The organism is Streptosporangium sp. NPDC002524 (genome assembly GCF_040295985.1).
Taxonomy (GTDB): Bacteria; Actinomycetota; Actinomycetes; order Streptosporangiales; family Streptosporangiaceae; genus Streptosporangium.
In genome coordinates this window covers 56034-112263 of record NZ_JBEOWK010000020.1, presented here as the reverse complement: position 1 = coordinate 112263, position 56230 = coordinate 56034, and the positions used below count along the sequence as shown (strand labels likewise).

At 71.1% G+C, this 56230-nt stretch carries 56 protein-coding genes, 1 tRNA gene and 1 pseudogene (2 of these 58 only partly in view); 21 read left to right on the top strand and 37 right to left on the bottom strand.

All coding sequences use genetic code 11. From position 1 onward, the window contains the following. Window positions 1-475 carry the 5' portion of a DUF6286 domain-containing protein gene (locus ABT053_RS30615; RefSeq protein WP_350973618.1) on the bottom strand. 185 nt of this gene lie to the left of the window's left edge, so only the first 475 of its 660 coding nucleotides appear in the window; its start codon is at window positions 473-475; the stop codon falls past the left edge of the window. 179 nt (window positions 476-654) lie between these two features. Here ABT053_RS30615 and ABT053_RS30610 point away from each other — a divergent pair, with 179 nt between their 5' ends. Then, entirely contained in the window at window positions 655-1848 is a 1194-nt protein-coding gene (locus ABT053_RS30610) for an amino acid deaminase/aldolase (RefSeq protein ID WP_350973616.1), read from the top strand. 297 nt (window positions 1849-2145) lie between these two features. On the opposite strand, the gene ABT053_RS30605 is transcribed toward ABT053_RS30610, so the two are convergent. Together ABT053_RS30605 and ABT053_RS30600 are read right to left on the bottom strand one after the other, a co-directional pair. After that, window positions 2146-2646 carry a hypothetical protein gene (locus ABT053_RS30605; RefSeq protein ID WP_350973615.1) on the bottom strand — a complete coding sequence of 167 codons (501 nt, stop codon included), beginning with the start codon at window positions 2644-2646 and terminating at the stop codon, window positions 2146-2148. A gap of 121 nt (window positions 2647-2767) precedes the next feature. Next, entirely contained in the window at window positions 2768-3100 is a 333-nt protein-coding gene (locus ABT053_RS30600) for a DUF3618 domain-containing protein (protein WP_350973614.1), read from the bottom strand. A gap of 111 nt (window positions 3101-3211) precedes the next feature. Here ABT053_RS30600 and bcp point away from each other — a divergent pair, with 111 nt between their 5' ends. The 3 genes and pseudogenes from bcp (at window position 3212) to ABT053_RS30585 (ending at window position 4289) form a co-directional block, all read left to right on the top strand. After that, window positions 3212-3676, top strand: a complete 465-nt coding sequence (gene bcp, locus ABT053_RS30595; RefSeq protein WP_350973613.1) for a thioredoxin-dependent thiol peroxidase — start codon at window positions 3212-3214, stop codon at window positions 3674-3676. 104 nt (window positions 3677-3780) lie between these two features. After that, window positions 3781-4188: pseudogene (locus tag ABT053_RS30590) on the top strand (HNH endonuclease signature motif containing protein); the annotation flags it as partial. 28 nt (window positions 4189-4216) lie between these two features. Continuing rightward, a tRNA-Leu gene (locus tag ABT053_RS30585) sits at window positions 4217-4289 on the top strand. A gap of 435 nt (window positions 4290-4724) precedes the next feature. Here the strand turns inward: ABT053_RS30585 and ABT053_RS30580 are convergent. Together ABT053_RS30580 and ABT053_RS30575 are read right to left on the bottom strand one after the other, a co-directional pair. After that, a complete protein-coding gene (locus tag ABT053_RS30580) occupies window positions 4725-6179 on the bottom strand; it encodes a sensor histidine kinase (protein WP_350973611.1) in 1455 nt (484 codons plus the stop codon). A gap of 410 nt (window positions 6180-6589) precedes the next feature. Beyond that, a complete protein-coding gene (locus ABT053_RS30575) occupies window positions 6590-7276 on the bottom strand; it encodes a response regulator transcription factor (RefSeq protein ID WP_350973609.1) in 687 nt (228 codons plus the stop codon). Window positions 7277-7943: 667 nt separating this feature from the next. Here ABT053_RS30575 and ABT053_RS30570 point away from each other — a divergent pair. From ABT053_RS30570 to ABT053_RS30545, 6 genes are all read left to right on the top strand, one after another. Then, window positions 7944-8777, top strand: coding sequence for a LysR family transcriptional regulator (locus ABT053_RS30570; protein ID WP_350973608.1), 834 nt, complete (start codon window positions 7944-7946; stop codon window positions 8775-8777). A 427-nt stretch (window positions 8778-9204) separates the two neighbouring features. Beyond that, the gene (locus ABT053_RS30565) at window positions 9205-10404 is read left to right on the top strand and encodes a sensor histidine kinase (protein ID WP_350973606.1); all 1200 of its coding nucleotides are present in this window, start codon (window positions 9205-9207) and stop codon (window positions 10402-10404) included. 54 nt (window positions 10405-10458) lie between these two features. Then, a complete protein-coding gene (locus ABT053_RS30560; RefSeq protein ID WP_350973693.1) occupies window positions 10459-11124 on the top strand; it encodes a response regulator in 666 nt (221 codons plus the stop codon). Window positions 11125-11133: 9 nt separating this feature from the next. Next, entirely contained in the window at window positions 11134-11700 is a 567-nt protein-coding gene (locus ABT053_RS30555; protein WP_350973604.1) for a DUF1707 domain-containing protein, read from the top strand. A gap of 421 nt (window positions 11701-12121) precedes the next feature. Continuing rightward, window positions 12122-12901 (top strand): ABC transporter ATP-binding protein, encoded by a 780-nt coding sequence (locus ABT053_RS30550; protein WP_502991897.1) that lies wholly within the window; start codon window positions 12122-12124, stop codon window positions 12899-12901. Between the two features lies 1 nt (window position 12902). Next, window positions 12903-15416, top strand: coding sequence for an ABC transporter permease (locus ABT053_RS30545; protein WP_350973602.1), 2514 nt, complete (start codon window positions 12903-12905; stop codon window positions 15414-15416). A 57-nt stretch (window positions 15417-15473) separates the two neighbouring features. On the opposite strand, the gene ABT053_RS30540 is transcribed toward ABT053_RS30545, so the two are convergent. From ABT053_RS30540 to ABT053_RS30500, 9 genes are all read right to left on the bottom strand, one after another. Then, window positions 15474-15743: an SUKH-4 family immunity protein gene (locus ABT053_RS30540; protein ID WP_350973601.1), complete on the bottom strand. Its 270-nt coding sequence runs from the start codon at window positions 15741-15743 to the stop codon at window positions 15474-15476. Between the two features lie 190 nt (window positions 15744-15933). Beyond that, a complete protein-coding gene (locus tag ABT053_RS30535; RefSeq protein ID WP_350973600.1) occupies window positions 15934-16689 on the bottom strand; it encodes a toxin glutamine deamidase domain-containing protein in 756 nt (251 codons plus the stop codon). Between the two features lie 130 nt (window positions 16690-16819). Continuing rightward, window positions 16820-17998: a threonine synthase gene (locus tag ABT053_RS30530; RefSeq protein ID WP_350973598.1), complete on the bottom strand. Its 1179-nt coding sequence runs from the start codon at window positions 17996-17998 to the stop codon at window positions 16820-16822. A 135-nt stretch (window positions 17999-18133) separates the two neighbouring features. Then, window positions 18134-19810, bottom strand: a complete 1677-nt coding sequence (locus ABT053_RS30525) for a molybdopterin-dependent oxidoreductase (RefSeq protein ID WP_350973596.1) — start codon at window positions 19808-19810, stop codon at window positions 18134-18136. Between the two features lie 80 nt (window positions 19811-19890). Then, window positions 19891-20556 carry an RdgB/HAM1 family non-canonical purine NTP pyrophosphatase gene (rdgB, locus tag ABT053_RS30520; protein WP_350973595.1) on the bottom strand — a complete coding sequence of 222 codons (666 nt, stop codon included), beginning with the start codon at window positions 20554-20556 and terminating at the stop codon, window positions 19891-19893. A gap of 37 nt (window positions 20557-20593) precedes the next feature. Beyond that, the gene (rph, locus tag ABT053_RS30515) at window positions 20594-21310 is read right to left on the bottom strand and encodes a ribonuclease PH (RefSeq protein ID WP_350973593.1); all 717 of its coding nucleotides are present in this window, start codon (window positions 21308-21310) and stop codon (window positions 20594-20596) included. Between the two features lie 5 nt (window positions 21311-21315). Then, window positions 21316-22068: an MBL fold metallo-hydrolase gene (locus tag ABT053_RS30510; RefSeq protein WP_350973592.1), complete on the bottom strand. Its 753-nt coding sequence runs from the start codon at window positions 22066-22068 to the stop codon at window positions 21316-21318. Between the two features lie 119 nt (window positions 22069-22187). After that, the gene (gene murI, locus ABT053_RS30505) at window positions 22188-23009 is read right to left on the bottom strand and encodes a glutamate racemase (protein ID WP_350973589.1); all 822 of its coding nucleotides are present in this window, start codon (window positions 23007-23009) and stop codon (window positions 22188-22190) included. Window positions 23010-23140: 131 nt separating this feature from the next. Further along, window positions 23141-23932: a thioesterase family protein gene (locus tag ABT053_RS30500; protein WP_350973587.1), complete on the bottom strand. Its 792-nt coding sequence runs from the start codon at window positions 23930-23932 to the stop codon at window positions 23141-23143. A 418-nt stretch (window positions 23933-24350) separates the two neighbouring features. Between ABT053_RS30500 and ABT053_RS30495 the strand changes: the two genes are divergently transcribed. Next, a complete protein-coding gene (locus ABT053_RS30495; protein ID WP_350973585.1) occupies window positions 24351-26270 on the top strand; it encodes a DUF3352 domain-containing protein in 1920 nt (639 codons plus the stop codon). Window positions 26271-26570: 300 nt separating this feature from the next. On the opposite strand, the gene ABT053_RS30490 is transcribed toward ABT053_RS30495, so the two are convergent. The 6 genes from ABT053_RS30490 to clpS all read right to left on the bottom strand — a co-directional run bounded on the left by ABT053_RS30490 (window position 26571) and on the right by clpS (window position 29642). After that, window positions 26571-27518, bottom strand: a complete 948-nt coding sequence (locus ABT053_RS30490; RefSeq protein WP_350973583.1) for a PLP-dependent cysteine synthase family protein — start codon at window positions 27516-27518, stop codon at window positions 26571-26573. A 126-nt stretch (window positions 27519-27644) separates the two neighbouring features. After that, window positions 27645-27923, bottom strand: coding sequence for a MoaD/ThiS family protein (locus ABT053_RS30485; protein ID WP_030906436.1), 279 nt, complete (start codon window positions 27921-27923; stop codon window positions 27645-27647). Window positions 27924-28010: 87 nt separating this feature from the next. Continuing rightward, on the bottom strand, window positions 28011-28148 hold the full coding sequence (locus ABT053_RS30480; protein ID WP_350973581.1) for a hypothetical protein: 138 nt from the start codon (window positions 28146-28148) through the stop codon (window positions 28011-28013). A 146-nt stretch (window positions 28149-28294) separates the two neighbouring features. Then, complete coding sequence (locus tag ABT053_RS30475; RefSeq protein ID WP_350973579.1) at window positions 28295-28711, bottom strand: M67 family metallopeptidase; 417 nt, start codon at window positions 28709-28711, stop codon at window positions 28295-28297. Between the two features lie 21 nt (window positions 28712-28732). Then, window positions 28733-29257: a DUF2017 domain-containing protein gene (locus tag ABT053_RS30470; protein ID WP_350973577.1), complete on the bottom strand. Its 525-nt coding sequence runs from the start codon at window positions 29255-29257 to the stop codon at window positions 28733-28735. A gap of 97 nt (window positions 29258-29354) precedes the next feature. After that, on the bottom strand, window positions 29355-29642 hold the full coding sequence (gene clpS, locus ABT053_RS30465; protein WP_329091067.1) for an ATP-dependent Clp protease adapter ClpS: 288 nt from the start codon (window positions 29640-29642) through the stop codon (window positions 29355-29357). 52 nt (window positions 29643-29694) lie between these two features. Between clpS and ABT053_RS30460 the strand changes: the two genes are divergently transcribed. Next, a complete protein-coding gene (locus tag ABT053_RS30460) occupies window positions 29695-30972 on the top strand; it encodes a nicotinate phosphoribosyltransferase (RefSeq protein WP_502991898.1) in 1278 nt (425 codons plus the stop codon). A 4-nt stretch (window positions 30973-30976) separates the two neighbouring features. Continuing rightward, on the top strand, window positions 30977-31552 hold the full coding sequence (locus tag ABT053_RS30455; RefSeq protein WP_350973573.1) for a nicotinamidase: 576 nt from the start codon (window positions 30977-30979) through the stop codon (window positions 31550-31552). 8 nt (window positions 31553-31560) lie between these two features. On the opposite strand, the gene ABT053_RS30450 is transcribed toward ABT053_RS30455, so the two are convergent. Then, window positions 31561-32166 carry a kinetochore Spc7 family protein gene (locus ABT053_RS30450; RefSeq protein WP_350973571.1) on the bottom strand — a complete coding sequence of 202 codons (606 nt, stop codon included), beginning with the start codon at window positions 32164-32166 and terminating at the stop codon, window positions 31561-31563. A gap of 199 nt (window positions 32167-32365) precedes the next feature. Here ABT053_RS30450 and ABT053_RS30445 point away from each other — a divergent pair, with 199 nt between their 5' ends. Next, on the top strand, window positions 32366-33097 hold the full coding sequence (locus ABT053_RS30445) for a hypothetical protein (protein WP_350973570.1): 732 nt from the start codon (window positions 32366-32368) through the stop codon (window positions 33095-33097). A 284-nt stretch (window positions 33098-33381) separates the two neighbouring features. Here ABT053_RS30445 and ABT053_RS30440 read toward each other — a convergent pair whose 3' ends face one another. From ABT053_RS30440 to ABT053_RS30395, 10 genes are all read right to left on the bottom strand, one after another. Next, window positions 33382-35133: a DEAD/DEAH box helicase gene (locus ABT053_RS30440; protein WP_350973568.1), complete on the bottom strand. Its 1752-nt coding sequence runs from the start codon at window positions 35131-35133 to the stop codon at window positions 33382-33384. Window positions 35134-35443: 310 nt separating this feature from the next. Continuing rightward, window positions 35444-36307, bottom strand: a complete 864-nt coding sequence (locus ABT053_RS30435; protein WP_350973566.1) for a hypothetical protein — start codon at window positions 36305-36307, stop codon at window positions 35444-35446. Window positions 36308-36405: 98 nt separating this feature from the next. After that, the gene (locus tag ABT053_RS30430) at window positions 36406-37797 is read right to left on the bottom strand and encodes an MFS transporter (protein WP_350973564.1); all 1392 of its coding nucleotides are present in this window, start codon (window positions 37795-37797) and stop codon (window positions 36406-36408) included. After that, a complete protein-coding gene (locus ABT053_RS30425) occupies window positions 37794-38483 on the bottom strand; it encodes a zinc metalloprotease (RefSeq protein WP_350973562.1) in 690 nt (229 codons plus the stop codon). Before ABT053_RS30425 ends, ABT053_RS30430 begins: the two co-directional genes overlap by 4 nt. A 627-nt stretch (window positions 38484-39110) precedes the next feature. After that, window positions 39111-39362 (bottom strand): DUF3039 domain-containing protein, encoded by a 252-nt coding sequence (locus tag ABT053_RS30420; RefSeq protein ID WP_329091055.1) that lies wholly within the window; start codon window positions 39360-39362, stop codon window positions 39111-39113. Between the two features lie 191 nt (window positions 39363-39553). Next, the gene (locus tag ABT053_RS30415; protein ID WP_350973560.1) at window positions 39554-40132 is read right to left on the bottom strand and encodes a YqgE/AlgH family protein; all 579 of its coding nucleotides are present in this window, start codon (window positions 40130-40132) and stop codon (window positions 39554-39556) included. A 173-nt stretch (window positions 40133-40305) separates the two neighbouring features. Continuing rightward, complete coding sequence (locus tag ABT053_RS30410) at window positions 40306-41718, bottom strand: NAD-dependent malic enzyme (RefSeq protein WP_350973689.1); 1413 nt, start codon at window positions 41716-41718, stop codon at window positions 40306-40308. A gap of 243 nt (window positions 41719-41961) precedes the next feature. Beyond that, the gene (locus ABT053_RS30405) at window positions 41962-42903 is read right to left on the bottom strand and encodes a tetratricopeptide repeat protein (RefSeq protein ID WP_350973558.1); all 942 of its coding nucleotides are present in this window, start codon (window positions 42901-42903) and stop codon (window positions 41962-41964) included. A 46-nt stretch (window positions 42904-42949) separates the two neighbouring features. Further along, complete coding sequence (icmA, locus tag ABT053_RS30400) at window positions 42950-44617, bottom strand: coenzyme B12-dependent isobutyryl-CoA mutase large subunit (RefSeq protein ID WP_350973556.1); 1668 nt, start codon at window positions 44615-44617, stop codon at window positions 42950-42952. Between the two features lie 142 nt (window positions 44618-44759). After that, the gene (locus tag ABT053_RS30395) at window positions 44760-45293 is read right to left on the bottom strand and encodes a MarR family winged helix-turn-helix transcriptional regulator (protein WP_350973555.1); all 534 of its coding nucleotides are present in this window, start codon (window positions 45291-45293) and stop codon (window positions 44760-44762) included. 291 nt (window positions 45294-45584) lie between these two features. On the opposite strand from ABT053_RS30395, the gene ABT053_RS30390 reads away from it, so the two are divergent. Together ABT053_RS30390 and ABT053_RS30385 are read left to right on the top strand one after the other, a co-directional pair. Then, window positions 45585-47000 carry a hypothetical protein gene (locus ABT053_RS30390; protein ID WP_350973553.1) on the top strand — a complete coding sequence of 472 codons (1416 nt, stop codon included), beginning with the start codon at window positions 45585-45587 and terminating at the stop codon, window positions 46998-47000. 56 nt (window positions 47001-47056) lie between these two features. After that, complete coding sequence (locus ABT053_RS30385; RefSeq protein WP_350973551.1) at window positions 47057-47734, top strand: DUF4230 domain-containing protein; 678 nt, start codon at window positions 47057-47059, stop codon at window positions 47732-47734. 355 nt (window positions 47735-48089) lie between these two features. Here the strand turns inward: ABT053_RS30385 and meaB are convergent, their stop codons facing one another. Both meaB and ABT053_RS30375 read right to left on the bottom strand, forming a co-directional pair. Continuing rightward, window positions 48090-49034, bottom strand: a complete 945-nt coding sequence (meaB, locus tag ABT053_RS30380) for a methylmalonyl Co-A mutase-associated GTPase MeaB (protein ID WP_350973549.1) — start codon at window positions 49032-49034, stop codon at window positions 48090-48092. After that, window positions 49031-50218, bottom strand: coding sequence for an acetyl-CoA C-acetyltransferase (locus ABT053_RS30375; RefSeq protein WP_350973548.1), 1188 nt, complete (start codon window positions 50216-50218; stop codon window positions 49031-49033). Before ABT053_RS30375 ends, meaB begins: the two co-directional genes overlap by 4 nt. 83 nt (window positions 50219-50301) lie before the next feature. On the opposite strand from ABT053_RS30375, the gene mce reads away from it, so the two are divergent. Then, entirely contained in the window at window positions 50302-50763 is a 462-nt protein-coding gene (mce, locus tag ABT053_RS30370; protein ID WP_350973546.1) for a methylmalonyl-CoA epimerase, read from the top strand. Window positions 50764-50920: 157 nt separating this feature from the next. Further along, on the top strand, window positions 50921-52204 hold the full coding sequence (locus tag ABT053_RS30365; RefSeq protein ID WP_350973544.1) for a DivIVA domain-containing protein: 1284 nt from the start codon (window positions 50921-50923) through the stop codon (window positions 52202-52204). 336 nt (window positions 52205-52540) lie between these two features. Here ABT053_RS30365 and ABT053_RS30360 read toward each other — a convergent pair whose 3' ends face one another. From ABT053_RS30360 to ABT053_RS30345, 4 genes are all read right to left on the bottom strand, one after another. Then, window positions 52541-53332 carry an alpha/beta fold hydrolase gene (locus ABT053_RS30360; protein WP_350973542.1) on the bottom strand — a complete coding sequence of 264 codons (792 nt, stop codon included), beginning with the start codon at window positions 53330-53332 and terminating at the stop codon, window positions 52541-52543. Between the two features lie 149 nt (window positions 53333-53481). Beyond that, entirely contained in the window at window positions 53482-54195 is a 714-nt protein-coding gene (locus ABT053_RS30355) for an alpha/beta hydrolase (RefSeq protein WP_350973540.1), read from the bottom strand. Window positions 54196-54408: 213 nt separating this feature from the next. Beyond that, window positions 54409-54729 carry an Rv1322 family protein gene (locus tag ABT053_RS30350; RefSeq protein WP_350973539.1) on the bottom strand — a complete coding sequence of 107 codons (321 nt, stop codon included), beginning with the start codon at window positions 54727-54729 and terminating at the stop codon, window positions 54409-54411. Continuing rightward, window positions 54726-54866, bottom strand: coding sequence for a hypothetical protein (locus ABT053_RS30345; protein ID WP_350973537.1), 141 nt, complete (start codon window positions 54864-54866; stop codon window positions 54726-54728). The genes ABT053_RS30350 and ABT053_RS30345 overlap by 4 nt, the downstream gene beginning before the upstream one ends. Window positions 54867-55034: 168 nt before the next feature. Here ABT053_RS30345 and ABT053_RS30340 point away from each other — a divergent pair, with 168 nt between their 5' ends. The 3 genes in view from ABT053_RS30340 to ABT053_RS30330 are tightly spaced (each overlapping or abutting the next) and all read left to right on the top strand, a layout consistent with a single transcriptional unit that may run on beyond the window. After that, window positions 55035-55493, top strand: a complete 459-nt coding sequence (locus ABT053_RS30340) for a hypothetical protein (RefSeq protein WP_350973536.1) — start codon at window positions 55035-55037, stop codon at window positions 55491-55493. Continuing rightward, window positions 55490-56005: a winged helix-turn-helix domain-containing protein gene (locus tag ABT053_RS30335; RefSeq protein WP_350973534.1), complete on the top strand. Its 516-nt coding sequence runs from the start codon at window positions 55490-55492 to the stop codon at window positions 56003-56005. The genes ABT053_RS30340 and ABT053_RS30335 overlap by 4 nt, the downstream gene beginning before the upstream one ends. Beyond that, on the top strand, window positions 56002-56230 hold the start of the coding sequence (locus ABT053_RS30330; protein WP_350973532.1) for an ABC transporter ATP-binding protein. The gene runs 650 nt beyond the window's last position; only the first 229 of its 879 coding nucleotides appear in the window; the start codon lies at window positions 56002-56004; its stop codon lies off the right edge, out of view. The genes ABT053_RS30335 and ABT053_RS30330 overlap by 4 nt, the downstream gene beginning before the upstream one ends.

The window sequence follows — 56230 nt, the reverse complement described above, 5'->3', positions numbered from 1 at the left end:
CCACCGTCTCGGCGGCCTCCCGCAGCGTGCGGCGAAGCCCGGACCTGGTGATACCGATGACCAGGTGCGGGTCTCCCGACTCCAGCGGCACCAGCCGGGTCCGCCCCGGCAGCGCGGCGAGCGCGAGCATCACCAGGCCCGCCGCCATGGCGAGCGTCGACACGGCGAACGTGGCCGGATCCGACCAGTTCCACGCGCCGACGCCGTTGACGAGCCGCCGGTAGGGCACCCGCGCGACCGGCGACTCCGTGAGCAGGCCCACCGTCACCGAGGCCGAGACCACCAGCACGGCGGACGCCGCCAGGGCCGCGGGGACTCCGGCGGGGGTCCTGCCCGGCCGCAGCAGCCGTACCGACCTGCGCCGGACGTCCTGGAACTGCTCGGCCGCCGCCTTGCCTCCCGAGCCTCCGGTGGTGGTCCCCGCGCCGCCGGTGCCTCCCGAGCCCGCCAGGATGTCCTGGAGAGTAGTCGTCATTCGGTCATGTGTACGCGTTCGGGCAGGACCGGGGCGGGGATCAACCACCCACTTACGCGATCTTGGACCCCTCCTGGCGGGAGCATTGACCGCCCGCGCCCGCCCGCGCCCGCCCGCGCCCGCCCGCACGGCAATGTGAATACCGTTCATATTCGCCGGAGCCGGGTTATCCTGCGGACATGGACGACCGCCAGCGCTACGACCGGGCCACAGCGCACCTGGATCCCCCCTTCGCCGTCCTCGACCTGCCCGCCCTGCGCGCCAACGCCGAGGCGATGGCCCGCCGGGCCGGGGGCAAGCCGATCCGGGTCGCCAGCAAGTCCGTCAGGTCCCGCGCCGTGCTCGAACGCATCCTCGCCATGGACGGCTTCACCGGGATCATGGCCTTCACCCTCCCCGAGGCCCTCTGGCTCGTCTCCACCGGGATGCGGGACGTGCTGGTCGCGTACCCCACCGTCGACCGCGCCGCGCTCGCCGAGCTCGCCGCCGACCCGGTCGCGGCGCGGGAGATCACGATCATGGTGGACCACGCCGAGCACCTGGACCTCGTCGAGTCCGCCGTCTCCGGAGTCCGCGACCGCCACGAGATCCGGCTCTGCCTGGACGTCGACGCGGGCTACCTCGCCTTCGGCGGCCGGTTCAGGGCGGGGGTCCGCCGCTCCCCCGTCCGCGAGGTCGACCAGGCCGCCGATCTCGCCACCGAGATCGCGAAACGCCCCGGATTCCGGCTCGCGGGCCTGATGGCGTACGAGGCGCAGATCGCCGGGGTCGGCGACGACGCTCCGGGCAACCCCGCCTTCACCCGGGCCGTACGCCTGATGCAGGCCCGGTCCCGGCGCGAGCTGATCACGCGCAGGGGCCGGATCGTCCAGGCCGTCCGCCAGGTCACCGACCTGGAGTTCGTCAACGGCGGCGGCACCGGCAGCATCGAGAAGACCGCCAGGGAGAGGGCCGTCACCGAGATCGCCGCCGGATCCGGCTTCTTCCACCCCCGCCTGTTCGACTTCTACCGGGGATTCACCGGCCGGCCCGCCGCCCTCTTCGCCCTGCCCGTCGTCCGCCGCCCCGCCCCCGGCGTCGTCACCGTCCTCGGCGGCGGCTACCCCGCCTCCGGCGCCCCCGGCGACAGCCGCTTGCCCCAGCCCTATCTGCCGTGCGGGCTGCGCTACGACGCCGACGAGGGAGCCGGAGAGGTGCAGACCCCCCTCATCGGGCAGGCCGCCGAGGACCTGCGCGCCGGTGACCGCGTCTGGTTCCGGCACGCCAAGGCGGGCGAGCTCTGCGAGCGCTTCGCGAGCCTGCACCTGATCGACGGGGACGAGGTCGTGGACGAGGTCCTCACCTACCGCGGCGAGGGCCGCACCTTCCTCTGACCCTTCTCCCCTCCGGCCTCTGCCCCTTCTCTCCCCTGCCCCTTTTCTCCTCCGAGCCCCTCTCCGGCCTCTGTCCTTCTCTCCTCCGGCGGATCCGTGGCCGGGAGCGGCGCGAACCCCGGGGACGCACCTCCCCGAACCCGGCATCGCCCGGGGCGCGGGAGCGGAGGCCGGAACGCGAAACGGGCACCCGCCGCTACACCGGCGAGTGCCCGTTCCTGCCACGTCTCAGCCTCTCCCCCCGGACGACGGCCCGCGGTGCTCCCGCGCCCGGGGGGACCGGACCTCCGAGGGATCTCAGAAGCCCAGGTTGAGCTCCTCCCACCTGCTGCAGCTGGAGGTCGACGAGCTGCGGTACTTGACCTGGCAGGTCTTCACCCGTACCTCGCTGACGTCGTGCGCCGTGACGCGGAAGCGCTTGGTGTCGTCGTAGCTGCACAGCCTGACGCGCTTGACGACGTCCCAGTCCTCGTCGCCGGACGAGATGACCTGGACCTCGGTGTAGGCACAGCGACCGCCCTGGCGGAGGGTGCGCCTGTCACCGTCGTACAGCTCGCCCCGCAGCCTGAACGTGTTGTTCTCCTCCTCGTCGCCCTCGACCGAGTACTCGGCCTCCAGCGTGGCCCGGCCGTTCCTGGACTCCTGCTCGAAGCTGTCGTCGAAGTCACGGGCCGACGCGGACGCCGAGGACGCTGCTGACGCCGACGTCGACGTGGCGGCGAAGGCGGCCGGAGCCACCGTCAGCATGAGACCGGTGGTGGCGCCCACCGCGATCGCGGCGCGAATGATGTTTTTCATGGATTTACCCCTCCCTTTCACCTACTGCGATGTTCCGCGCGCAGGAAAAAGGTCACATGAGTAAACCCCTACTCAATTCGGGGCCGCCGGCCGGACATCGGCGACGTTCGAAACCCCCCGGTCAGCGACGACGGCGCCGCCACAGCACGACCACCGCGCCGAGCGCCAGCACCGCGCCCACCCCGATCAGGATCGGCGCCAGGTCCGGCCGGTCGTCCGTCCACAGGTCCTCGGGCTCGCCGGCGAGCTTGACCGGCTTCGGCCCCGCCACCCCGCCCACCATGTCGCCGACCTGGGCGACGAGATGCTCCGCGTTCGCCCTGACCTTCGCCACACCACGTGCCGCGACCCGCTTGGGGCTCACCCGGTCCGCGATGGCGTCCACCGTCTGGGCCAACTCCGCGCGCGTGCGCTCGATCTGCCGCTCCAACTCCGCGGGATCGGTGTCCGCCATGGCTCTCCCTCCCTACTCCTTGACGTCGATCAGTCTGTCAGGTCCCGCCCGCCCACGACACTTCGGACAGGCCGGTAAGTTGACCGGGGAACCTTTCCTCGGAGGAACACCATGAAACTCGAGCCGGGCGACGCCGCCCCGGACTTCACGCTTCCCGCCGCCGACGGCACGACCGTGTCGCTGGAGGCACACCGCGGCAAGCGCGTCATCCTCTACTTCTACCCCGCCGCGATGACCCCGGGCTGCACCAAGCAGGCCTGCGACTTCCGCGACAGCCTCGCCTCGCTGACCTCGGCCGGATTCACCGTGCTCGGCGTCTCGAAGGACAGCCCGGCCAAGCTCGCCAAGTTCGTCGAGCACGACGCCCTCACCTTCCCGCTCCTGTCCGACCCCGCCCTGGAGGTCCACAAGGCCTACGACGTGTACGGGGAGAAGACGATGTACGGCAAGACGACCCTCGGGGTCATCCGCTCGACCTTCGTCATCGACGCCGACGGCAAGATCGAGAAGGCTCTCTACAACGTGAAGGCGACCGGCCACGTGGCCCGCCTCCGCCGCGAACTCGGCGTCGACTGACACCCGTTTTTCGCCATTTAACACGATGTGCGCATGCCCCAAGAATTGTCAGTCCCATTGCCTAGCCTTGGGGCGTGCCCACCAAATACAAATACACCCCCGAAATGCTGGCGGAGGCCGCGGCCGCCTCACTCAGCATCGCCGACGTCCTCCGCCGCCTCGGCATCACCATCGCGGGCGGCAATTACACCCACATCAGCCGCCAGCTGAAGCGCTTCGGAATCGACACGTCGCACTTTCGCAGGGTCTCCCCCAACAGAGGGAAGCCCTCACCGCGACGCAGTCGTCCGGAACAGGTTCTCACCATGCGACCAGGGGGCAGCCCACGCCCGGACCCCGTACAGCTCAGGCGCATCTTGATCGAGATCGGGATGCCGTATCGCTGCGCGGGATGTAGGATCGAGGGCGCCTGGCAGGGCCGGGCATTGACACTGCACGTCGACCACATCAATGGCGACCGGCTGGACAACAGAAAAGAAAACCTGCGATTCCTCTGCCCCAATTGCCATTCACAGACAGAGAATTTCGCAGGAAAGAATAGGGGTCGTAGCCCAACGGTAGAGGCGGCGATTTTAGGTGTCGTACAGAGCGGGTTCGAATCCCGTCGACCCCACAAAACAATTAAGAATCGCCCGGTCGAAATAAAGTCGATAGACACCAGCGTAACGATATCGGCCCAGGATTCGTTCTTCATAGAATACTGCCGGATCGAGAAACGCTTCGCGTCGAGGTCCGCGGTCATACGCAGGGCCATTCAGCTGATGCGCGAGTCCGTCCTCGAAGAGGACCGGGCCGCCACGTCCGGCGAGGTCGGCGAGACCTGAGCTGTGGTTTCGCCGTGGGGGGCGGCTCCGGCGGGTCTCCAGTGTGAGGTCCGGCCGTTCGCGGGGCCGGTCTCGGCGAGCCGTGTCGCCGGTCGCGCCCGCCTGTCCCAGAAGTTCCGCGCGCGTGGCTCCCTGCGCGTGGCTCCCTGCGCGTGACTCCCTGCGCGTGACTCCCTGAGCCTTCGCCGCGTTGGCGACGGCTTTCCAAGAGAGCACGTCTCCTGTCACATCGCCTCGTGTGCGCCCGGTGACGCGCTCCCTGACGACAGGCCGGGGTCTCCAGGCGGGGGAAGCGCGGTGTTCTCGTGAAGCGGGAGGCGGAGCACGAAACGCGCGCCGCGGGGGCTGTCCTCGATCCGGAGGGTGCCCCCGCTCGTCTCGGCGATCTGCCGGGCGATCGGCAGGCCCAGCCCGGTGCCTCCGGCGTCCTTGCCGCGGGCGGTGTCCAGCCGGATGAACCGCTGGAACACCAGCTCGCGCTTGTCCGGATCGATGCCCGGCCCGTCGTCGATCACCTCCAGCACCGCGGCGCCGTGCGGGAATCGCCGGCCGTCGTCGCGTCCGCCGCTCGGCGCACGCCGCACATTGATGACGATGCTGCTGTCGGCGTGCCGTTCGGCGTTGTCGATGAGGTTGGTGAGGAGGCGGCCTATCCGCAACCGGTCTCCGATCACCACCGCACCGAGTTCGAGCGAGAACTCACACCTGTTTCTCATGTGGTGGCGCATCCGGCACTCCGCGGCGACGAGTTCGGCCAGATCGATCGTGTCGTGCGCGCCAGGGCTTCCCGCGTCCAGCCGCGCGATGGTCAGCAGATCCTGCACGATCGCCTGAAGCCGCTCCAGACCGCCCAGGATGGTGCGCCCCAGTTTGGTCACATTGGTCTCCTGGGGCGCGAGCAGGGCGTCCTCCACCTCGGCGCGAATGGCGGCGATGGGGCTGCGCAGGTCGTGGGAGGCGTCCGAGGCGAACTGCCGCTGTTGTTCCACCGCGGCCTGCAGGCGGCTCAGCGTGTGGTTGACGCTGACGGCCAGGTCGTGGATCTCGTCATCGCCGAGCGGTACGGGCGCCCGGCGGCTGAGGGAGGTCTCGTTGATCTCGTCGAGTTCCGCCCGGATGGCGGTCACCGGCTTGAGGGACGCGGTGGCGATCCGGCGGCCGAGGTAGGTGATGACCGCGGCGAGCATCACCGCGGTCCCGCCGACCAGGGCGGCCAGCAGCGGGTCGACCCATGGGGAGATCGCGGGAGAGGCGCTGTAGACGATCCAGTTGCCACCCTCCCGGTAGGCCCACTGTGCGATCACGATGTCGCATTCGCCGGAAGGAAAGACCCCGCCGCACACGACGGATTTGGCGGTGGCCTTGTTGGCGGGGGTGAATGCCGCCATGCGCGGTTTGTCCCGCAGCCTGGGGGTCGAGATGACGACCCGGCCCTGTGAGTCGACGACCTGGATATGGCGGAACGGATTCTGCGCGAGGGGGTAGGCGACCCTGTCGCGTTCCACCTGCATGGCCACCCGGCCGCCATCCGCGACGATCTCCGCGGTGAGCGACTCCGTGCCGAAACGGTGGATGGCGACCATGAGCAGTGTGGCCACCAGTGTGCACAGCAGGGTCGCCGTCACAGAGGCGAACAGGGTGATACGTGTTATCAGTGAAAAGCAGTGTCTGACGCTCATTTTGACTCCCCTGAACGGGGGGCACCTGGTGGATGAGTCCTCGGTGTTGAGGGTCCCGTGGTGGGCCGGGCTGTTTCTTTGGGTGATCGCCGGGCCGGGACGGCACCGGCGCGGTCGCGCCGCGGGCGGCGTACGGCCGGCCGAGACGTCCGGGGACAGGTTCCCGGTCGGTTCCGGTGGCTCCTGGTCCGTCAGCCTCCGTCAGCGGTGACGGCCGGCGTGCTGCTCGGGTGAATCGACTGAAACGGCTCATCCTCGGTAAGCATCGACAAGTGTCTCTTGAACCCGATTATCTAAAAAAGCGGAAAGGCCGCGACAATGTGAGGTGCGGCTTGTTGCAAAATCTTAAAAGGCTCCCCCGGCGACCACCACCCTCAGGTGGTCCGACTGTTCCCCCCAGATGGACCGAATCAGGGATGTCGGTCGGGCCACTGCGAGCCGGACAGGAGTTTCGTCCTGGTGGCCACGACCACCGCCTCGAGCTGACTGTGCGCGCCCAGTTTCACCATGACGTTCTTGATGTGGCCGCGGGCGGTGTACAGGCTCACGATGAGCTTTTCGGCGATCGCCCGGGGGCAGAGTCCCTCTCCCATCAACGCCAGTACTTCCCGTTCGCGGGCGGTGAGCCTCGCCCAGTTCGTGCCGCAGTCCATCGGTGGCGCGCCGGGCCGGATGTCCTTGAGGAGTGCGCTGAGCGTTTCGCACTCGACCATGACGATCTTCTGATCGACCGAGGCCCGGATCGCTCCGAGGATGTCCGCGAACGCGTGGTCCTTCGCGAGGAAGCCCGCGGCCCCCGCCGCCATGGAGGCCACGAAGAGGGCGGGGGTGGCGTCCTCCGCCAGAATGAGGACGCGGGCTTCCGGGCGAGACTCCTTGATCCGCCTCGTGCCTTCGATCCCGCCCTCGACTCCGTCGACGTCGGGCAGGCGGATGTCCATGAGCACGACGTCGGTGCCGGATGCCGTGGCGAGTGGCATGGCGTCCTCGACCGTTCCGAAGGTCCCCACGCAATCGAGATCCGGCTGGGCGTCGATCGCGATCTTGAGGGCGCCGGCGAGCGCCTGCTGATCCTCCACCACGAGAACCCGGATCATCGGGTGTCCCCGCTCGCCGCGAACCTCACCGCGAACGCGGGCGTTCCCCGGCCGCCGTCGTACTCCCGGCCGACGCGTCCGGTCCGGGGACGGATCGGCGGTCCGTCCGGCGATCGCCCGCGGATCCCTCGCCCTCTTCTCGCCGGCGGACGTCTTCGGCAGCCCGGGGGTATGTCTCCCGGTTGGAGGTGGCGCCGTCGCCGGTCGCGATCTGAGCGCGGTAGAGGTCTCCGGCACCGAGACGGACCGGGCCGGTGGCGGCGGCTCCGATGCCGCCGTACCCGTCCCGGCGTTTGGTGGCACGGGTGAGGAGATGTGGGCGCGGCGGGGAAGGCCGTGCCCACGGCGAGCGCGGCGACCCCCGGGGGCCCCGGTCGTGGCGGAACGTCGAGTGCCGGCGGGAGAGCGCTCCGGCCGCGCCGTGTGTCGTGGCCGCCGACTTTCCCAGGTGTGAACCCGGCATGGTCATCATCTCCCGAGAGGGATGTCGGGCCGGAGCGCCGCTTCCAGCGGGTTCGAGCATCCAGCCCTTTTGTGCCTTTTCTGCCCTTTTAACCTTTCAACATTGAAGGGGAACTTCACGTTCCGCAGTGAATGCGATACTTAGTGAAGACTGTCATCTCGGATCGAGATGGAGTCGCCGGGGGCGAATGTGGATCTACGGCAGATGGAAGTCGTCGTGGCGGTCGCCGAGGAAGGTGGATTCACCATGGCGGCGCGGCGTCTGCACGTGGTCCAGTCCGCGGTGTCCGGCACGGTGCGTGCGCTGGAACGTGAGCTGGGGACCTCGCTGTTCGACCGCACCACCCACCGGGTGACCCTGACACCGGCCGGCGAGGCGTTCGTACCGGCCGCACGCGCGGCGCTGCGGGCCGCGGACCAGGCGCGGGCGACGGTCGGCGCCGTGCGGGGGTGGGTCACGGTCGGCACGATGCAGGGTGTCTGGGCCGATCTTCACGAAGCGCTGGCCGGCCTGAGGAAGGAGCACCCGGGCGTGGTGGTCCGGCTCCGGCAGACGTCGGTGGCCGATATCCGGCAGTCGTTGCGCGAGGGCGCCGTGGACCTCGCCGTGGTGGCACTGGATCGCCAGCAGCAGCGGGGGCTGGTGACCAGGTTGCTGTCATGCGAGGAGATGGGGCTGCTGACCTTGACCGGGTCCGCACTCATCGGCGACGATCCGGTGACGCTCGCCGAGGTGGCCCGCCTGCCCCTGGTGGACTTCCCGCCCGGCTGGGCGATCCGTCACTCGGTCGACCGCGCCTTCCGCACGGCCCTCGTCGAGCGCAGCACCGCGTTCGAGGTGAACGACATCCTCGCGGCGGCCGAACTCGTCCGTCACGGTCTGGGGGTCTGCATCATGCCCGAGTCGATCGCCGCCCGGTTCCCGGACCTGCTCATGCGCCGCTTCGCCCAGCACGGGCCGAGCTGGAAGATCATGGTCGTACGGCCTCGCCGGGTGCCGTCGCCGGCGGCCGCCGCCCTGCTGAGGCACATCACCTGACGTCGGCGGAAAGACGCGTCACGCGCGGCGGGTGGTGCCACGTTGCCCGCCGGTGACAGCCACCTTCGTCTTCGGTGTACCGGACGACGTGGCCTCGACGGCGATACCGCGGACCGGCAGGGCGGGGGCGGGGGCCACTACCCGGTACGGCCGCTCGGAGCGGCTGCTATCCGGGACGGCGAGGGGAAAACGTCAGGTCGCGCGGCCGTTCTCGTGGCCGCGCGACCCGGCGTCGTTGTGATTGATCACCACAAACTGTCTCCCTTTACTCACCCCAGAGGGCGCTCCCGAAAACCATGGTGCCCCAGGGACCGTAAAGGCCGTGTAAGCCGTACCGAATGTCCGGCCCGGTGTGCGACCTGAGTCGTACACCGGGTTCCACCTTGAGGGGGAAGGTCGCTGATCCGGGCGTCCGTATCGTAGTGGTGTGTTCGGCAGACTACGCGCCTGGAGCGGGCGCCATCCCAGGATCACGGACGCCCTGTGGCTGACTCCGTTCCTGCTGGTCTCGCTGCTCAACGTCTGGACCGTCGGGGTGATCGACGTGGTGGCCTGGGGGGCGGAGAGGCTCGGGCTGTGGGGGTTCGCGGGGCTGACGTTACTGCTGTTCGTGCCTTTGTTCTGGTTGCGCGAGCGTCCCGTCGCGGTCTTCGCGATCATCTCGCTGACCTCTTTCGTCCAGTGGCTCCTCGGGGTGCAGGCCCTGTTCTTCAACGTCTCCGTGCTGGTCGCCATGTACGGCGTGGCGTCGCGGCGCCCGTTGCGCTGGGCGGTGGGGGCGGGTCTGGTGGTGGAGCTGGGGTTGTTCCTGGTGTTCGGGCGGGTGCCTCAGGGGCTCGATCCGAGTGCCTTCGCCACGGCCTCGGCGTTCGCGATCGCGATCTGGATGGCGGGGATCTACGCGAACACCCGCCGCCGTTACCTGGAGAGCCTGGAGGAGCGGGCCGAGCGGGCGGAGCGGGAGCGTGACCAGCAGGCCAGGCTGGCGGCTGCGGCGGAGCGGGCCCGGATCGCCCGTGAGCTGCACGACGTGGTCGCGCACAACGTGAGTGTGATCATCGTTCAGGCCGACGGGGCGGGGTACGCGATCGACAGCGATCCCGAGCAGGCGCGCAGGGCGATGCAGGCGGTCTCGGCGACGGGCCGCAGGGCGCTGGCGGAGATGCGGCGGATGGTGGGCGTGTTGCGGGCCGACGGCGTCCAGGAGGAGTACGCTCCGCAGCCGAGCCTGTCGCAGCTGGACGGCCTGGTGGCGCAGGTGCGCGAGTCGGGGTTGCCGGTGGAGCTGCGGGTGTCCGGCCTTCCCCGGGAGCTTCCCGAGGGGGAGCAGCTGACGGTCTACCGGATCGTGCAGGAGGCCCTCACCAACACCCTCAAGCACGGCGGCCCGGACAGCAGGGCCACGGTCGAGATGGAGTACGGCGTGCGGGAGCTGCTCTTGCGGGTGACCGACGACGGTCGCGGTGCCGCGACGCCGGAGCGGGCGGGCGGGCACGGCCTGGTCGGCATGCGGGAGCGGGTGGCGTTGTTCGGCGGGAGCGTGGAGGCGCGGCCCGTTCCGGGTGGCGGGTTCCAGGTGGTGGCGCGGCTGCCGATCGGCGACGCCGGGGCGGGGCGGGCGGCTTGACGGGGCACGCGCTGGATGACCAGGTGATCGACGGAGTGCGCGGTGGGTGACCAGGTGATCCGGGTGATGCTGGTCGACGACCAGGAGTTGCTGCGCACCGGTTTCCGGATGGTCCTCGGCGCCCAGCCCGGGATCGAGGTCGTCGCGGAGGCGGGCAACGGGGCGGCCGCGGTGGAGGCGGTGCGGACGGTCGCCGTCGACGTGGTGCTGATGGACGTGCGGATGCCGGTCATGGACGGGGTGGAGGCGACGCGGCTGATCCGTTCGGCGGCCGGTGGGCCCCGGGTGCTGATCCTGACCACGTTCGATCTGGACGAGTACGCGTTCGCGGCGTTGAAGGCGGGTGCGTCGGGGTTCCTGCTGAAGGATGTGCCGCCCGCCGATCTGGTGAGCGCGATCCAGTCGGTGCACAGCGGGGACGCGGTGGTGGCGCCAAGCACGACGCGGCGGTTGCTGGAGCGTTTCGCGGTGCACCTCCCCTCGGCGGGGGTGGCCGAGCCGGCGGTGCTGACCGGGTTGACCGCGCGGGAGCGGGAGGTGCTGGTGCTGGTGGCGAGGGGGTTGTCGAACATGGAGATCGCCGGTCGGCTGGAGCTGGCGGAGGCGACGGTCAAGACGCACCTGGGCCGGATACTGGCCAAGCTGAGCCTCAGGGATCGGGCGCAGGTCGTGGTGTACGCGTATGAATCAGGGATCGTAACTCCGCATTCCGCCGACTAGCATGATCTTATGACGCACCCTGACGGTCAGCTCCGCGCGTCGCACGCCGACCGGGACGTGGTTATCGAGCAGCTGCGCGTGGCCGCCGGAGAGGGGCGGATCACCCTGGAGGAGCTGGAGGAGCGGATCGAGCGGACGCAGGCCGCCAGGACGTACGACGACCTGAGGGTTCTCACCGCCGACCTGCCGCCGAACTCGTCGCTCGCCATGCCGGGCGGGAGCGGGGGCGGGGGCGGGGTCCTGGAGCTGCGGACGAAGCACGGGCAGGTGCAGCAGAAGGACTACTGGGTGGTGCCCGCGCGCATCGTGGCGAGTTGCACCTCGGGCAACGTGAAGATCGACTTCACCGGGGCGGTGTGCTCGCACCGCGAGGTGCTGCTGGAGGCGACCTGCGGGATGGGCAACATCGTGGTGATCGTGCCGCGCGGGTGGACGGTGTGGGTCGACTCGCTCACGACGAGCATGGGCACGATCAGCAACAAGGCCACCGAGCCGGGCCGTCCGGACGCGCCGGTGCTGCGCGTCACCGGCAGGGTCGGCATGGGCAGCCTCAAAATCAAGTACCCGCGGAAGTAGCGCCGGGCGAGGGCGAGCGCCGAGAGGCGACCCGCCGGAGGCGAAGCCCCAACCGGAGGCGAACGCCCCGGCCTCCCCCGACCGGAGGCGCACGCCCAGGCCTCCCCGAACGCCCCTGAACACCTCGGCCCCCCCAAACACCCTGACCGCTCCCGACCGCCTCGGTTTCCCCCGACCGCCTCCGACCGCCTCGGCCGCTCCCGACCGTCTCCGACCGCCCCGGCCGCTCCCGGTCGACTCGGCCGCGCTCGGTGCCTCGGCCGAACGGCCGAGGCCGCGCTACGACGGAGGTCGCGCCCGTCCTTCTCCGGGCCCCCTCCGCGGCACCGCAAGTCAGGCTCAATGCCTGATGGATCCCCCTTTCCCCGTCAATAACGTTTGGTCCGTTCATAACGCCGTACGTTGTCGAAGGAGAGCTGCCGTGACCATCACCGGAGAGGTCGGCGCGTGGGACGCGCGGGGAAGCGCGGTGCCGGCCGTGACGGCCGTGACGGCCACAGGTCTCACCAAGGTGTACGGCCGGGGGGACACCGCCGTGCACGCGCTGCGAGGGGTGGACGTCTCCTTCGCGACGGGCGCCTTCACCGCGATCATGGGTCCCTCGGGGTCGGGGAAGTCCACGCTGATGCACTGCCTGGCCGGGCTGGACACGGTGAGCGGCGGGCAGGTGCGCGTCGGGGACGTGGAGCTGACCGGGCTCAACGACAAACAGCTCACCATGCTCCGCCGCGAGCGGATCGGCTTCGTCTTCCAGGCGTTCAACCTGCTGCCGACGCTGACGGCCGAGCAGAACATCCGGCTCCCGCTGGAGATCTCCGGGCGGCTCGCCGACCCCGCGCTGTTCGACCTGGTCGTGGAGACCGTGGGCCTGCGCGACCGGCTGGGTCACCGGCCCTCGGAGCTGTCGGGCGGCCAGCAGCAGCGCGTCGCGGTCGCCCGCGCCCTGATCAGCGGGCCGCAGGTCATCTTCGCCGACGAGCCCACCGGCAACCTCGACTCGCGCAGCGGCGCCGAGGTGCTCTCCTTCCTGCGGACGTCGGTACGCGAGCTCGACCAGACGATCGTGATGGTCACCCACGACCCGGTGGCGGCCTCGTACGCCGACCGCGTGGTCTTCCTCCGTGACGGCCTGCTGGTCAGCGAGCTGACCGGGCCGACGCCGCAGTCGGTGCTGGACACGCTGATGAAGCTGGAGGCGTGAGGTGCTGAGGACGACGCTGGCCGGGTTGCGGGCGCACCGGCTGCGGCTGGTGCTGACGTCGCTGGCGATCGCGCTGGGAGTGGGCTTCATCGCGGGGACGTTCGTGATGACCGACACCGTCGACGCGGGCTTCACCGAGAAGTTCTCGGCGGCGGCCGACAGGATCGACGTCGCCGTGCTCCCCCGGCCCGAGGGGAACGAGGCTCCGGCGGCCTCCGAGGAGACCCTGGAGAGGATCCGCGCCGTGGAGGGCGTGGCCGACGCCCAGGGGCTGGTGCGGGGCACGTCCGCCCTGCTCGGCAAGGACGGCAAGGCCGCCGGTGACTTCCCCACCGCGGGCATCTCCCTGCCCGAGGGCGACCTGAACCGCACCTCGATCGTGAGCGGCGCGGCCCCGAGGGGCGCGACGCAGGCCGTGCTCGACGAGAGCACCGCCAGGACCAGGGGTTTCAGGCTCGGCGACGTCATCGCGGTGCTCGACGCGAAGAACGTCCGGCACGAGTTCACGCTGGTGGGCCTGTTCGACATCGGCCTGGACCAGGAGCTCGGCTACTTCGGCGCGGTCGGCTACACCACGGAGACGGCCAAGAAGATGACCGGGCAGCGGGGCTACCGGGAGATCGACGTCGCCGCCGCCGAGGGCGTCACCCAGGAGGCGCTGCGCGGCTCGGTCGCCGCGGCGGTCGGCGCGGGTCACGAGGTCAGGACCGGTGAGCGGTACGCGGCCGACCTGGCCAGGTCCAACGGCGCCAACAGCGACTTCCTGATGCTGGGCCTGCTGCTGTTCGGCGTGGTGGCGATGTTCGTGGCCGCGCTGGTCATCTACAACACCTTCAACATCCTGGTGGCCCAGCGGACCCGCGAGATGGCGCTGCTGCGGTGCGTCGGGGCGACGCGCGGGCAGGTCTTCGGGTCGATCGTGCTGGAGTCGGCCGTGGTGGGCCTGCTGTCGTCGGTGCTCGGCCTGCTGTTCGGCTACGGCCTGGGCGCGGGGGCGCTCGCCGTGCTGGCGGCGTTCGACGCGCCGCTGCCCTCGGCCGCCGCGACCACCCTGACGCCGCGCACCGCCGTCCTGGGCCTGGTCATCGGCCTCACGGTCACGGTCGTCGCGGCGCTGCTGCCCGCGCGGGCGGCGACGCGGGTGGCGCCGATCGCGGCGCTGCGCTCGCAGGCCGAGGAGCAGACCTTCAGGACCGGCCTGGTACGGATGATCTTCGCCGGGTTGTTCCTCGTCGCGGGCGCGGGCGTCACGGTGGCCGGGCTGTCCATGAAGCCCGGCGAGACCGCCCTCGTGGTGGTCATGGCCGGGTGCTCGTTCGTCTTCCTCGCGGTGCTGGTCCTCGGGCCGGTGATCGTCAGGCCGCTGTCCGCCTTCGCGGGGTGGGTGCCCGCCAAGCTGTTCGGCGTGCCGGGCAGGCTGGCCGTGGACAACTCCCGGCGCAACCCGAAGCGGTCGGCGACCACCACCGTGGCGCTCACCGTGGGCGTGACGCTGATGACGGTCATCTCCGTCGTCACCGGCACCGTGCGGGTGACGTACACCCAGCAGCTCGACGAGCAGTTCCCCTTCGACTACATGGTGCAGACCCAGGAGCGCGACTCGGGCCTGCCCCGCGCGATCGCCGAGGGCCTGCGGACCAGGCCCGAGCTGGCCTCGGTCATCGCCTTCCGCGAGACCACCGCCAGGCTCGCGACCGGGACCGCGCGGTACGACGTGGGAACCTTCACCCCGGCCCCGGGCTTCAAACCGCCGCTCGACGCGGGCTCGCTCGACCGGCTCGTGCCGGGCACCGCGCTCGTCGCCGAACGCGTCGCCGAACGGCTCGGGCTCGGGGTCGGCGACCGGGTCACCGTACGGACGGCGAAGGCGGGCGAGGTCGGCCTGACGGTCGTGGGCATCTCCGACGTCGACGCGAGCCTCGCCGCCCTGACGGTGCCCGAGCGGGAGTTCGACCGCTACTTCGGCGGCGAGGTCGGCGACACCAGAGTGATGATCAAGCACCGGGACGGTGTGAACCCGGACCTGGCGCTCGCGGCGGTCGAGGCGGCGACGGAGCCGTACCCGACGGCGAAGGTCGCCAGCTCGACGGCGATGCGGGGCGAGTTCGACGAGGCGCTCGACATGGTACTGATGATCATCACGGGGCTGCTCGGCCTGGCGGTGCTCATCTCCCTGCTGGGCATCGCGAACACCCTCTCCCTGTCGGTCCACGAGCGCACCCGCGAGTCCGCGCTGCTGCGGGCGCTCGGCCTGACCCGGCCCCAGCTGCGGCGGATGCTCTCGGTCGAGGCGCTGGTCCTGGGCCTCATCGGCGCGCTGGTCGGCGTGGTACTGGGCGTCGCGTTCGGCTGGGCCGCCGCGCAGACGATGACCGACAACGTCGTCTTCCAGCTGCCGGTGCCGCAGATCCTGTCGTTCGTGGCCCTGTCCGGCCTGGCCGGGGTGCTCGCCGCCGTCCTCCCCGCCCGGCGCGCGGCCCGCGCCTCGGTCGTGGGCGCCCTCGCGAGCGGCTGACCGGTTGGGGCCCGGCCCGGCCGCACGCGGGCCGGGCCCCGTGGCCGGGACGTCTCGCTATCGGGGGCGGCGTCCCGGCCACTGCTCGGCCACGGTCTCGGGGTTGAGCAGCGGCCGGATGACGATCTCGCCGGTCGCCCTGTCGATCACCACGCACCCGGAGCCGACGGTGTCGGGCAGCACGCTGGGATCGTCGGACTCGGGCTCGTTCGACCAGGCGACGTAGCCCTCGTTGAAGGCGTAGATCCTGATCTCGACGGCGGAGCCGGGGCCGCGGACCCCGTTGAAGTACTCCTCCGCCACCGCCCTCGCCTGCTCCGGGTTCACGCTGTCCTCCTCGTCTCGTGGAAAAGGCCGCAGACGTGCGAAGCCGCCAGGGAAGGTACGGAGGAAGGTACAGAGGAAGCCATCGGGTGAAGCGACGGGGAAGAGACCGGGGCGGGGATCGCGGAAAGGGGCGCGAAAGACACCGGGGAAAACACCGGGGAAGGCACCGGGAAAGGCACCGGGAAAGGCATCACAGCCGTCGTCCCTCCCTGTCGATCACGACGCAGAACACCCCGGTCACCGACTCGTACGGCGGCTCCACCGCCATGTGGCCCCGCTGCGCGTCGATCCAGATCACCTCGCCGTCGAAGTTCACCGCGTTCCAGGCGTGGCTGCCCCCGGCCGGCCAGCGGTTGACGATGACCGAGGAGGAGCCGTGCCCCCCGGCCAGCAGCGCCTGCGCGATCGGGAGGTAGGAGTGGCGGCCCTGCCCCACATACTGGAAACGCTGTCCCAGCCACCGCTCCGCCCTGGCCACTCCCCCGGCCTCCCCGCTGAGCAGCGGCTTGCCCACCCGGTCGTACTCGGGCCTGCGCGGCGCGGCCACCGCCGGAGAGCCGTACCAGGTGGAGAGGACCGACAGGGCGCAGTCGATCGCGTTGGTCGCCCGGAACGGGTCGTCGGCCGGGCCGGTCCCGTTGATCAGCCTGATCCACATGCCGCGCGGGTCGGGGAAGCGGCGCGGGGTGCCCTGCTCGGTGAGGGGTACGGCCCGCAGCATGTCCTCCTCGGTCTGCGGATCGGGCCTGGCCAGCCCGCCCGCCACCCCGTACGGCCGGCACTGGTCCAGCCGCGCCGGACCCCAGCGCATCCGTTCCCGCTCCCGCTCGCGCGGCGCGGGGGCCACGACCGGCACCTGGACCTCCAGCTCGAAGTCCCGCCAGCGCTGCCCGTCCACCGTCACCACGGGGTTGTAGACCCCCGAGGCCAAACTCCACTCGTCCACGGCTCCCCCGTCACCATCCCCTGGGAGCCAGATAGTAGGGCGGCCCTCTCCGCGACACGGAGGAGTTGACCATTTACAAGCCCGGCGACCGCCCTGGGATGGGGCGGCGGAGAAGCGTGACCGCGCCTGCTCAGGACAAGAGGTCGTCCAGCGTCGGGTGCTCCACGACCGGATAGCTCCGCGAGCCGACCCCGATGTCCTTGAACCCGCTGGAGGTCGCGACGCAGACCACCGGCCCGTCGAAGTCGCGCCGCAGCTTCCGGTACGCCGCCAGCCCCGCGACCCCCGCCAGCTCCTGCCACAGCCCCTCGTGGGCGAGGTCGTGCTGCGCCGCCCGCAGCTCCTCGTCGGTCACCAGCACCGCCTCGCCGCCGCTGTCGCGCACGGCCACCACGCCCCGGTGCCCGCCGACCGGCCCGGCGATGGAGTACGCGTCACTGTGCCCCGGTTCGACGATCGCGGCGGGCGCCCCGGTGGCCAGCGCCCGCGCGTGGGGCCCGCCCGCCGCCGGCTCGCAGGAGAACATCCGCGGCGTCCGTCCGGCCACCCCGAGCAGCCGCAGCTCCACGAAGCCCTTCCACACCCCGTACAGCAGCTCGGCGTAGCCCGTGGGCGCGAACACCGCCGCAGGCACCTCGCCGAGCTGCGAGAACAGCTCGTACGCGATCGTCTTGTAGCCCTCGGGCCCGAACGGGTGGCCGGTGTGCGTCACGGTCTGGTTGCTGACCGGGTGGTAGCCGAGCCGGTCCACGACCTCCCGCAGCAGCGGCCAGCGCCTCTCGACCGGCACGGACACGACCGTGGCGCCGTACGCCCGGGTGAACGCCTGCACGGCCGGCGGCGAGTCGGCCGAGGTCAGCACGATGGCACGCAGCCCGGCACGGGCGGCGTACGCGGCGGCCGAGGCCCCGTGGTTGCCGGACGACGCCACGACCACGCCGGGCGCCCCGCAGGCGACGGCGGCGCTGACGGTGACGCGGTTGAGCCGGTCCTTGTGCGACCAGGTGGGGTTGCGCGACTCGTCCTTGACGTAGACGTCGCCGACCTTCAGCAGCGGCGTCCCGCCCTCCCCGAGCGTGGGCGCGTCCAGCGGCGGCAGCAACGGCGACCACCGCGCGATGTCCGGCCCCGGCTCCTGGCCGAACAGGCTCGCGTCCACCCGCGCGTAGTCGTAGGTGACCTCCAGCGGGTAGGCGATCTCGCTCGTACTCGTCAGGGGACACCCCCGGGTCAACGGCGGGAACAGCGGAAACTCGGCCGAGGCGTCACCGAGCGAACGCTGGCGGAGAGCAAGCGAGGGACCGTTCACACGAACGGATCCTACTGATCACTCCCGCGCAGGCGGGGATGATCCCGTCTCCCACGTGATGTCCCGCCGCAGCCCCATGTCCACCCCGCGAACGCGGAGGACATGAATCCACCCGCCAACGGAGTCGTCGGCCGGTCAGGCGACCTCGACGGTGATGGTGTGCCAGCCGGTGGCGCCGTTCGGGGTGATGGGGGCTCGGTCGCCGGTCTGGGTGTAGCCGGTGGCGTCGGTGGCGCGGACCTCGATGGTGTGGCTGCCGGGGGTGGCGTCCCAGTCGTCGAGGACCCACTGGCGCCAGGTGTCGGCGGTGGGGGCCTCGGCGAGGCGGGTCCGGCGCCACTGGCCCTGGTCGACGCGGACCTCGACCGCGTCGATGCCCTTGTGCTGGGCCCAGGCGACGCCCGCGACGACGGTCTTGCCCGCCGGGACGGTCGAGCCGTCCCTGGGCAGGTCGATGCGCGACTCGGTCTTGATCGGCCCCTTGGCGGACCAGCCCCTCGGGGTCCAGTAGCCCTCGTCCCGGTCGAAGCGGGTGACCTTGATGTCGGTGACCCACTTGGTGGCCGACACGTAGCCGTAGAGCCCGGGGACGACCTGGCGGACCGGGAAGCCGTGGTCGACGGGGAGCGGCCGGCCGTTCATGCCGAAGGCGAGCAGGGCGTCGCGGCCGTCCATGACGACGTCGACCGGGGTCCCGGCGGTCCAGCCGTCGGCGGAGGTGCTGAGCAGCATGTCCGCGTCCTTCTGGACCCCCGCGTCGCGCAGCACCCCGGCCAGGCTGACGCCCAGCCAGCGGGCGTTGCCGATGTAGGGGCCGCCGACCTCGTTGGAGACGCAGCAGAGCGTGACGTCGGCCTCGACCACGGCGCGTTTCATCAGGTCGGCGAAGGTGAGCTCCACGGGCCTGTCGACCAGGCCGTGGATGGTGAGGGTCCAGTCGCGCGGGTCGACCTGGGGGACCACCAGGGCGGTGTCGACCCGGTAGAAGTCGTTGTCGGGGGTGACGAACGGCGACAGGCCCTTGATCCTGAAGTCGACCCCGGCGGGCAGCGCGGGGAGGGGTTTCACCGGCCGGGGCAGCGTGACGCCGCCGCGCGCCGCGCTCACCTCGGCCCGCCCCGAGAGCGCGCGCCCGGCCAGTCCCGCCACCCCGGCAAGGGCCAGGCCGCCGACCGCGCCGGTCAGCAGGCCCCGGCGGTCGAAGGCGCGCAGGTCGTTCCCGGCCCGCATGACGGGCGGCGTCGAGGGATCATGGCGCTCCCCGGATCCCGGTAGTCCCGGCAGCGGCGTCGTCCCGGTGTCGTGCACGGCCCCCGCCGCGCCCACGGCACCGGACGTGCTTCCGTACGAGACGGCCGGGGCATCGGCCGATGTGAGAGATCGGCGGATGAGCCAGCGCAGGGCGAGCATGGCGGCGCCGACCCCGGCCAGCGTCGGGACGACGTCCATGAGCCCGGAGCCGGGACGGGTCAGCACGGCGAGGACGCCGATGAGCCCGAACGCGGCCAGCCCGGCCAGTCCGTACCGGAGGTCGCGGACGGCGGCCCTTCCCAGCGCGGCGGCGATCGCGGCCAGGATCAGGAAGATCCCGGCGAGCAGCACGGTCTTGTCGCTCTCGCCGAAGGTGCGGATCGCCCACTCCTTGAGCGGGGCCGGGGTGAGGTCGACAACGGTGTTGCCGACCGCGACGACCGGGAAGGCGGCGGGTTTCACCAGGCCCGCGACGAGCAGCGACACCGCCACCGCCACCGCGCCGGACACCAGGCCGATCAGCGCCGAAGCCCACAGGGGCATGCGCCTGTTGCTCTGCATGACCTCGACGCTACGCCCCTCCGGGGCCGCAGGTTCTTACGCCCCGATTACAGCCCCGGCCGCGTGGCGAGCCGGTGGGGTCAGGCGACCACTTCGGCGATGATCGGGGCGAGTGCGCGGAAGGCGCGGCCCCGGTGGCTGATGGCGTCCTTCTCCGCTGCGGACAGCTCGGCGGTGGTCCGGGTCTCGCCCTTGGGGACGAGGATCGGGTCGTAGCCGAAACCGCCGGTGCCGCGCGGGGCGGCGATGATCACGCCGTGTAGCGCGCCCTCGGTCACCCGCTCCTCCCCCGACGGGAGGGCGAGCGCCGCCGCGCACGCGAAGTGCGCGCCCCGGTGCCCCTCGGGCACGTCGGAGACCTGCGCGAGCAGCAGGGCGAGGTTGGCCGGGTCGTCGCCGTGCCGTCCCGACCAGCGGGCGGAGAAGATGCCGGGCATGCCGTTCAGGGCGTCGACGCAGAGGCCGGAGTCGTCGGCGATCGCGGGCAGCCCTGACTGCTGGGCGACCGCGTGCGCCTTGAGCAGGGCGTTCTCCGCGAAGGTCAGGCCGGTCTCGGCGACGTCGCCGATCTCGGGGAACTCCTCGAGCCCGACGATCTCCACCGGGATCGAGGCGTCGGCCAGGATCCGGCGCAGCTCGGCGATCTTCCCTGCGTTCCGGGTGGCGAGGACCACCCGGGCCCCGGGCGCACCGGATCCGGCCGCGCCGGTCCCGGTCTCGTTCTCGGTCGCACCGGACTCGCTCATGCCGGCCCCCTCAGTCCAGAACTGCTCGCACGGAAGCTCATGCCAGGGCCTCCCGCTGGAGGCGGGTGAGCTCGGCGCATCCGGCCGCGCCCAGGTCGAGCAGCTCGTCGAGGGCGGCGCGGTCGAACGGCTTGCCCTCGGCGGTGCCCTGGACCTCGACGAACTCGCCGGAGCCGGTCATCACCACGTTCATGTCCGTCTCGGCGGCGACGTCCTCGGTGTAGCAGAGGTCGAGCAGCGCCGTGGAGCCGACGACGCCGACGGAGACGGCCGCGACCGAGTCGACCAGCGGGTCCCCGCCGCACATCTTGCGCTTGCGCATCCAGGCGACCGCGTCGACCAGTGCCACGTACGCCCCGGTGATGGCGGCGGTGCGGGTGCCGCCGTCGGCCTGGAGCACGTCGCAGTCGATGACGATCGAGTTCTCGCCCAGCGTCTTGTAGTCGACGCAGGCGCGCAGGGAGCGGCCGATCAGGCGGGAGATCTCGTGCGTACGGCCGCCGATCTTGCCGCGGACCGACTCGCGGTCGTTGCGGGTGTTCGTGGCGCGCGGCAGCATGGCGTACTCGGCCGTGATCCAGCCCTGGCCGCTGCCCCGGCGCCAGCGCGGCACGCTGTCCTGCACGGAGGCGGCACAGAGCACCTTGGTGCCGCCGAACTCGACGAGCACCGAGCCCTCGGCGTGCGCGAGCCAGTCACGGGTGATGGTGACGGGGCGGAGTTGATCGGGAGAACGTCCATCTGCACGAGCCATGGACCTCACCCTAGGTCATACCGGACCCCGCTCCGCGCGAGTTCCATGCGCCCGCCGAACCCGCCCCGGGAGGCGTCCTCCAGGACGCGGTCGCGGTCGTTCCAGGGCACCAGATGGGTGAGGACCAGGGTGTCCACCCCGGCCCTGGCCGCGTGCTCGGCCGCCTGGCGGCCGTTCAGGTGCAGGTCGGTGGGCAGGCCCGGCTTGTCGAGGTATGACGCCTCGCACAGGAGCACGTCGGCCCCCGAGGCGAGCTTGACCAGCTCGGCGCTCTCACCGGTGTCGCCGGAGTAGGCCACCGAGCGCCCGCCGTGCGAGACCCTGAACCCGTAGGTCTCCACGGGGTGGTTCACCAGCGCGGCCGTCACCTCGAACGGGCCGATCCCGAACGTCCCCGGCGTCAGCCCCACGAAGTCAAAGGCCGTGTCGAGCGGCGGCTCGTCCGGCATCGCGTAGGCGGAGTTCAGCCTCCGACGCGCGTCGGCGGGCGCGTACACCGGCACCCGGGGCAGCGGGCCCTGCGGGGAGTAGGTGCGGACCACGTGGTACGGGCACATGTCGAGGCAGTGGTCGGCGTGCAGGTGCGACAGGCAGATCGCGTCCACGTCGTACAGGCCTATGTACTTCTGGAGGGCGCCGAGCGCGCCGTTCCCGAAGTCGAGCAGCATGCGGAACCCCTCCGCCTCCAGCAGGTAGCAGGAGGAAGGGCTGTCAGGCCCGGGGAAACTCCCCGAGCATCCGATGATCGTCAATTTCACGGCGGCCTCCTACGGTTACTGTGCGGCGCCGCGTGTCCCGGCGCGGGCGCCGGTGGCCGGTGTCCGTCCCCCTTCGTCCGCCGATCTCCGGCGCCCCCCTACAGAGCGCCCGAGCACCGTCACACGCGATGCCCGTTGTTCGGGACATCCCCTACTACCGCCACCTCGACCGCCTGGATCTCCGGCCCGAGGAACCGTCGTCCGAGGTCGGCGAAGAGGCCCGCGTCGCCGGTGGCGCGGAAACGGTGCCCGGGCGCGCCCCCTACGGCGGCCAGGCCCCGGTCGTGCAGGACGCGGTAGACGTCCTTGGCCGTCTCGTCGGCGCTGGACACCAGCGTGACGCCGTCCCCCACCACGTAGGAGATCGGCCCGGTGAGGAGCGGGTAGTGCGTGCACCCCAGGATCAGCGTGTCGCACCGGTCGGCGAGCACCGGCTCCAGGTATCCGCGGATGACGTCGATGAGCTCGTCGCTCATCGTCTCCCCCCGCTCGACGAACTCCACCAGGCGCGGCGCCGCCACCCCGGTCAGCCGGACGTCGGGAGCGGCGGCGAACGCGTCCTGGTACGCCATCGACGTGATCGTGGCCCTGGTCCCGATCACCCCGACCCTGCCGTTGCGGGTGGCCCGCACGGCACGGCGCGTCGCGGGCTGGATCACCTCGACGACCGGGACGTCGTAGCGCTCCCGGGCGTCGCGGAGCACGGCCGCGCTCGCGCTGTTGCACGCGATCACCAGCATCTTGACGTCGTGCTCGACGAGGTGGTCCATCACCTCCAGCGCGTAGGCTCGGACCTGCGCGATGCTCTTGGGGCCGTACGGCTGCCTCGCCGTGTCGGCCACGTAGAAGATCGACTCGTTGGGCAGCTGGTCGATGATCGCGCGGGCCACCGTGAGACCGCCGACACCACTGTCAAAGATTCCAATACTCGCTCGCGACACAGTTCCCAAGGCTAGGCGACCTGCGACGACCGATCACGGTAAGAATCCTCACAACGCCGAATACCAGCTCAGCCATGTATTTTTCGTGACATCTCTGATCGTACGAAGCCGGGGACCGGCGGCCTCGGACGTCAGCCCCGCCCGACGCGGGCCAGCTGGCGGGACTGTGCGACCAGGCGGCCGGTGGAGTCCCAGACCTCGACGTCCTCGTCGAACCAGCCGTCGCTGATCAGACGGCCGCCGCCGATGAGGGTGAGCCAGCCGGGGGCGGGCAGGGCGCGCAGGTGCCAGGTGAGGTCGACCGTGGGCGCCCAGCCGCGCTCCCCCGCGGAGAAGACCACCGGCGGGAGGGCGTCCACGGCCAGCGCGAGCACGTACGGGTCGGGGTCCTGCGGCTCGGCGAGCCGGAAGTAGGCGCGGGCCTCGGGCCTGCCGGTGGGCCTGCCGTCGAGCCAGCCGATGGTGGGAGGGTCGAAGACCAGCTCCATCTGGGCGTTGAGCGTCATGTTCGACTCGGCCTTGGGGGCGGGCAGCGAGACGCACTCCTCGATCGGCGGCATCGCCACCGAGGGCTCGTCCGTCCAGTCGGGGGCGGCGTCACCGAGGGTCGCGGTCGTGACGAGCCCCTCGATGAAGGATCTGCCGTCCTGGACCAGGGTCGCCCGGGTCATCGTGGCGGTGCGGCCGGTCTTGACCTGCTCCAGGCGCACCTGCGCGGGACCGGGCCTCGCCGCGCGCAGGAACTGGACGCCCGTGGTCACCGGGTGCGCGTGAGGGGAGGCGTCCACGACCGCGCGCAGCAGCACGGCCATCAGGTAGCCGCCGTTGATGGGGCCGCCGATCGAGTATCCGGTGTCGAGGCACACGTCGTAGGTGGTCTCGTCCACCCTGATGGCCGCTGTCGCCTCGTCGAACTTCGTCATCCACGCTCCCGAACCTTGTTCTAGAGAGGCCACTTTACCCATTCCGTACGGTCTTCGCCTCCCCCACCCCTGGATGACTCGCCCGCCGGGGCCGGACCGGCCTCCTGCACCCCATCCCAAAAAGCCGAGCTGGCCTCGCATAACCCGTCAGCCGGAACCGGAACGGCCCCGAGCCCCCGAAACCGACGCCGGACGGGACGGCGGAGCCCGCGGAAAGAAGCGGGAAGAGGAGGTACGGAAGAAACGGCAGCGACCTGCGGGAATAGGTCGACAAAGCCGACGATGGCCCATAAAACACTGCTGAACAGGGGCTGATCCCGCTTAGATGCACCAATCACATAGTTAGTTCAATGCAAGCGGGTTGCTAGCAATGTGCACTAACTTCTCCCTATCCGCTAAGCCCACCTTGTGAGTGATCATGCCTGCCAACAATCCCCCCGACCAGTCGCCCACGCCGGGTCAGAACCCCGACAGGACGATCGCCTACCGATGGAACGAGGGCTCACAGCACAACGACCAGCCGCACACACAGGCCTATCCGCAGAACAGCCAGCCCGGATACCCACAGCCCTCCGGCGGCTACCAGCAGGGGCAGCCCTACCCGCAGCAGGGCCAGCCCTACCAGCAGCAGAACCCCCAGCAGGGCTACGGCCAGCAGCCCCAGCAGCAGCCGTACGGCCAGCAGAACTACGGCCAGCAGGCCGGTCAGCAGGGCTACGGCCAGCCGCAGGGCCAGCAGGGTTACGGCCAGCCGTCAGGTCAGCCGTACGGCCAGCAGCAGCCCGGCTACCAGCAGCAACAGCAGCAGAACTACGGCCGGCAGGCGTACGCGCAGCAGGGCGGGAACTGGCAGCAGGGTCCCGACTTCCTGACCGCCGGGCCGCCCGCCGGACCCCCCGCGCGCAAGGGCGGCGGTAAGGGCTGGCTGCTCGCGGCGATCGCCGCGCTGGTCGTGGCCCTCGTGGGCGGCGGCGGCTTCTTCGCGGTCAACCTGCTCAGCGGCGGCGGCGCGCAGCCGCACGACGTGCTGCCCGGCAACGCCATCGGCTACGTGCGCCTCGACCTCGACCCGGCCGCGAACCAGAAGGTGGCGCTGTTCAACATCGCCAGGAAGTTCACGGTCACCAAGGACTCCTTCACCGGTGAGGACCCGCGTCAGGCGATCTTTGACCTGATCAAGAAGGACACCGAGAGTCTCGGCAAGGTCGACTACGCCGCCGACATCGAGCCGTGGCTCGGCGTCCGCGTCGGCGTGGCCGCGCTGCCCCCGGCCAAGGCCGGCGCCGAGCCCGGCGCCGTGGTGGCCGTCCAGGTCACCGACCAGGACAAGGCCACGGCGGGCATTGCGAAGCTGATGGGCGAGGAGAAGTACGGCATCGCGTTCCGCGACGACTACGCGCTGCTCGCACCGACCCAGGCCGAGGCCGACAGGGCCGTCGCCGCCGAGCCGCTGTCGGGGAACGCCAACTTCTCCGACGACCTGAGCGCCCTCGGCGAGACCGGCGTGCTCTCCTTCTGGGCGGACGCGGGCAGGCTCGCCGGGCTCGCTCCCGAGCTGGCGACCCAGGACCCCGCCACCCTCGCCCAGATCAAGAACGTCCGCGTGGCGGGCGCCCTTCGCTTCGACGGCGAGTACGTCGAGCTCGCGGGCATCAGCCGCGGCGCCGAGAGCCTGGACATGGGCACCCCCGAGGCCTCCAAGATCGGCACCCTTCCGGCCTCCACCGCCGGAGCCATCTCGATCTCCGGTCTCGGCGAGGTGATCGGCAAGCAGTGGGCGCAGGTCATGAAGTCGGCCGACCAGGCCGCGGGCGGCGGCGTCCAGCAGTTCGCCGACCAGGCCAAGCAGCAGTACGGCCTGGCCCTCCCCGACGACCTGGTGACGCTGCTCGGCAAGAACATCACCCTGGCCATCGACTCCAACGGCCTCGACGGCAACCAGCCGAAGATCGGCGCGAAGATCGTCACCGACCCGGCCAAGGCGCAGGAGGTCGTCGGCAAGATCGAGAAGTTCCTGGTGGACTCCGGGACGGCCGTCCCGCAGCTCGCCAAGGTCCCCGGCGACGGCGTCTTCGTCCTGGCCAGCGCGCAGGACTACGCCGCCGAGCTCAACAAGGAGGGCGCCCTGGGCGACAGCGAGACCTTCCAGCTCGCGGTCCCCAACGCCGGCGAGGCGACCTTCGCCCTCTACGCCGACCTGGACAAGGTGGAGAACCTCTATCTCAACGGCCTCCAGGGCGAGGAGAAGGCCAACCTCCAGGTGCTCCGCGCCGTGGGCATGAGCGGCACCCAGTCGGGCAGCGAGGCGTCCTTCTCGCTGAGGCTCCTGTTCAACTGATCCAACCGGTTCGGCCGGTTCGGCCGACCGGTCCGATCCACCTGATCCACCTGATCCACCTGGCTCTTCGAAGACCTCCCCAGATCCCCGGCCGGGCTCCGGCCCGCCGGGGATCGTCCCCACCCGGGGACAACGAAGGGCGGGCGTCCCACCGGGACGCCCGCCCTTCGTCATTCGTCTTTCACTCGCCGCTCGTCACCGGCCGCTCGCCACTGGCCGGTCGCCACTCACCGTTCGCCGCTCGCGACGAGAAGCCCGAGGATTCCCGAAGGATCCCCAGGGATCGCCGAGTGTCCCGGGTCAGGCCCAGAGCTGGCCTTCGAGCCGCTCCTCGGCCTCGTCCAGCGTCCCCTCGTAGGCGCCGGTGGACAGGTACTTCCAGCCGCCGTCCGCGACCACGAACACGATGTCGGCCCGCTCGCCCGCCTTGACGGCCTTGGCAGCCATGCCGAGCGCGGCGTGCAGGGCGGCCCCGGTGGAGACCCCGGCGAAGATGCCCTCCCCGGCGAGCAGCTCCCGGGTGCGCCGGAGCGCGTCGGCCGAGGAGACCGAGAAACGCGTGGTCAGGACGTCGGCGTCGTACAGCTCGGGGATGAAGCCCTCGTCCACGTTGCGCAGCCCGTACACCAGCTCGCCGTACCGCGGCTCGGCGGCGACGATCTTCACGTCGGGGACGCGCTCGCGCAGGAACCTGCCGACGCCCATCAGCGTGCCCGTGGTGCCCAGACCGGCCACGAAGTGGGTGACGGACGGCAGGTCCTCCAGGATCTCCGGCCCCGTCGACTCGTAGTGCGAGCGCCAGTTGGCCGGGTTGCCGTACTGGTAGAGCATCACCCAGTCGGGATTCTCCGCGGCCAGGCCCTTGGCGACCCTGACCGCCTCGTTGGAGCCGCCCGCCGCGGGCGAGGAGATGATCTTCGCCCCCCACATGCGCAGCAGCTGGCGGCGCTCCTCTGAGGTGTTCTCCGGCATCACGCAGATCAGCTTGTAGCCCTTGAGCCTGGCGGACATCGCGAGCGAGATGCCGGTGTTGCCGCTCGTGGGTTCGAGGATCGTGCAGCCCGGTTGGAGGAGCCCGTCCTTCTCCGCCTGCTCGATCATCCACAGCGCCGGACGGTCCTTGATCGAACCTGTCGGGTTGCGGTCTTCGAGCTTGGCCCAGATCCGCACCTCCTCCGAGGGCGAGAGTCTGGGCAGGCCGACCAGCGGGGTCCGGCCGACCGATTCGATCAGTGAGTCAAAACGCATGGTGTACGGCTTCCGCCTCGGGTTGACCTTGTGGTGACAGACCTTTGCCGCGCGGTGACAGCCCTGAAACCGCGACGTGCGCCGCCCGCCCCGATCGTGTGGGACGGGACGGGCGGTGTCACGCTGCTAGCGGGAGCCGCCGGCCACGGCGGGCAGGACGGTGACCGTGTCGCCGTCGGCGACCGGCGTCTCCAGCCCGCCCAGGAAGCGGACGTCCTCGTCGTTCAGGTAGACGTTCACGAAGCGGCGCAGCGCGCCCTTGTCGACCAGGCGCTCCTTCAGCCCGGGGTGCCGGGCCTCCAGATCGCCGATGAGCTCCTCGAGCGTGGCGCCCTTGGCGTCGACGGCCTTGGCACCGTCGGTATAGGTGCGCAGGATGGTCGGAATGCGAACCTCGATGGCCATCGCGGGTCAATCTCCTTGTGTCGTCATGGGAGTAAAGCCCACCGGATCAGAACACCGGCGAGCACCGGAGGATTCCAGGAAAACCGGTCAGCGACAGTCGTAGACGACGACGGAGGGCGTGTGCGCGAACAGGAAGTTCTGTACGGGCGCGACACCCGCGTGCCGTGCCCGGGGGCCGGGACGCGAGAGCACGACGTCCTCCTGGCTCGGGGCGGCGGTCGGCATGCTCACCAGCTTACCCAAAGGGGCCATTCACCTCACGGCCGTACCGGCCATCGATGCCGTACGAACCCCGGAGACCCGGACACCGGGAAACGAGGCCTGGATGGCGCTTGGACGGTGAGGGCCCGGAGACCGGGGGCCGGGGACGATCACCCGGAGGTGATCGTCACCTCCTCCTCGCTCACCACGCCGTCGACGATCCGGTACGACCGGAACTCGGCCTTCTCCCCCAGCTCCTCACGGGTGGAGACCAGCACGTAGTGGGCGTTCGGCTCGGAGGCGTAGGAGATGTCGGTGCGGGAGGGGTAGGCCTCGGTGGCGGTGTGGGAGTGGTAGATGACCACCGGCTCCTCGTCGCGGTCGTCCATCTCCCGCCAGACGCGCAGCTGCTCCAGCGAGTCGAACCGGTAGAACGTCGGCGACCGCTCGGCGTTCTCCATCGCGACGAACCGTTCGGGGGAGTCGGAACCGACCGGACCGGCGATCACGCCGCAGGCCTCGTCGGGGTGGTCCGCCCGAGCGTGCGCGATGATCCTGTCGACCAGTTCCCGAGAGATCGTGAGCATGACTGGAAGTTACCAAAGGGCTTACCAAAGGGCGCGGACCAGGGTGTCCTGGAGGTAGGTCAGCCAGTCGTAGATGACGTACGCCGGATAGCGGGGGTCGTTCTCCGACATGTCGGCGATCTCGTCGTGCACCTCCTCGGTCACCTCCAGCCGGGTGCCGAGCGCGAGCCGCACGTCGTTCAGCGCGCGCATCCACGCCTGCGCCTGCTCCCTGGTCAGCTCGACCCGGCCGGGCTCGGCGCTGTCGAGCATCGTCTGGGCGTCGGCCCGCTTGCCCTCGCGCAGCGTCGCCTCGGTGTATCTGCGGAACTCGGCGGCCGCCTCGCCGTCCTCGTACGCCGAGGGGAACAGCCGGGCCAGCACCGGGTCGTTGGACTGCTCGGAGGCGCCGATGCCGAGCGCCTTCTCCAGGGGGTCGTCGCCGGTCTCCCCCGGCTCTATCAGGCCCAGGATCTGGGTGACCAGCGAGCGCAGGATCGACACCTCGGCGGCGTCGAAACCCGTGACCACGCCGCCCTCGCGGCCCGGTTTGAACCCCGAACTCATCTCTCGCCCACCGTTCCTCGCGGACCCCGCCCGAGACCCGCCCGCCGCCCGGAATCCGCCCGGACGGAGCCCGTCCGCACGGAATCCTCCCGCGCGCTCACGAATCCCGCTGGACGGTGGCCCACAGCCCGTACGAGTGCATGATCTGCGCGTCGCGCTCCATCTCCTCGCGGGTGCCGCTGGAGACCACGGCCTTGCCCTTGTGGTGCACGTCGAGCATCAACTTCTCCGCCTTCTCCTTGGAGTATCCGAAAACGGACTGGAAGACGTATGTCACATAGGACATCAGGTTGACCGGGTCGTTCCAGACGATCGTCAACCATGGCAGATCGGGCCTTACGTCGATTGACGGACGCTCGACCTCCGTTGGAGCGGTGCTACCCACATTCACCAGTCTGCCCTACCCCGGGCTTAGTCTTCGACTCGTGACAAAGAGCATGAGCACCGCGTTGCTTACCGATCACTATGAGCTGACGATGCTGGAGGCGGCGCTGAGAAGCGGGGCCTCCTCCAGGCGGGCGGTTTTCGAGGTGTTCGCGCGCCAGCTGCCCGGCGGGCGGCGCTACGGGGTCGTGGCGGGGACCGGCCGGGTGCTGGACGCGCTGGAGTCCTTCCGCTTCGAGGAGGAGTCCCTGGCGTTCCTGCGCGACAACGAGGTGGTCGACGAGCCCACCCTGGAGTTCCTCGCCGGATACCGGTTCTCCGGGAGCGTGGACGGCTACGCCGAGGGCGAGTGCTACTTCCCCGGTTCCCCGATCATGACGGTGGAGGGCACGTTCGCCGAGGCCGTGCTCCTGGAGACCGTGATCCTGTCGATCCTCAACCACGACTGCGCGATCGCCACCGCCGCCACGCGCATGATCCGCGCGGCCGGGGCGAGGCCCCTCATCGAGATGGGCTCGCGCCGCACCCACGAGGCGGCCGCCGTGGCCGCGGCGCGGGCCGCCTACCTCTGCGGGTTCTCCTCCACCTCCAACCTCATGGCCGGCCGCGAGTACGGCATCCCGACCGCCGGGACCGCGGCCCACGCGTTCACCCTGCTCCACGACTCCGAGGGCCAGGCCTTCCAGGCCCAGATCGCCTCCCTCGGCCCCGGCACCACCCTGCTCGTGGACACCTACGACGTCGCCCAGGCCGTACGGACCGCGGTGGAGCTCGCCGGGCCCTCCCTCGGGGCGGTCCGCCTCGACTCCGGCGACCTCGGCCAGGTCGCCCACGAGGTCCGCGAGCAGCTCGACGCGCTCGGCGCCCACAAGACCCGGATCATCGTCACCAGCGACCTCGACGAGTACGCCATCGCCGCGCTCGCCGCCGCCCCCGTGGACGGCTACGGCGTCGGCACGTCGCTGGTCACCGGCTCCGGTTCGCCCACCGCCGCCCTGGTCTACAAGCTCGTCGCCCGCGAGGACGCCGAGGGGATCATGCGGCCGGTGGCCAAGAAGTCGGTGGGCAAGCCCAGCCGGGGCGGGCGCAAGGACGCCTTCCGCGAGCTCGACACCGGCGGCACGGCGGTCGCCGAGCTGGTCACCGTCTCGGGCGAGACCCCCTCGGGCGCCCGCCCGCTGCAGGTCCCGCTGGTCAGGGAGGGGGAGGTCGTCGGCCGCGAGAAGCTGGACGCGGCCCGCGTCCGGCACCGCGAGGCCGTCGCCGAGCTGCCCTCGAACGCCTACCAGCTGTCCCGGGGCTACGCCGCGATCCCCACCGTGTTTGACTGACCGCATGCCAACCGCACTCATCATCGTCGACGTCCAGAACGACTTCTGCGAGGGCGGCAGCCTTCCGGTCGGCGGCGGCGCCGAGGTGGCCGCCGCGATCTCCCGGCACGCCGCCTCACACGGCTACGACCACGTCGTGGCCACCCGCGACTATCACGTCGACCCCGGCTCCCACTTCGCCGCCGAACCCGACTACGTGAGCACCTGGCCCGTCCACTGCGTCGCCGGGACCCCGGGCTCCGGCTTCCACCCCGCCCTCGACACCTCACGCGTCGAGGAGGTGTTCAGCAAGGGTGCCCACAGCGGCGCCTACAGCGGCTTCGAGGGCACCACCGCCGACGGTACGAGCCTGGCCGACTGGCTCGGCGAGCGCCGCGTGGACGCGGTGGACGTCGTCGGCATCGCCACCGACCACTGCGTGCGGGCCACCGCCCTGGACGCGGTCGCGCACGGCCTGTCCGTCCAGGTGCTGCTCGACCTCACCGCCGGGGTGGCCGCCCCGACCACCGAGGCCGCCCTCGCCGAACTCGGCTCCGCCGGGGCCCGCCTCACGGGCACCCCGGTGGTCCGCCCGGCCTGACGGTCTTCTCAGCTCTCCGGCATCCCCAGAAAGAGGATCATCCGGTCGAGCTTCCCGTCCATGGTCCGGTAGTTCTCCTTCAGCTCGCCGATGTCGCACGCCATGGTCTTCATGTCGCGCTTCACCCCGACCATGTCCTCCGCCAGGACCGCGACGTCCCGCTTCACCCCGGCCACCTCGACCTTGACCTCGGCCACCTCGACCTTGACCTCGGTCAGCTCCTCCTTGACCCCCGCCACCTCTACCCTGAGCTCGGCGACGTCCTGCTTGACCTCGGCCATGTCCACCTTGAGCTCGGCGACATCCACCTTGAGCCCGGCGACGTCTTGCTTCAGCTCGGCGACATCCTGTTTGACCTCAGCCATGTCCACCTTGAGCTCGGCGACATCCTCCTTGAGCCCGGCGACATCCTGTTTGACCTCGGCCATGTCCACCTTGAGCTCGGCGACGTCCTGCTTGACCTCGGCGACCTCCTGTTTGACCTCGGCGAGGTCTTCCTTCGTGGCGCACTTCGCCACGTCCTCCTTGGTGGCGAGGGTGTCCATCCTCGCCATGATCTGCTCGAACATCGGAGCCACATACTCCATGATCTCGTTACGGATCATCTCGGCCAACACTTGTCCTCTTTGGCGGCATCGCAGGGGGAACCCGGCGGAGGGCCCGGGATGGTTACCCCGACACGTTACCAACGACGCCTACTCTGAGCATTCGAACGATTACCGGATCGGCATGGATGGGCAAACAGAAACATCACCGGTTGCGACAGGAGTATCACGGGGAGTTGAGACTTCTTACTACCGGTGGTGACCTCATATGTTCGTGCTCGGCGTCTCCTGGCTGATCCTGACCCCGCTGTGCCTGTGGAACCTGTTTCGCGGAGGGACGCTGGTGCGGTTGACGAGCGTGCTGTCGCTGGTCGCGCTGGAGGCGGCCACGATCTGGGCCACCACCGTCGTCCAGGTTCCCGCCCGGACCCCGATCGCCGCCTCCCCGTCCACAGTGGCCCGGACCGGCTCGCCCGCGGCGGCCCGGACCGAGCTCCGGCCCCAGTCCCCGCCCCCGGTGCTCCAGCCGCCGACGCCGCTCCCCGGGGCGGCTCAGCAGGGCGCACGGGACACAAGGGGAGCACTGGCGGGACGGGCCGAGCCGCTCACCCGGGACAAGCAAGGCGAGCGGGACACCTCCTGCCGCGGCCGGATGCCGGCGCCCGAGCGGGTGCGGCTGGCTCGCCGCCAGGGCGCGCCGCGCGGCGTGACGCTCTTCTGGAAGGCCAGGGCGGACGAGTGCGACACCGCGACCGTGGTCCTGCACCACAGGAAGCGCACGATCAAGGTGTGGATGCGCGAGGACGAGGCGGAGAGCCGTTCGTCCGACGCCACCACGTGGCCCGTGAGCGTCGCCGGTGGCGTGGCCTCCCTGGAGGTGCCGCTCACGACGCCGGCGCGCGACACGGGGGCGTTCAGGGCTATCGACGGGCGGACCGGCAGGCCGATCGCCCTCATCCGGCCGGGGCGCGTACCGGAGGAACCCTCCACGGTCCGCTGATCCCGCCCGGCGGGACCGCCGGGTCACCGGGCCTGGGGGAAGGGCATCGGAACGAGGGAGCCCCCCGGCTCGGCGGGGCGGCCGGTGGAATTCGCCCTGTCCCTCCGGCCGGAGCCGCCCCGGATCCTCCGGCCCGGCGAACGGATGTGAATCACCCGGCCCGGTGACCGGATGAGGTGGGGAGCATCCGGATCGGGCGGGGGATCCGCCCGATCGCGGTGATCCGATCAATATCCAGTGACCCGATCAGTCTCCGATGCCCCGGCCGGTATCCGGTGACCCGGTCAGTGGGAGCGCTGGGTGGCCCAGTGGCGGATCTTGCCGATCCGTTCCTGGATCTGCTCGGCGGAGGCCTGCGCGATGGCGGGCCCGCCGCAGGCCCTGCGGAGCTCGGCGTGGATGACACCGTGGGGCTGGCCGGTGCGGTGGTTCCAGGCGCCGACGAGGCCGTTGAGCTCCTTGCGGAGGTTGGCGATCAGCTCGTGCGGGGCGAGCTGCGGCTCCTTGGGCTCGGGCTTGTTGCGCCTCGCCTTCAGCTGGTCGGACTGGCGCTTGCTCAGCAGGGTGCGGACCTGGTCGGGCTCCAGCAGGCCCGGCAGGCCGAGGAAGTCCTCCTCCTCGGGGGAGCCGGTCTCCGCAGCGCTGCCGAACTCGCCGCCGTCGAAGAGGACCCGGTCGAAGGTGGCGACCGCCTCCAGGGTCTCGAACGGCAGCTCGTCGCCCACGACGTCGGGGTTGTCCTTCTTGCGCTGGGCGTCCTCCAGGAGGAAGTCGTCCAGCCCCTCCTCCGGGGGCTTGCGGTCGAGCACGTGGTCGCGCTCGGCCTCCATCTCCCCCGCCAGGCCCATCAGGGTCGGCACGGAGGGCACGAAGACGGACGCGGTCTCGCCCCGCTTGCGGGCGCGGACGAAACGGCCGACGGCCTGGGCGAAGAACAACGGGGTCGAAATGCTCGTCGCGTAGACGCCGACGGCCAGGCGCGGGATGTCGACCCCTTCGGAGACCATCCGGACCGCGACCAGCCAGCGCTGCTCGGAGGCGGAGAACTCCTTGATCTTCTTGGACGCGGTGGGGTCGTCGGAGAGCACGACCGTGGCGCCCTCCCCGGTGATGGTCCGGATGTGGCGGGCGTAGGCGCGGGCGGTCTCGTGGTCGGTCGCGATGACCAGGGCCCCGGCGTCGGGCACGCCCCTGCGCACCTCGGTCAGGCGCCGGTCGGCCGCCCGGAGGACCTGGCGGATCCACTCGCCCTTCGGGTCGAGCGCGGCCCTCCAGGCCTGGCCGAGCTGGTCCTTGGTGAGCGGGGTGCCGAGGGTCGCGGCGATCTCGTCGCCCGCGCGGGTCCGCCAGCGCATCTCACCGGCGTACGCGAGGAAGATGACCGGCCGGACGACGCCGTCGGCGAGCGCCGGGCCGTATCCGTAGGAGTAGTCGGAGACGCTGCGCCGGACCCCGTCGCCGTCCTCGGCGTAGGTGACGAAGGGGATCGGGTTGACGTCGGACCTGAAGGGGGTGCCGGTCAGGGCGAGACGCCTGGCGGCCGGCTCGAAGGCCTCGCGCACGCCGTCGCCCCAGGACTTCGCGTCGCCCGCGTGGTGGATCTCGTCGAAGATCACGAGCGTCTTGCGGGCCTCGGTGCGGGCGCGGTGCAGCGCCGGGTGCATGGACACCTGGGCGTAGGTGATGGCCACCCCGATGTAGTCGCGGGAGGTGGCGCCCTGACTGTTCTTGAACTCGGGGTCGATCGCGATGCCGACCTTGCTCGCGGCGTCGGCCCACTGCTGCTTGAGGTGCTCCGTCGGTGTGACGATCGTCACAGCCCGGATGATCCCTCGTGACAGGAGGTCGCTGGCGATGCGGAGCGCGAAGGTCGTCTTGCCCGCACCCGGCGTGGCGACCGCGAGGAAGTCGCGTGGCTCACGGCTGGAGTACAGGTCAAAGGCCTCCTGCTGCCACGCGCGAAGCTTCGGCGCGGTGCCCCAGGCGGCACGGTCCGGATATGAGGGCGAGAGGTGGGATGCGGCGAAAGTGCTCACAGTGTCCCCAGGGTAATCTGCGCCGCCGACAAGACGTGCCGATCCGCCGACATCCTCGCCAAGCTCGTCTCCGCGTGATAGCGGCCGGCGAAGCCGGAAACCACGGGCTCGCGACCCGGAGGCGCGGCGCCCTGGAGGCACGGGCCCCTGGAAGCACGAGCCCCGGAGCCGGGACCACCGGCCCATGGCCCCGGAGGCGCGAACACGCGTACCCGGAGGCGCGAACTCGTGCACCCGGGACCACCGGCTCACGGACCCGGAGGCGCGAACTCGCGGAGACGGGGCCACCAGGTCACTGGCACCGGCCCCCTCAGCGCAGGCCCGCGATCACCTTGTCGATCTCGGCCCTCGACACGGGATCGTCCGGCTGGGTCATCGCGACCACGACCACCGGGCGCGCCCCGGCCCCCGCGAGGAAGACCACGCGCAGGTACGCCGGCCGGTTCACCACGTCCAGGTACTCCGCGCGCAGGGAGCGGGTGTGCCCGGTGCGCGCGCCCACGGCGATCTCCGTGTCGTCCACGACCTTCAACTCGTCGCCGTGGAGCAGGAGCCGCGCGTACAGGTCGCTGAGCTCGGTGGTGTGGGCGCGCACGTCGGTGACCGGCTCGGCGGGCATGACCATCACGGTCGTGTTGACGCCGTCGCCCGCGGCCGAGGAGAAGTCGGTGACCGGCGGCACCGTGCCGGCGAGCCAGCGTTCGGGCAGCGGGTAGCTGACCCCCGCGACCGGATCGGTCACCCGCCCCGGCGGCGGGGTGGGCAGCGCCCGCAGCGACAGCACGACCACCCCGGCGATGACACCGCCCCCCGCGGCGAGGGCGAGCAGCACGAGCAGTACGCGTCTCAGGCGCCCCGGACGCCGCTCGGGAGGCGCGATGGGCGTGCCGTACCAGCGGGCCGAGGGCGGGAGGTCGTCGCCGGGCTCGGGGATGCGGGGAGGCCACGTCAGGTTGGAGCGGGCGTCGGACGGCTCGTCCTCCGGCGGCGGCCAGGGACGGTACTCGTCGTCCTCGGGGGCCGGCCAGGGACGGCGCTCGTCGTCGAGGTCCGGATCCGACGGCCACACCTCGTTCCTGGCCGCGCGCGCGGCCCTGCGGGACCGCCGGGACCGGCGCCCACCGCCACGGCCGGGCTCGTCGGGCGGGTCCGACCGGCGAGGTCGTTCGTGCACGGGACCTCCTCCCGGCGGTGACGGTCCTACCGTCCTACCACGCATCCCACGGCGTTATCCGGCTATGGGTGATCACTGTTACGGGAGTGACCAATGAGTCATGGGATGTCCCTCATACGCCGGGCCACGACGACCCCGAAGATCCCGATGAGGGCCATCAGCACGACGATCGTGGTGTAACCGGTGGCGATGTCGTCGTGGCCGATCAGGTTGACCAGGCCCCCGCCGACGCCGATGGTGATCGCGCTGCCCAGGGTGTCGACGACCTGGAGCGCGGCGGAGTTGGCGCCCTGCTCGTCGTCGGGCGACTGGTGCATCGCGGTGACGTTGACGCTGGTCATGCCGAGCCCCATGCCGAACCCGGCGACGACCCAGGCGGGCACGGTGACCCAGCCGCCGACCCCGGGCACGAGGGCGAGCAGGGTCAGCAGGATGCCCGTGGTGATCGCCGCGGCGCCGATCCGGACCAGCAGCGGCCTGTCGTACGAGCGGCGGGTCTGCAGGTAGGAGCCGGTGCTCCAGCCCAGGGCGCCGAGGGTGAGGGCGACCCCGGCCTCGACGACGGAGAAGCCGTGCACCTCGGTGAGGAACAGCGGGATGAAGGCGTTGACCCCGAAGAACGCCGAGGCGAGCACCCCGCGCATCATGATCGTGGTGGGCAGGCCGCGGCCGAACCTGAGGGCCCGGGGCGGCAGCAGCCTCGGCAGGCCCGCGGCGAGCGCGGCCAGTCCCGCGACGGTGGCGATCCCGCCCGCTACGGGGATGTCGTGGAGGTGGCTCACCCCGTACAGCAGGATCCCGGCGCCGCACGCCGTGGCGGTGGCGGCCAGGGTCATCGCGAGCGGCCTGGAGCGGGGGCCCGTGGAGAGCGTGGGCGCCGGGGTGTGCCCGCCGATGCGCAGCGCGGGCAGGAGCATCACGAGGGCGGGGACGACCAGCGGCACGATGCCGTAGAAGACCCACCTCCATCCGACGGTCTCGGCGATGAGCCCGGTGAGGCCGGGCCCGATGATGGCGGGGAGCACCCAGGCCGCCGACAGCACGGCGAACACCCGTGGCCTGGTCGCCGGGACGTAGACCCGCGCGATCATCACGTAGATCGCCACGATGACGGCGCCGCCGCCGAGGCCCTGCACGACCCGCGCGACGATGAACAGCTCCTTGGACCCGGCGGCCCCGGCCATCGCCATACCGGCCGTGAACAGCCCCACGCCGAGCAGGAACGGCCAGGCGTGCCCCCGCCGGTCGGACCACAGCCCGGCGACGACGTTGGCGAGCAGGCAGGCGATGAGGAAGGCGGAGAGGCTCGCCCCGTACAGGTCGAGGGCGTCGAGGTCCTCGGAGACCGCGGGCATGACCGTGCTCACGGACATGCCCTCGAAGGCGATCAGCGTGACAACGAGCAGGATGCCCAGGGAGGCGGTCCGGTATTCGGGACCGAAGATCCGGGGGGATTCGTATGGAGCGTCGGCTGTCTTCGGTGCTGTCACCCGTCAAGGGTAGTGTCCGCTCCCCGGCCCCGGTAGACGGCCCACATCTCCTGCATCCTGACGGCCTGACCAGGGGTGAACCCGGACATGCAGCGGTCGTCGGAGTAGTCCATGAAGTTGTGGACCGGGTCGGGCCCGCCGCCCTTGCACGTGTCCTTGATCAGCGGGCAGCCCTCGGTGGGCTGCCCCTCGGGCTCGGTGTCGGCCACGCTGTCGCCCAGCGGCTCGCAGCCCTTCTCGAAGGTGTGCAGCAGCCCGAGCCAGTGCCCGATCTCGTGGACGCCGGTGTACCCGCGGTCGAAGTTGCGCATCGCCCCGCCGGGCAGGCTCCGCCAGTCGACGACCACGCCGTCGAGGGCGGGCTCCTTGACGTAGCCGTGGGGGTAGGTGGAGTAGCCGAGCACCAGCTCTCCGAGCTGGGCGAGATAGAGGTTGAGTGTCTCGGGTCCGCCCCTGCGCATCCGCTTGATCGCCCGCTCGTTGGTGACGGGCTCGCGGAACCAGGCCGCGTTGGCGGTACGGGTGACGCCGTCCAGCCTGAACCGGATCCCGGTGTCCGCGCCGCCGAACCTCCCTGAGTAGGCGGCGTTGAGCGTGGCGATCTGGGCGCGTACCGCGATGTCGGGCGCGCCGAGGCGGCCGTCGGTGATGACGTGCACCCAGGTGGGCACGGTGATGGCGAGCACGCGCGGGAGCGGGCTCGATCCGCGCCGCCCGCTGGCGTGCGCGGATGACGGCACGGACGACGCGAACGGCGCGGACGGCGCGGACGGCGTCAAAGGCACCGACGACACCGACGGCACCGACGGCGTCAGCGCGTGCTCCGCCGCCACGGAGCGGGCGGCCCGGGGATCATGGGATGCCCGGGAATCCTGGGCGGCGCGGGAATCCTGGGCGGCGCGGGAAGGCCAGGGGGCTTGGGAGGCCCGGGGAGCTTGGGATGCCCGGGAGGCGCGGGCGCACCCCGGTGACCCGGGCGCGGCGGCCGTCCCACCGGGTGTCTCCAGAGCAGCCGGAACGGCCGTCCCACCGGATACCTCCGGAGCGGCCGGAACCTCCGAGGCCGACGTCCTTCCAGGCACGTCCGGAGCGGCCGGAACCCTCGGAGCCACCGCCCCGCCGGGCACGTCCGGAGCGGCCGGGACCTCCGGGACGGGAGGGGCCGCGCCCATCGTGAACAGGCATGCGGACACAACGGCGATCGCACGCCCGAACATGGACTCCCCCGACAGATCCCAGACGCTGGTCGTTCGCCGCCCCCCGGCGGCATCCCGACCGTAGCCTCATCTGTGGCGATCACCCATGAGCAACACTCACTCGTTGTTGCTGTCTTCGCCCTTCGGCAGACCCGAGTAGATCTCCTTGCACTCCGGGCAGACCGGGAACTTCTGGGGGTCGCGGTTCGGCACCCAGACCTTCCCGCAGAGCGCGCGGACCGGGGTCCCGCTCAGCGCGCTCTCCATGATCTTGTTCTTCTCGACGTAGTGGGCGAAGCGCTCGTGGTCGCCGTCGCCGTGCGACAGGTCCGGGCGGACGTCGCTCTCAGGGAGAATCTTCGTACTCACCCTGGCGATTTTATGCCCGTACCACCGCGCCCGGGGCACCGGCGGCCGGTGGGTCGCGGAACACGCCCCACCGGCGCGGGTCCCGGGGACGGTCCGGGCGCGGGGAGACGGCCTCGCCCGCCCCCTGGCCGGCCGCTCGGGCGGCCTCTTCCGGGGGCGTCGTCCGGTCCCGTCCCCGGGCGGCCGGGCGGCTAGTTCATCGACGGGTCGTCGGGGCAGGTGGCCACGTAGGCGAGCTCGCCCCGCTGCCTGCGGAGCACCGCGCGCCACAGCGACTCGGGCTCGTGGTGGAAGGTGTCGCCGGGCTCCGCGTCCACGACGTACCAGGCGCCCTCGCCGATCTCGCTCTCCAGCTGGCCCGCCGACCACCCGGCGTACCCCGCGAAGATGCGCATCTGGGCGATCTCCCCGGCGAGGATCTCCGGCGGCGCGTCGAGGTCGACGGTGCCGAGCCTGGAGACGGCCGCCGTGCCCGCGTGCAACCTCCGCCAGCCGAGCGGCTCCTGCCCGCTCGGGACGGCGGCCAGCGCCAGCGCGCTGTCCGTCTGGACGGGGCCGCCCTGGAACAGCACGGACGGGCCGGTGACCATGGTGTCCCAGGTGGGGAGCACCTGGGTCACCGAGATGTCACTCGGTCTGTTGAGCACCACACCCAGGGTGCCGCCGTCGAGGTCGTGCTCCAGCACCAGGACCACGCTGCGCCGGAAGTTGGGATCCTCCAGCTGCGGGGTCGCCACCAGAAGCCCACCGACGTAGATCGCCTCCGCCATACCTCCATCATGAGGGGTGAACCCCCTTTCGCGCTGCTCCCCCCGCTCTTCCGATGGTCCGGGCCTCACGCGGCCTCACGCGCTGTCACGTGACGCGCACGCGAGGGCACTCCACGGAGCGGAGCGGGCGGCGTGGGCGGCACCGAGGGGATGCTTGGGGGATCAGGTCCTCGTCACGCCTCCGTCATGCCCGTACGGGCCCGGCCGCCGGCCGACTCGCGCACGGCCGCCGCGACGGCGCCCGACACGTCCGGGTGGAACACGCTGGGGACGATGTAGTTGGGGCCGAGCTCCTCGGCGGTCACCACGGCGGCCAGCGCCTTGGCCGCGGCGAGCAGCATCTCCTGGCTGACCACGGTGGCCTGGGCGTCGAGCAGGCCGCGGAAGACGCCGGGGAAGGCCAGCACGTTGTTGATCTGGTTCGGGTAGTCGGAGCGGCCGGTGGCGACCACGGCGGCGTACTCGCGGGCGTCGTCGGGCGAGACCTCGGGCTCGGGGTTGGCGAGCGCGAAGACCACGGCGTCCTTGGCCATCGAGGCGATGTCGTCGCCGTTGAGGATGCCCGGCGCGGACACGCCGATGAACACGTCGGCGCCCTTGACCGCGCCGCGCAGGTCGCCGGAGTATCCCTCGGCGTTGGTGTGGTCGGCGATCCACTGGAGCGAGTCGTCCAGGTCCTGGCGGCCGCGGTGCACGGCGCCCAGGTAGTCGCAGACGACCATGTTGCGGGCGCCCGCGGCGAGCAGCAGGCGCAGCACCGCCGTACCGGCCGCGCCCGCGCCCGCGAGGGCGATGCGGACCTCGCCCAGGTCCTTGCCGACCACGCGCAGCGCGTTGGTGAGCGCGGCCAGCACGCAGATCGCGGTGCCGTGCTGGTCGTCGTGGAAGACCGGGATGTCCAGCAGGTCGCGCAGCCGCCGCTCCACCTCGAAGCAGCGCGGCGCCGAGATGTCCTCCAGGTTGATGCCGCCGAAGCCCGGGGCGATGATCTGCACCGTGCGCACGATCTCGTCGACGTCCTGGGTGTCCAGGCAGATCGGCCAGGCGTCGATGTCGGCGAACCGCTTGAACAGCGCGGCCTTGCCCTCCATGACGGGGAGCGCGGCGGCCGGGCCGATGTTGCCCAGGCCGAGCACCGCCGAGCCGTCGGTGACGACGGCGACGGTGTTGCGCTTGATCGTGAGGCGGCGGGCGTCCTCGGGGTTGCGGGCGATGGCCATGGAGACCCGGGCGACGCCGGGGGTGTAGGCCATCGAGAGCTCGTCACGGTTGCGCAGCGGCACCTTCGACCGCATCTCGATCTTGCCGCCGAGATGCATGAGGAAGGTCCGGTCCGAGACCTTGTGGATGACGACGCCCTCGACGCCCTCCAGCTTGTCGACGATCGCCTGCGCGTGATCGGTGTCACGCGCGGCGCAGGTGACGTCGATGCGCAGCTTCTCGTGTCCGGCCGTGGTCACGTCGAGGGCGGTGACCACACCTCCGGCTGACTCTACGGCGTGGGTGAGCTGGCTGACGGCATTGCCGCCGGCGGGCACCTCCAGGCGCACGGTGATGGAGTACGACACACTCGGCACGGTGGCCACAGCCAATCCGCTCCTTTGCGACTGACTTTGGTTGGGATGGTTTCCATCGTGCCATCCCATGACGAGTGTGCGCGCCCGGGTCGGCGGACCTGCGCGTATAGATGCGGTCACAACGCCCCCGGGGGACGCGGTCACGTCGCGCCCCGTGCCACCCGGCCCCCGATCCGGGCCGTGAGCCGGGTGGTGAGAATGATGAGCCGGGCGCCCGGAGAACCGCTCAGAACCTCAGAACGCCCGGGGCGCTTAGAACAGGGCGCTGGCCAGGTTCCTGCGGGCCCTGCCGATGGACGGGTCGTCGCCGGGGAGCGTGTCGAACAGGCCGAGCAGGTGCACCCTGGCTGTGTCGCGGTCGGCGCCCGAGGTGCGGCGCACCACGTCGACGAGCCGGTCGAAGGCCTTGTCCACCTCACCGGCGAGCATCTCGAAGTCGGCGGCCAGGAGCTGGGCCTCGACGTCGGCGGGGTTGGCCAGGCGGCTCTGCAGGTCGGCCGGGTCGACGTCCTGGGTGCGGCGGATCAGGCCGAGGCCGGCCAAGCCCAGCTTGGCGTCCTGGTTGCTGGGCGAGCGGGCCAGCAGCCGCTCGTACGCGGCCACGGCGCCGTCGAGGTCACCGGCGTCGATGGCCTGCTCGGCGGCGAGCACGTCCGGGTCGACCGGGGGCTCCTGGGGCTGCTCCTCCTCCCCGCCGTCGGCGGCCTCCTCGCCGGGGGGCGGGAGGTACTGGGCGAGGGCCTCCATCAGCTGCGAGAGCCAGTCGCGCAGCTGCGGCTCGGTGGCGATGCCCGGGACGACGGCCACCGGCTGCCCCTGGAAGATCGCGTACAGGGCGGGCACGTTCTGCACCCGGAGCGCCTGGGCGATCTGCGGGCTGAGCTCGACGTCGACCCTGGCCAGGAGCCACCGGCCGGTGTTCTCCGCGGCCAGTTTCTCCAGCAGCAGGCTGTACTGCTTGGCCTGCTCGGCGCGGGTGACGGTGAGCTCCAGCAGCACGAGGCCGTTCATGGAGCGTTCGACGACCTCGGTCGCGAAGTTGGCGTCGTCGACGTCGATGACCGGCGCCGGAACACCGCCGGTTTCCTGCGCGGTGGTCTCCCGCCGCGCCTGTGCCTCGAGTGCCTGCTTGCGGGCGCCGAGATCGACGGCGCCGTAGAGCGATCCGGGTCGAGTGAAGTCCGCTGGGCTCATGACTCCAATCCTGCCGTATCCCGGTCGATGCCCCGACGCGCCATCGCTAGAAGCGGGCGGGTTCGGTGTAGACGCCCCATTCGTCGCGCAACGCGTCGCAGATCTCGCCCAGCGTGGCCTCGGCCCTGGCCGCGTCGAGCATCGCGGGGATCATGTTGCCCTCACCCCTGGCGACCTGCACCATCGTGGCCAGGGCGGCGTCCACGGCCGCCTGGTCGCGGGCGGCGCGGCGCTCGGCCAGGACGCGGTTCTGCTCGCGCTCGACCTCGTGGCTGACCCGGAGGATCTCCAGCGGCTCGTCGATGGAGGCCGTGTGGCAGTTCACCCCGACGATCCTCTTCTCGCCCTTCTCCAGCTTGCGCTGGTAGTCGAAGGCCGCCTCGGCGATCTCGGACATGAACCAGCCGTCCTCGATGCCGCGCAGGATGCCCGAGGTCATCGTGCCGTCCGAGCCCATGTCCCTGATCCTGGTGAAGATCGCCTCGGCCTCGGCCTCCAGCCGGTCGGTCAGCGCCTCCACGTACCAGGACCCGCCGAGCGGGTCGGCGACGTTGACGATCTCGGTCTCCTCCATGAGCACCTGCTGGGTGCGCAGCGCGATCTCCGCGGCCTTCTCCGAGGGCAGCGCGAGGACCTCGTCGAGCGCGTTGGTGTGCAGCGAGTTGGTGCCGCCGAGCACCGCCGCGAGCGCCTCGACCGCGGTCCGCACCACGTTGTTGTACGGCTGCTGCGCGGTCAGCGACACCCCGGCCGTCTGGGTGTGGAAGCGCAGCCACTGGGCCTTGTCGGTCTTCGCGCCGTAGACGTCGCGCAGCCACCGCGCCCAGATCCGCCGGGCGGCCCTGAACTTCGCGATCTCCTCGAAGAAGTCGATGTGCGCGTCGAAGAAGAAGGACAGGCCGGGGGCGAAGACGTCGACGTCCAGGCCGCGCGACAGGCCCAGCTCCACGTAGCCGAACCCGTCGGCGAGGGTGAAGGCGAGCTCCTGAGCGGCCGTGGACCCGGCCTCGCGGATGTGGTAGCCGGACACGCTGAGCGGCTTGTACGCGGGGATGTCGGTGGCGCAGTACTCCATCAGGTCGCCGATCAGCCGCAGGTGCGGCTCGGGGGCGAACAGCCACTCCTTCTGCGCGATGTACTCCTTGAAGATGTCGGTCTGCAGGGTCCCGTTGAGCTTCCCGACGGGCACCCCCTGCCGCTCGGCGGCGACGACGTACATGCAGAAGATCGGGACGGCCGGGCCGCTGATCGTCATCGAGGTGGTGGTGTCGCCGAGCGGGATGCCGTCGAAGAGCAGATCCATGTCCAGCGCGGAGTCGATCGCCACGCCGCAGTGGCCGACCTCGCCGAGCGAGCGCGGGTCGTCGGAGTCGCGGCCCATCAGCGTCGGCATGTCGAAGGCGACGCTCAGCCCGCCGCCGCCCGCGCCGAGGATCATCTTGTAGCGCTCGTTGGTCTGCCTGGCGTTGCCGAACCCGGCGAACTGCCGGATGGTCCACGCCTTGCCCCGGTAGCCGGTGGGGTGCAGGCCACGCGTGAACGGGTACTCACCCGGCCAGCCGATGCGCTCCATGCGCTCGTCGGCGCCCCCGGGCCCGTATACCGGATCCACGTCGATCCCCGAGAGGGTGCGGAACTCCGCCTCGCGCTTGCGCGCCCCGTCGAACCGCGCCTGCCAGCGCGCCCGTCCAGCCTCGACCCGCTCAGCGTCCATGGCCAACCCCCTTGTACGGCATGTGGCTTCTTATCCGGCTTGTGGCCTCATGCAGATACTAGGACGTCCTACTAATTCTTGGCCAGCATGCGGTGGCGCTAACGGGACCGGTGGAGGGGGAAGGGGACCGGGGGCGCCGCCGTCAGTGCCGGAAGTCGCCCGCGGCCACGCGGAGGGTCCTGAACAGGTCGAACATCTGCTCCAGCTTCGCCTCGTCGTACATGGGCATGGCGAAGTCGGCCTCCATCAGGTCGGCGGTCGCCCGGCGGACGGTCTCGCGGCCCCTGTCGGTGATCTCGGCGAGCACGCCCCGGCCGTCCCGGGGGTTGGGCATGCGCCGCACCAGACCGGCACGTTCCAGGCGGCTCACGGTGTTGGTCACGCTCGTGGGGTGGACCATCAGGCGCTCACCGATCTTGGAGAGCGGGAGCGCCCCCGTCTTGCTGAAGGTCAGCAGCACCAGTGCCTCGTACCGGGCGAAGGTCAAGTCATGCGGTTTGAGCAGCGTGTCCAGTTGCGACAGCAGGATCTGGTGCGCTCTCATGATCGATGTGACGGCGGCCATGGCCGAGGAGGGCCCGAAGTGAACGCGCCACGTCTCCGCGGCACGTTCGATGGGGTCAAACGGGAGATTCAGCTGACCTGTAACCACAGGGCAACGGTAGCGCGGCCTCATCCCGATTCGCCCGTATACGTAGAGTCACCGGACTGATGGCTTCACCAAGAAGCCGGACGCCAAACGTCACGCTCCGTTATGGTTCCCACATCGAATGGTGAGGCCGTGGCCAAGTGGCCGCGATGACTCAGTCCGGCTTGCGGGGGACGCGAGCCGGACCGGTGCCGAGGGGACCGGCATCCGCACATTCACGGCACGGGGGGTGCTTGATGAACGACAATCCGACGGCGTTCGAACGCCGGGCAGGCTTCGGCCGCACCGACAGGGCGTGGGTTCACACCACGCCGGCCGGTGCGTGAGCACAGGGGCGTTTCACGCGAGGAACTCCAGCAGAGCGGGTTGATGGCCGTCGCCATCCTGCTCGTGCTCGGGGTGGTCGCGGCGTGGAGCGTCCTGGTTCCCGGTGTCAGCGCGTGGGAGAACATCGTCGTCGCGGTGATCGGCTCGCTCCGGCTCACCGGCCCGGTGGCGGCCGCGTTCGCCGCCTGGGTGGCGGTGCGAAGACGGCGCGGGACACGCGGGCGGTCGATGACCCCGTGGCAGGCGGTGCGGGCGCCGCTCGCGATCCTGGTGGTGACGGGAGGCGCGTTCACCGCCACCGTCGTGGTCCTGGCGGTCAGGATCATGATCACGGAGCAGGCCGGGCGGCTGCTGCCCAGCGGCCTGGTGATGGGCGCGGCCGGGCTGGCGCTGTACGTCGTCATCGGCTGGGTGATCGGCTGGCTGCTGCCGTGGACGATCACCCCGGTGCTGGCCGGGCTCGGCTGCTACAGCCTGTTCACCTGGCTGAGCCAGGGCCCGGCCTGGGGCGACCGGCTCGCCCCCGCGACGCGGGAGCCGTACGACCCGTTCCAGGGGCTGAACGCGGCGGCGTTCACCGACCAGACGCTCTGGCTGGTGGGGATCAGCGCGGCGCTGCTGCTCGGCTGGGCGGCGGTCGTGACCCGCCAGGCGCTGGTGCTGGCCGCCGCGCTGATCGCGGTGCTGGCCGCGGGGACCGGCATGGCCCGGCTGTTCACCGAGCAGCAGCCGGTCTCGGCCCAGCAGGTCGTCTACAGCTGCCAGGAATGGCCGATCATGGTCTGCGTGCACCCGGGGATGCGCGCCGGGCTGCCCGAGCTGGGCTCGGAGTTCATCAAGATCGCGTCCCGGCTGGCGGGGACGCCCGGGGAGTTCTCCCGGGTGGAGCAGCACCCCCGGCGCGACACCACCCCGGTCGCCGCGGGCGTGATCGCGATCCACGTCGACGACCTGGCGACCGGGTTCGCCGAGAAGGCGGCCGACGAGTTCGTCGACGGCCTCGCCGCCCGGTGCGACGCCACCCCCGCCGAGGGCTACCGCGACATCGTGGCCGCGTGGCTGCGCGGCGAGCCGCTGCCCGGCGGGCCGCTCCCCGAGCACCGGTACGCCGCGGCGTGGTTCTCCGGTCTCACGGACGTCCAGCGGCGCGACTGGCTGCGGCTCTACTACACCGACTTCACCGGCTGCCGGCTACAAAGCACTCACTTCGGGGGCCAGTCCGGGCAAACCCCTCAGACAGGGCAGGCCGGGCAGGGCGCGGGGGGCGCCTCGACCGGCCCCGAGCCCCGGCCCGGCACCGTCAACCAGGCACCCGGCGGAACCCCGTCCCCCGGAGTGAGCGCCCCGGGCGGCCCCTGGCGCGCACCCTTCGCCGAGGGCGGCGCGCTCCCGTCGCCACGGGGATAGGAAGATCGGCATAGGCTCCGGCGTGAGAAGGTCACCGTCCGGGGAAGGAGAGCGCTGTGAAAGCCTCCCAAGAAGCTCCGCCCGCGGCGCCCCAGGCGGCCCGTCGCGGGCGCGGCTGGCGTTTCCTCGCCGGGCTGCTCGTCGTCGTGGTCCTCCTTGTCGTGGGCGCCCGCCTCACCTGGTCGTGGCTGAACCCGTTCGGTGAGGAGACGGTCGACCGCAGCCAGCCCGTGCTGCTGGAGTCGATCCACAACCTCAGCCGCTTCGAGGCCGCCACCGGCAACTTCCAGGTCGTGGTGGACCTGGAGAAGGACGCGGCCTTCCTGCCCGACGCGGTCAAGGGCAGCCGGACGCTCTTCGTCGGCGCCGGCGGCGTCGACGCCTACGTCGACTTCGGCGGCATCGCAGGCAACGCCCTCACGGTCTCCCCCGACCGCACCGAGGTCACGGTGAGGCTGCCCCGCGCCCAGCTGGAGAAGCCGAACCTCGACAACAAGCGCTCCTACGTCTACGCCCAGCAACGCGGTCTCTTCGACCGGGTCGAGGACCTGCTGTCCTCCTCTCCCGGTGACCAGCGGGAGCTCTACATGCTGGCCGAGAAGAAGATCGCCGAGGCCGCCCAGGCCAGCGACCTGCGCAACCGGGCCGACCAGAACACCAAGATCATGCTTGAGGGTCTGCTGAAGGGCCTCGGCTTCGAGAAGGTCACCGTCAAGTTCTCCGACGAGACCTGAGCCCCGGGGGCCGGGGGCCGGGGGCCGGGGTGTCCGGGTTCCCGATGGCCCGCGCCCCCGGCGCACAGGCCCGTGGCGCCACCGCCCCGGCGCCACGAAGGCTCAAGCACCGCGAGGACCTAGGCAGTACCAAGGCTCAAGCACTGCGAAGACTCAGGCAGCACCAAGGCTCAAGCACCACCAAGGCTCAAGCACCACCAAGGCTCAAGCACCACGAAGACTCAGGCACCACCAAGGCTCAAGCACCACGAGGACTCAGGCAGCACCAAGGCTCAAGCACCACGAGGACCGGCGGCCCGGACACGGCGTACGGGCCCCGGACACATGAACAGCGATGGAGGCGCGTGAGCCTCGCTCAGCCCGCGGCGGCCAGGAGTTCGTCCGCCGCGGTGTAGGGGTCGAGGCCCGCGTCCAGGACGCGGGTGGCGAGGGCGTCGAGACGCCGGTCGCCGTGCAGGTGGGCGAAACGGGAGCGCAGGGTGGTGAGGGCGATCGCCTCGATCTCGTCCCTCGCCCTCGCGTGGCGGCGCCGGACGAGCTCGCCCGACGCCTCCAGATAGGCCAGGTGGTCGCCAAGGGCGTCGGCCACCTCCTCGCCTCCTTCACCCCGGGAGGCCACGGTCTGCACGATCGGCGGCCTCCAGGGCCGCTCGACCAGGGCGATCATGTTGCGGAGCTCGCGGACGGTGGCCTGGGTGCCCTCGCGGTCGGCCTTGTTCACCACGAACACGTCGGCGATCTCCAGGATGCCCGCCTTGGCCGCCTGGATGCCGTCGCCCATCCCAGGGGCGAGCAGCACGACGGTGGTGTCGGCCATCGAGGCGATGTCCACCTCCGCCTGGCCGACCCCGACGGTCTCGACGAGGATGACCTCGCAACCGGCCGCCTCCAGGACGCGCAGCGCCTGGGGCGTGGCCCACGACAATCCGCCCAGGTGCCCCCGGCTCGCCATCGACCTGATGAACACGTCCGGGTCGGTGGCGTGGTCCTGCATCCGGACCCGGTCGCCCAGCAGCGCACCGCCGGTGAACGGCGAGGACGGGTCGACGGCGAGCACCCCGACCCTCAGGTCCCGCTTGCGGAACGCGTGGACCAGCATCCCGGTCGAGGTGGACTTGCCGACGCCCGGAGAGCCGGTGAGCCCGATGATCCGGGCCCGGTTCGGCCGGTCCGCGCAGAGCAGGCCGGTGATCTCCCGCAGTCGCGGGGAGCCGTTCTCGACCATGGAGATCAGCCGGGCCACGGCCCGCGGCCTTCCCTCCCTGGCCATCGCGACCAGGTCGGAGACCTCCGCGGTCATGCCGAGGGGACGCGGATGATCAGGGCGTCGCCCTGCCCGCCACCACCGCAGAGACCGGCCGCGCCGAGGCCGCCGCCCCTGCGCCTGAGCTCGTGGGCGAGGGTGAGCACGATGCGGGCGCCGGAGGCGCCGATCGGGTGGCCGACGGCGATGCCGCCGCCGTTGACGTTGATCCTGTCGAGGGGGACGCCGAGCTCCTTGGCCGACTGGAGGACGACCTGCGCGAAGGCCTCGTTGATCTCCAGCAGGTCGAGGTCGGCGGCCGAGAGGCCCTGCTTGCCGAGGGCGTGCTTGATCGCGTTGGCGGGCTGGGACTGGAGCGAGTTGTCGGGGCCCGCGACGTTGCCGTGGGCGCCGATCTCGGCCAGCCAGCCGAGGCCGAGCTCCTCGGCCTTCGCCTTCGACATCACGACCACCGCGCAGGCGCCGTCGGAGATCTGCGAGGCCGACCCGGCGGTGATCGTGCCGTCCTTGGTGAACGCGGGGCGCAGCCGCGACAGGACCTCGGCGGTGGTGTCGCCGCGCACGCCCTCGTCGGCGGAGAAGACCACCGGATCGCCCTTGCGCTGCGGGATCGCCACCGGCACGATCTCGTCGTCGAGCGTCCCGTTCTTGATCGCGGCGGCGGCGAGCTCGTGGGAGCGGGCCGAGTAGGCGTCCTGCTCCTCGCGGGTGAGGCCGAGGCGCGCGTTGTGCCGCTCGGTGGACTCGCCCATGGCCACCTGGTCGTAGGCGTCGGTGAGGCCGTCGAAGGCCATCGAGTCGACGATGCCCGCGGAGCCGTACTTCACGCCCCTGCGCAGGCCGGGCAGCAGGTGCGGGGCGTTCGACATGGACTCCATGCCGCCCGCGACCACGATGTCGAACTCGCCGGCGCGGATGAGCTGGTCGGCCAGGGCGATCGCGTCCAGGCCCGAGAGGCAGACCTTGTTGATCGTCAGGGACGGCACGCTCATCGGGACGCCCGCCTTGACGGCGGCCTGGCGGGAGGGGATCTGACCGGCGCCCGCCTGGAGCACCTGCCCCATGATCACGTACTGCACGGCCTCGGGGGCGACGCCGGAACGCTCCAGCGCGGCCTTGATGGCGATGCCGCCGAGCTCGGCGGCCGACAGCCCGGACAGCGAGCCGAGCAGTCTTCCGATGGGCGTACGAGCTCCGGCGACGATGACGGAACCAGACATAAGTGGAGCCTCCCTGGCGGGCTTGGGGCGACTTTGCCACCATACCCATGAGTACATCAGCGATCGCCATGGAGGATGTCCCTATGTTCATGCGCATCGATCATGTGGGCATCGCCTGCCACGACCTGGAGGAGAAGATCGCTTTCTTCGAGCGGGTCTTCGAGCTCACGGTGGTGGCCCGTGAGGTGAACACCGAGCAGGGGGTGAAGGAGGCCATGCTGCACATCGCCGACGGCGAAGGCGGTGGATCTTATATCCAGCTTCTCGAACCGCTCGGGCCCGACACGCCGGTCGGCAAATTTCTCGCAAAGCGCGGTGAAGGCGTTCACCATGTCGCCTTCGGCGTCCCGGACGTTGTGCAGGCCCTGGAGAAGATCGGCGACCAGGGGGTCCGCCTCCTCGACAAGCAGCCGCGCCACGGTTCCCTGGGCTCCTCGATCGCCTTTCTTCATCCCAAAGACGTCGGGGGAATGCTCACCGAACTCGTACAGGCCGCGGAAAGGCAAGCCGGGGTCACCCCGAATGCAAGAAACGCTGATACGTAACAAGTCACGCATAAAGCCGGACGAGACCGCCAACTCGGCACCGGCGGAGTACGCTGGCGTACCACCGGACGTGGATCCCGCCCCGGCTCCCGCTTCGGATGCCTGAAACCCCCGTCCGGCCCGTGTAGCCGTCTCGACAACCCAGGATCGAGCCTCCATGCAGTCCGACATCGACGCCCAGCTCAACAACTTCTTTGAAGACGCCCCCGCTCGGGAATTCGACGTGGTGCTCCGTGGCTATGACCGGCACCAGGTCCACGACCACCTGAAGCAGCTCGACGGCGAGCTCCGGCAGTCCCGGGAGCAGGTTCAGGGCCTGCAGCGGGATCTGTCCGACTCCCAGCGCCAGCTTCAGGAGCAGGAGCGCCCGACCTACTCAGGGCTCGGCGCCCGCATCGAGCAACTGCTCCGCCTGGCGGAGGAGCAGGCGACCGAGCTGGTCCAGGCCGCCAGGTCCGAGGCGAACGAGATCAAGGCGGCGTCCAAGGTCGAGGCCGCCGACCTGCGCGCCGCCGCCGAGAACGAGGCGGCCGAGAAGCGCGCCCTCGCCACCCGCGAGGTCGACGAGATGCGCACCAGCGCCGAGCGCGAGGCCGAGGAGATCCGCTCGACCGCCCGCCGCGAGGCCGACGAGCTGACCGCCACCACCGAGCGCGAGGTCTCCAAGCTGCGGGCCACCGCCGACCACGAGGTGGCCGAGAAGCGCGCCGACTCCGAGCGCGAGATCGCCAAGCTGCGCACCACCACCGAGCGCGAGGTGGCCCAGCTGCGCGCCTCGACCAAGCGCGAGCGCGACGAGGTCCTCACCACCGCCAAGCGCCAGGCCGACGAGATGCGCGCCCAGGCCCAGCGGGTGCTGGAGGAGTCCGAGGCCAAGCGGGCCCAGGACGAGGCGGAGTTCGAGATCCAGCTCGCCGCCAGGCGCGAGGAGGCCGAGCGCCAGGAGGCCGAGCGCCACGCCAACGCGCAGGCCGCGGCCCAGCAGCTGACGGCCACCGCCGAGCAGCGCGCGGCCACCGCCGAGCAGCGGGCCACCAAGGCCACGCAGCAGGCCGAGCAGACCCGCCGCGAGGCCGACACGCACGCCAAGCAGCTGCTGGCCAACGCGCGCAAGAACGCCGACCAGGTCGTGTCCGAGGCCAAGTCGAGCGCCGAGTCCATCGTCTCCGAGGCGAAGGCCGAGTCCGAGCGCAGCCGCTCGGTGGCCCAGCGCCAGGTCGACGAGCTGACCCGTCAGCGCGACAGCATCACCAGCCACCTCGCGCAGCTGCGCCAGCTGCTCGGTGGCGCGCCGCTCCCGGCCGCCGAGCCGGAGCCCGCGATCGCCGCGGCACCGCCGAAGCCGGCCATCCCCGCCGCCACCAACGGCGCCGAGAAGCCGGTTCCCGCGCCCGCCAGGGCCGAGACGAAGGACGACGACGCGGAGTGGTGGCAGGAGTAGGCGGCCGCTGACTCGGGGCGTTGACGACGGCTGCGAAAGAGCCTGGCGACCTTAACGGCCGCCAGGCTCTTTTCCTGTCCCGTCCCTCTTCCCGCCGTTTTTCTGTCTGGTCTCTTCCCGTCGCCTGGCTCGTACGGGTCTGCCCGGTTCGTGCGAGTCCGCTCGGCTCGTACGGACCTGCCTGCCCCTTGGCCTCTGCCTCGCCCCCTGGCCACGGCGACCGCGCCGCGCACCCGCGAGCCGGTGCCCCCACGGCAGGCACCGCTCACCCGGGAGACGGTAACTCCACGGTAGGCACCATTCACTCGCGAGACGGTGACCCCGCGGCAGGCCCGCTCAGTCGCGGGGCGGGGATCCTCCGGCCAGCTCGGCGACGAAGCCGGACACCGCCCGGTTGAACGCCTCGGGTTGCTCGATCGCGCTGAGGTGACCGGCCTTCTCGATCACGGCGAGCCGCCCGTCGGGCACGGCCTCGACCATCGCGCCCGCCTCGGCGGGCGAGGCGATCTCGTCCTCCTCGCCCACGATCACCAGGACGGGCGTCTTGAGCGCCCGCAGCGTGTCGAAGGAGTCGGGGCGGCCCGCCATGGCCCGCTGCGCCCAGGCGACGGCCGTCGGCGGGGCCGACTGGACCAGCCCGCGCACCCGCCCGAACACCATCGCCCTGCGCCGCACGGTGGTCTGCCCGACCAGCCCGGGGAGCACCTCCCGCAGCAGGACGGACGTGCCCTCCTCCAGCACCTCGGCGGCGATCCGCTCGCGGTTGGACCTGGCGGCCTCCGGGTCGGCCCCCGCCTTGGTGTCGGCGAGGATCACCCCCAGCAGCCGGTCGGGGTGGCGGCGGCACAGGGCCATCGTCACGTAGCCGCCCATGGACAGCCCGCCGACGACAGCGCGGTCCACACCCTCGCGGTCCAGCAGGCGTACGACGTCGTCGGCCATCACGTCGAGGGAGGGCTCGTCCTCGCCCAGCACCGAGCCGCCGAAGCCGCGCAGATCGGGGGTGATGACCTTGCAGACCGCGGACAGCCCCTCCCGCTGGGCCAGCCACATGGCCGACGAGAGGGGGAACGCGTGAAGGAGGACGACCGGAAGCCCCTCTCCAGCCGACCGTGTGTACAGCTGCACGCCGTCCACCGTATTCCCGGGGCCCTCTCCTGACACCCCCGGTTCCACAACCGTTTACGACCTTGTTGTAACCGCGCCGTCAAACGAACGGGACCCGCCCGGCGATACGGCGACGAAGGTCCCGTGAGCGGTCCGAACCGGACAGGCCCCTAGGCGTCCGGGACCTCGGTGGGCAGGGGGTGGGCGGCCGGATTCACCCGCAGTACGATCCGGTCGAGGACGATGCGCACGTACGGCTCGCCGACCCACAGGTGCTTGGCGTCGTCCACCCCGACGACCTCCGCCTGGGGCACCCTGGAGAAGCGCTCGCGGGCCTGCTCGGGACGCAGGTAGTCGTCGAACTCCGGGACCATCGCGGTCAGCGGGCGCCCGAACTCCGCCCACGCGTCGAGGTCGGCGTCGGTGGCCCGGTGCAGCGGCGGGGAGAGCAGGATCGCGCCCTCCACCAGCGGGTCGCGGCCCCACTTGAGCGCCAGCTCGGTGCCGAAGGACCAGCCGAGCAGCCAGACCCGGGGCAGGTCGTGGAAGTCGGCGTACTCCAGGGCGGCGGCGACGTCCATGCGCTCGTCCTCACCTCCGCCGAAGGCGCCCTGGGAGGTGCCCCGGTCCGAGGTGGTGCCGCGCGTGTTGAACCGCAGCACGGCGAGGTCGGCGAGGGCGGGCAGCCGGTTGGCCGCCTTCTTGTAGACGTGGCTGTCCATCATGCCGCCGTGGGTGGGCAGCGGGTGCAGGCAGACCAGCGTGGCCACCGGCGGCCGGTCGGCGGGAAGGGCCAGTTCGCCGACGAGCATCAGGCCGTCGCCGGTGTGCAGCTCGATCGGCTCCCTGCGCGCGGGCAGCACCGTAGAGGCCCGAATCTCCATGTCTCTCCTCGAATCCGCTTCGGCCGCCCGGCGTCAGCGCCGGTCGTAGCCAGTCGTGCAGGTCGTAGCCGGTCGTGCCAATCGTGCTCGGTCGCGGTCAGTCATGCCGATCGCGACCGGTCGTGCAGGTCGTGCAGGTTGTAGCCAGTCATGCCAGTCATGCCGGTCTGCCGGTCGCGGTCAGTCGTGCCGGTCGTGCCGGTCGCCGGTCGGTCAGTATCTGCTTCGGCCGGGACCGCGCCTGACCCGGTTGCGCCAGCACGCGGTGTGCCAGTGCCTGCGCTCGTCCTCGCCGCCCTGCCAGGCGGGCCAGCTGACCAGGTGCGGCAGGCCGGGTCTGATCTCCTGGTCGCAGCCGGGGCAGCGGTAGACCTTGTCCGCCGCGCCGCCGGTGACCCGGCGCACCTGCCAGTCGCCGTCGGGCCACTCCTCGGTACGGTCGACGCCGGGCACGGAGCCGCCGACGGGACGGGCGTGTCCCCGGTTGCCGCCGCGGTCGAAGGGGTCGGCGCGGCGGGCCTTGCGGGGGCTCACGGCAGGTCTCGGATGCTCCGGACCCACGCCGCGCCGAGGCCGTCCGTCCCGGTCGCCCGGGTCGACCGTGCCGCCCGGGTCACCCGGATCGTCCCGGTCACCCCGGCCGCCGAGGTCGCCTCAAAAGTGCTCTTCATCGCTCTCCCGCCCTGCCCGCCAGGCCCACCCCACGTGGTGAACCGCCCTTTCCGGCATCGCAACAGTCTCCCAGAGAGGTACCGGCTACCCCAAAAGCCGGTCGGGTAGCCGAAGAGCGGACAGAAAGTACTTGAACGAGAGTTGAGTGGTAACTACTATTTGAAAACATGAGCAGAGGGGGAGACGTGAAGGACGAGCTGACACCCGAGGAAGCACTGAGGCGGATCGCCGAGGTCGACCGGCGCGCCCGGCGCCCGGCACGCGTCGTCGGCCTGCTCTACGCGGTCGTCGGCCTGGGCACGATCGTCTACTGGCCCGTCATGTTCCTCGGCCCCGCCTGGTCGCGGGCCACGGCCGGGGTGGCGTGGATCGTCCTGACCGTCCTGTTCGTCGGATACCTCGGCGGCATGAGGGTCCAGGATCCGAAGGTCACCTGGGCCAACAGGACGAACGGTCCCGTGACGATCTCGTACGTCGTCCTGGTCATGATCGTCTTCGTGTTCGGCGCGTTCTTCCAGCCCGACGACCCGGGCGGCGTTTGGAGCGCGGCGCTGATCGCGCTCTCGCTCTGCGCGAGCGTCCCGCCCCTCTACGCGGCATGGCGCGTGCTGCGGGCGGAGCGGTGAGCACGGCACACGACGCGAACGGCGACCCGCACGACACCCCGGACAGCGACACGAACGGCACGCAGGAAGCGGGCCGCCCGCGCCGTACGGGCGGCCGCGCGGGCCGGACGGCGCGCGACACGAGGAGCACAGGGAGCACGGGAAGCGCGGGAAGCGCGAAAAGCGCAGAGGGCCCCGGGGGTGGCACGGGCAGCGCCGGGGGTGGCACGGGCTCACACCCCAGGCACGACCTCGACGACGTCATCCACGCGCCCGTCCGATTGTCGATCATGGCCGCCCTGTCGGCCACCGACAGGGCCGAGTTCCGCTTCCTGCGCGACACGATCGAGATCAGCGACTCGCTGCTCTCCAAGCACGTCATCACCCTGGAGGAGGCCGGATACGTGCACGTGGAGAAGGCCTTCGTGGGTAAGCGTCCACGCACCTGGCTGGCCATGACCGACGAGGGCCGCCGGGCGTTCCATGACTACGTCTCCGTGTTGAGACGCCTCACCGAGGGATCCCCCCAATGATCGAGATAGACGACCTGCACAAACGGTACGGCGACAAGGTCGCCCTGGACGGCGTGACGTTCTCCGTGAGGCCCGGCGAGATGTTCGGCTTCGTCGGCGCGAACGGCGCGGGCAAGACCACCACCATGCGGATCCTGATGGGCGTGCTCACCGCCGACTCGGGCTCCGTGCGCCGCGACGGCAAGGGCCTGACGTTCGACGACAGGCGCCGGTTCGGCTACATGC

Bases quoted from the DNA above. Each gene is read 5' to 3' on its own strand.
- bcp (WP_350973613.1), top strand. From the start codon at position 3,212: ATGAAACTCGAGCCGGGCGACGCCGCCCCGGACTTCACGCTTCCCGCC.
- ABT053_RS30480 (WP_350973581.1), bottom strand. From the start codon at position 28,148: ATGCCGACCGCCGCCCCGAGCCAGGAGGACGTCGTGCTCTCGCGTCCC.
- ABT053_RS30475 (WP_350973579.1), bottom strand. From the start codon at position 28,711: ATGCTCACGATCTCTCGGGAACTGGTCGACAGGATCATCGCGCACGCT.
- icmA (WP_350973556.1), bottom strand. From the start codon at position 44,617: ATGGACGCTGAGCGGGTCGAGGCTGGACGGGCGCGCTGGCAGGCGCGG.
- ABT053_RS30470 (WP_350973577.1), bottom strand. From the start codon at position 29,257: ATGAGTTCGGGGTTCAAACCGGGCCGCGAGGGCGGCGTGGTCACGGGT.
- ABT053_RS30355 (WP_350973540.1), bottom strand. From the start codon at position 54,195: ATGGAGATTCGGGCCTCTACGGTGCTGCCCGCGCGCAGGGAGCCGATC.
- ABT053_RS30485 (WP_030906436.1), bottom strand. From the start codon at position 27,923: ATGGCCATCGAGGTTCGCATTCCGACCATCCTGCGCACCTATACCGAC.
- ABT053_RS30340 (WP_350973536.1), top strand. From the start codon at position 55,035: ATGAGCAGAGGGGGAGACGTGAAGGACGAGCTGACACCCGAGGAAGCA.
- mce (WP_350973546.1), top strand. From the start codon at position 50,302: ATGTTCATGCGCATCGATCATGTGGGCATCGCCTGCCACGACCTGGAG.
- ABT053_RS30460 (WP_502991898.1), top strand. From the start codon at position 29,695: ATGAGCACCGCGTTGCTTACCGATCACTATGAGCTGACGATGCTGGAG.
- ABT053_RS30495 (WP_350973585.1), top strand. From the start codon at position 24,351: ATGCCTGCCAACAATCCCCCCGACCAGTCGCCCACGCCGGGTCAGAAC.
- ABT053_RS30500 (WP_350973587.1), bottom strand. From the start codon at position 23,932: ATGACGAAGTTCGACGAGGCGACAGCGGCCATCAGGGTGGACGAGACC.
- rph (WP_350973593.1), bottom strand. From the start codon at position 21,310: ATGGCTCGTGCAGATGGACGTTCTCCCGATCAACTCCGCCCCGTCACC.
- ABT053_RS30525 (WP_350973596.1), bottom strand. From the start codon at position 19,810: ATGCAGAGCAACAGGCGCATGCCCCTGTGGGCTTCGGCGCTGATCGGC.
- ABT053_RS30570 (WP_350973608.1), top strand. From the start codon at position 7,944: ATGGAAGTCGTCGTGGCGGTCGCCGAGGAAGGTGGATTCACCATGGCG.
- ABT053_RS30345 (WP_350973537.1), bottom strand. From the start codon at position 54,866: ATGAAGAGCACTTTTGAGGCGACCTCGGCGGCCGGGGTGACCGGGACG.
- ABT053_RS30605 (WP_350973615.1), bottom strand. From the start codon at position 2,646: ATGAAAAACATCATTCGCGCCGCGATCGCGGTGGGCGCCACCACCGGT.
- ABT053_RS30365 (WP_350973544.1), top strand. From the start codon at position 50,921: ATGCAGTCCGACATCGACGCCCAGCTCAACAACTTCTTTGAAGACGCC.
- ABT053_RS30575 (WP_350973609.1), bottom strand. From the start codon at position 7,276: ATGATCCGGGTTCTCGTGGTGGAGGATCAGCAGGCGCTCGCCGGCGCC.
- ABT053_RS30555 (WP_350973604.1), top strand. From the start codon at position 11,134: ATGACGCACCCTGACGGTCAGCTCCGCGCGTCGCACGCCGACCGGGAC.
- ABT053_RS30375 (WP_350973548.1), bottom strand. From the start codon at position 50,218: ATGTCTGGTTCCGTCATCGTCGCCGGAGCTCGTACGCCCATCGGAAGA.
- ABT053_RS30600 (WP_350973614.1), bottom strand. From the start codon at position 3,100: ATGGCGGACACCGATCCCGCGGAGTTGGAGCGGCAGATCGAGCGCACG.
- meaB (WP_350973549.1), bottom strand. From the start codon at position 49,034: ATGACCGCGGAGGTCTCCGACCTGGTCGCGATGGCCAGGGAGGGAAGG.
- ABT053_RS30405 (WP_350973558.1), bottom strand. From the start codon at position 42,903: ATGAGCCCAGCGGACTTCACTCGACCCGGATCGCTCTACGGCGCCGTC.
- ABT053_RS30455 (WP_350973573.1), top strand. From the start codon at position 30,977: ATGCCAACCGCACTCATCATCGTCGACGTCCAGAACGACTTCTGCGAG.
- ABT053_RS30610 (WP_350973616.1), top strand. From the start codon at position 655: ATGGACGACCGCCAGCGCTACGACCGGGCCACAGCGCACCTGGATCCC.
- ABT053_RS30415 (WP_350973560.1), bottom strand. From the start codon at position 40,132: ATGGCGGAGGCGATCTACGTCGGTGGGCTTCTGGTGGCGACCCCGCAG.
- ABT053_RS30445 (WP_350973570.1), top strand. From the start codon at position 32,366: ATGTTCGTGCTCGGCGTCTCCTGGCTGATCCTGACCCCGCTGTGCCTG.
- ABT053_RS30395 (WP_350973555.1), bottom strand. From the start codon at position 45,293: ATGAGGCCGCGCTACCGTTGCCCTGTGGTTACAGGTCAGCTGAATCTC.
- rdgB (WP_350973595.1), bottom strand. From the start codon at position 20,556: ATGAGCGAGTCCGGTGCGACCGAGAACGAGACCGGGACCGGCGCGGCC.
- ABT053_RS30580 (WP_350973611.1), bottom strand. From the start codon at position 6,179: ATGAGCGTCAGACACTGCTTTTCACTGATAACACGTATCACCCTGTTC.
- ABT053_RS30490 (WP_350973583.1), bottom strand. From the start codon at position 27,518: ATGCGTTTTGACTCACTGATCGAATCGGTCGGCCGGACCCCGCTGGTC.